Genomic DNA, 57,671 nt, shown 5'->3' with positions numbered 1-57,671 from the left:
ATCCAGTTCCAGCGTGCTCGAGCCCAGATGATCACCCAAGCTGTAACGCACCTGATCGTTCGCAATAGAGCCCGGTTTTCCAGCTTCCCAATGCAACACCCGCACGCTGTTGCGACCCGCCTGAGCGGTAACAACGTGGAGAATTTCGCCATCGGCCGTGGTGCGGATTTCCAGCCCCGGCAGGTAGCGCACTTCGTTGACGAGGGTACGCCCTGAGGCCTGCGAACGCGTGATCTTGCGGCAGCGCTGACCCTGGCCGTCATAGACATAGCGTTCGTCATCGTTCGACCCGTCTTCACGTTGCACAGTGGTGATGTGCTGCAACTGATTACGCGCATCCCAGCCCATAACCTGCCCGCGAACCAGTTGCAGCAGATTGCCATTGGCATCAAAACTCGTAGCGAAATCCACATCCCCGTCATCGTCGGGCAAGCTGCGATTGCTGTCGGGATCAACGTGCATGTTGCGGGTGAAGTTGTGTGCGCCTTCGTGGCGCATTTGCAGCAGGTTACCCGCAGCGTCGTAGCTATAATTCTGTTTGTAGTTGCTGACCTGGCAAGGATCGAGCGTCGGCAGAGATTGCAGCCCGGGCAACGCGGGACCATGGCTGGCCCCATTTCTGACCTCCCGACCCGTGGCTTCGATCAACTGATACAACGTGTCGTAACGGTAACGGCTGATCGGTTCGATAAGCTGGTTGTCGCAATATCGGTCTGGTTGGGACGCGTCATTGACGAGCAGGATATTGCCCACCGGGTCATGGCTGTACTTCAGTTTTTGCAGCACTGAGCCGTCAGCAGATAGCGCACTGAGCTCAATCAGACGACCGTCCTGTTGATCATATAAATAGCGACTGACCACGCCATTTCCTGCCGTCTCCTGCTCGACCTGATTGAACGCGTCGTAGTGAATGGCACTGACCAGCGTTTGCGGCTGTGCCGTATTGGCCAGGGTCAGTTCAACAGCGTGCAGTTGCCCAGCCACACCATGACTGAAACGATGGAAATTGCCGTTGGCGTCGGTTTGCGCCAAGTCCTCGCCCTGCGCGTTGAAAGCCCAGCGCGTCTGCAGGCCGACGGGCTCGAGCAGTGCATCACGATCAGGCTCGGCAAGTGGCCAGTCCGGGCTGTCAGGCGACTGCAGAAAGTACCTTTTTTCGCTCAACGCCCTACCCGACAGTCCATAGTCCAGCAGCAAGCGCGAGCCTGCCGTATCGTCATGGCGAATCAGTTGATTGCACTGGTTATGCTCAGCAGTGGCAGGCCCGCCATAAGTGAAGCGCTCGGTCATTCGGCCTGATTCGTTGATCGCCAAAGGGCGCAACAGCTCGTCGTATTCGATCTGGCGCGGGTTGTCACGTCCGTCACAGCTGTCGACTAACTGCCCCGCTTCGCCGTTCAGGCTCACCCGCCAACCTGAGTCGACACTGTTCGATAGCAGCGAAGCCCCGGACAAGCTGACAATTTGCATCAGGTTCACAGGCGCGCAGACACCATCGTTCGAACGACTGGAAAAACGTGGATCGCGACTGGCGATCAGTCGCCCGGCCTCGTCGAAATAGTGCTGCGTCACCCTGGCTTCGACAGGCTGACCATCAGCGCCACGGTAGAACTGCACACTGCGTACTGGCAGACCCCGTGAATCGCTGATCGCCAATTGCGGCGTGTTGGTGTGCATGATCGAGCTCATCCTTGAAACCTCTACCCGCCGTTAGTGACGCCCTTCAACCATAACAGCAGACAGACGGACGCACGCTGTTTGGTCAAGAACCAATAGGCATAACCTTTGGGTGGTCAATCGCCAATGAATATACCTTCAGCGTCGGGCGCTAATGCTTTGTTTTGCCGCGAAATTCTTGGTGTTGTTGATGGTTGACTGACACTTTTGTCAGCTAGACGCGAGCGCCACGGTAAACAAGGCTGTGTCATGACCACTGGAGCGCCGGACATGACCGAGCAACCCTTCTCCCTTCTACGCAACCTGGCCCGAACCGGGAACGACACGCACGAACATGGCGATGACACGTTACCGTTCATCAACGCGATGGAAAAACTTAACATCCATTCAGTGTTCGATATCGTACGGCGCTCCAAAAGCGCTTTTGTTCACGAACTCTCGCGTATCAGTGATGCTGATGCAGCGCTCGCCTATGAAAACGCTCGCTGTTACGCCACCCAGATCGTGCGCCTGTATCGCAATCAACTGCTGTCCTCAGGCCGAACCCAACAGCTGACGCGGCGCACCGGCGTGCGTTCGCTGGTAGACATCGGGCCTGGCTTCCCTAATCTGTTCAAGGAGAACTGGGACCTGTTTTGCAAGGTGGGTACAATCGAGGCCAAGGATTCGCCAGTGGCGTACCTGACGTCCTTGTACCGCTTTGCGCTGGAACAGCTGGAAGGCAGCGTGGCGGAACCGAGCCGAATCAAACTCGATGAACGACGGCCTGACCTCAAGGATCTGTTGATCGATCAACAAAGCACCTTCACGCCAGTGCCTACGCTGCATATCGTCAATCAGGTGTTAAGTAAAGCCATCAACGCCTACGTGGACACGGTGCCTGAAGACAAGGGCAAGACTATTTACCAATTGGTGGCCGAGAAACAACACCCGTTTCAGTTTCCTTACAACTTTCACTTTCAACAGATCAGCCTTGGGCTTGACGGGAAGAAACCAACGCTAGGCGAGCTGAATTACCGCGTCAGCCTTGAAGTTCCAACCACGTCAGGGTACGGCAGTGACTATGGGAAAGTGCAGCACTCCAGTGCCATTGCACAGGTGCTGATGAGCGGAGCAGGCCCGGAGCAACAGGCAATCGTGCTTGAACCTGCCTTATCCAGTCAGGCAAACGCCGACACGTCGGCAGACCTGACCCGCCAGTTCTTCAAAACGAAATACAACGTTGATTACGTCGACGACGCCAGCAATCCTTTGAATAATCTGAACGTCTTCCTGGAGAAGACGGGTCTGGACAGCGACGGAGTCGAAGCCCTTCTTGCCATCGGCAGCCACACGGCCTATGCCTCTCCCAACATCCTGTCAGCGGGACACACCGCGGATGAAGACTCCCCACGCGAGGCAAGTCTGACAGCAATCAAGGCTCGATTCGGAGCTGGCTACGTCAATGGCCCGACCACTCAGCCGGCAATGGCTCTGAACAAGGATGAATACGGCATTGAGCGGCTGGTCAACACCAGCGTGGACCGCTTCGACCGCCTGCAACGCATGATCCGTTTGCAGCGCTGGACGGGCATTCCTTTTACAGCGCTGGACACGTTGGTCATGGCGGTCATTCGCTCCGGAGGCGCCGTGAACCTTCAGATGGTGCTGACGGAAAATACGCTACGCGCACTGGGAACCTATCGGTATCTGAACAAACGTTACGGCCTCGCGCCGGAAGAGTTTGCAGTCTTTGTTCACCAGATGCCCGGCGAGGCAAACGACGGACGCTTGCCGATGTTCGACCGGGTATTCAATAACCCTGCATTGTTCGATACCCCGCTGGTGTTGGATGGGTCGATTCTCGACCTCGATCAGGACAGTAGCGAGCACGTCAAAGCTCGCGCTCAATTGAGCCGAGCCTTGCATTTATCCAGCACTCATGAGGGCCTGAGGCAGCTGGCCATCGATGTTCGCGAACTGATTGGTAACGCGCCCACTGACTTCAGACTCAACTTGAGCATGATCTCTTCGCTGTACCGCCAAGCCCGCATTGCTTCGATGTTCGGTCTGACCACCGCGCAATGCCGGGCATTGATCGACCTGCTAGGCTCTCTGTCTTTTCGGAAAAAGGTGGTCTCAGGTCAACTCGACGACACCGAACCGGACGTGCTCGATATCCTGATGCACCTGGACTGGGCAGTCACATGGCTCGAAGCGTCTGATCGAGACGTCACCACACTGCGACGTCAGGCAGGCTGGGACATGACCGAAACAACAGTCACGCAGGAGCTGACTGTTCAGCTTGAGCAATTAACCAATGATGCGCGCCTGGCTGTAGTGAACAGCGACCAGCTGGCATCCCTTGACTTGCCAAGCAAGGATGACCAAAACAACACCATCAATTGGTGGTTAATCCTCTCTTACCTGATCGACGAATCAGGGCTGGTCAGGACTCTGCCGCTGCACGAGGAACCCGCGGTCAGCATCCGTCGCACCCTGCATGAACGCTTGTCCTCCATAGACATCGCGGAACCCCTTGCAAGCGAAGTCGAAGCCAGACTTGCAACGTTCGTATTGAACGGCTATCGGAATCAACATCGGCTGGTGGAAGAACTGTTGCTGACCCTCACCGGTTTGCCGCCGGACCGTTGCGAGCCGGTGATACGTTGGGCAGGCAGCGACGTAAGCAAGTTTCTCGCTGCGTTACTTTGGGATAATGGCGTCATTGAGACACTCTCGACGCTGATTCGCTATTCAGAAGTCAGCCAGCAACTGGGGCTGAGCGCCCGGGCACTGCGCACTTTTTTGATCAATCCAAGCTGGCTGTACGCAGGCTCAGAAGGCCAGTTTTATCTCTCACCGAACAGTCTGTATTTGCTCGACCGTTACAGCAACTGGCGCGACCACTGCGGTTACCCGGAGGAAGCGCTGCTCGAGTATTTCAAGCAAGCCAATGACCCGCAGCGAGACGCTACACAATGTGCTGCGCGGCTGGCGTCACTGACAGGCTGGACGTCATCTGAAGTGCTGGCCGCAAACGCATTGCTGACCGGGTCAGATCGTATCGCTTCCAGCATGCACGAGGTGGACTGGTTAAGCCGGATGCACAGCGCCAGTGACGTCACCGGCCTTTCGGCAAGACAATTACTGTCGGCTACTGACCTGACAGCGACCAGCACGGCCTCGCACTGGAAGTCCGTAGGCGAAGCCGTGATAGCCGCCAACCGTTAAGCCGTGAGCATTAACCTGTTCAATGCCATGGAGGCCTGATCATGTCCGATACCCTTGAAAGCCGGCTCAACGAATCCTTCCGCGATGCGCTGGTGGCTTACTATCTGAGTGAGGTCGTACCCAACGACCCTATGCTGAAGCGCCTGGGCCTGGACCAGCGCTTGAAAACCGCCAATGACCTGTATGAGTTTTTTCTGCTCGACAATCAGGTCAGCAATGAAGTCCAGACTAGCTATGTCGCATCGGCAATGAGCAGCCTGCAGCAGCTCATCAATGGCACGTTACTGGGCATGGAGCCGGGCTATGAAACGCTGCTGCCGACCGAAGCGCGCTTTGTCGAGTGGCGTGAACGCAGCAGTCAATACCCGATCTGGGCGGCCAATATGCAATTGGCACTGTATCCGGAAATCTATATTTCTCCGGCATTGCGCTTGAAGAAATCCGGCTACTTCACGCAACTGGAAAACGACATCAATCAGAACAGGATCAATATCGACACGGCGCAAGATGCGGTAAAAGCCTATCTGGCCAGTTTTGAAGAAGTCGCCAACCTGACGATCATCAACGGCTACATCGACAGCGACCGATTCGCAGAAGGCAAGTATTACTTTATCGGCAAGTCGCGCGCCGAGAATATTTATTATTGGCGCACCGTAGACATGAATGAGCGCGCCTACAAAGAAGGGACTGAAGGGCCGAAATACGATAACCCGACACCCGGTGCCTGGTCCGACTGGAAGCGGGCCGAGATCGGCATCAATGCCAATACACTGGAAAGAACCATTCGCCCGGTGTATTTCAACAACCGGTTGTTTGTGACGTGGGTGGACCTGGTTCACGTGACCGAACAGGTAGCGGTTACGCTGCGCGAAGGTACGGTTAAGCCAGGCGCCGATGGCAGTATCCCCATCACCCCACCGGCTGACATCGCGCCATTGACGGTAATCACACCCAATGTGCGTCTGGTGTTGAATATTTCCTATAAAAAATATGACGACTCCTGGAGTGCGCCACAAATCTACATGGACGTGACAACACCCAATGTCTTCACCCGGGCAGGCAAGGCAGTCAACCTTGAGAACGACCTGAACAATATTTCGATCTTCGATGTATCGGCCTCCCCGGAATCACTGTTTATCGCGATGTATGCGGGTGAAACGCTGGCGCCTGGTGACACCGATGGCTCAACGTCGACGTATGCCTTTCTGCACACGGCCTTTATCGACAAGAATTTCAACAAAACACCAGCTTTTCCAGTTGCGAACCACGTAGACGCCGTTTCCGACAAGGCAGATCTGGGTCTGGAGCAACCTCGCGTGCGCAAGACCTGCTGGGCATTTGCTTTAAAGAACAAGGGGAATTTTCAGTTTACGTGGAGCTTGTATATCAGGCTAAAACCACCCCTGACAACGTCTCCAAACAATGGCGACACCTGGTGGGACTACCAAGACCATCAGGAAGCAATAGCCCAGATGACCGGTGTCTATGCACCCCGCCTGGACCTTGAAAACTCCACAATAAAATTAAGCACTGCAATAAACAAGGACATCCTCATTAATGGTACTACTAAAACCACACTCATATTGACTGAGCCAGCCAGCCAGTGGACGTTTGAGTTCATAACGAAACCCGACGATCTCGACATCTACCATGAAAACTTTATATTACAGAACGGCTCAAACTTAAAAATCGAATCAACCGGAGGCTATTGGGGCGACCTGTCGCTGAACCTGTATAGCGCTGTAGCCGCCCCCCCCTCAAGTACCACTTTCCTTCGCAACCAACACAATAGTTATTACCGTATAGAACGATATACCACCGACTGGAACCTTAGAGGCGGCAAACTGAAGGTGGGCGCTGTCGAGCTAATGTCTTTGGCGGCAACCGACCCGGAGGTCATATCCTGGGCACTCATAGCACTTATACAAGGCGAAACTTCATATAATCTGTATCCCTCTGCACACGTAGGGCCTCACTACACTGACACGCTTTCTTTCGCCCAATCGTTCAGTTACCCATTGGATATGAACGTCCCCCACAACAACTCGCAAAAGCAGCTGACCGCACGACCTCCGACCAGCAGCATTACAGCACCGAGCCGTTACGAAACAATCATTACATTCGATAAATCCACGCTTCTGCCAAATCTTCCGCAAACCCAATTCATCAGCGGATCGAAAAAGTTTTACATCACCCACGGCTTTGCCGTAAACACGCTAGTTCCCCCTGCCTGGATCGGTAACGCCCTCAAATCCACCGAAATAGAGCTGGAGTGGACAACCGCTGATGGGGGCGACCCTATCGCGCCCAAAATCAGCAAACGCATCAACGCCATTCTGGGGATCGCCGAATACATCGATTTCTCCACCTCCAGCATTCGGTTCAGCGACAACTCCACAATCGATACCCGCGACCCGATCCGCATGAACACGCTGTTCGCCCGCGAGTTGATCAACAAGGCCAACATTGCGCTCGAAGCCTTGTTGTCCTGGGACACCCAGCAGCTACAGGAACCGCCCATCGATGATGACACCATCGCTGACCTGATGGACTTCAAAGGCGCCAACGGCCTGTACTTCTGGGAGCTGTTTCTGCATCTGCCGTTCATGATTTCCCATCGCCTGAACCTGGAACAACGCTTCACCGATGCCGAACGCTGGCTCGGGTTCATCTTCGACCCGGGCCGTAAAAAAACAGGCGACGCACCGGCTTACTGGAACGTTCGACCTCTGGTGGAGATACCGGACCCGGATTACTTTCTGCGCGCCCCTATCGACCCGGACGGCATCGCGGCAAGCGACCCGGTGCGCTATCAGAAAGCGGTGTATTTCCATTACATCAAAAACCTTATCGACCGCGGCGACATGGCCTATCGGCAATTGACGCCCGACAGTCTGGGCGAAGCCAAGCTGTGGTACGTGCGTATTCTCGATCTGCTCGGGCCGCGCCCGGATGTGAAACTGACCAGCCAATGGACGCCGATGGCACTGGGCGATCTGGCAGCGTCCACCAGTCCGGGACTGCGGGCTTTCGAGCAGCAGCTTGTCGAGCAGGAACAACAGGTACGTACCAGCGCCGCCGCCAACGATGGCAAAGCCACTGTCAGTTTCAGCCAACCGTCCCTGCGCTTGAGCACCTTCGGCAGCGACCCGACATTGAACGAGGAGGACAGCGATCACTTCATCCTCCCGATGAATTCGGAGCTGGTCAAATACTGGGACATGCTTGAAACGCGCCTGTACAACCTGCGCCACAACCTCACCCTGGACGGCAAGCCACTGTCGCTGCCGCTGTTCGCCGCGCCGCTGGACCCACGGGCGCTGCTCGCAGCCTACGCCAATGGCGCAACCGAGGGCGGTGCGGGGAGCTTGCTGGCTCAGGAAACACCGCACTATCGCTACCCGGTCATGTTCGCCAGAGCCAGCGCGGCCGTGGAGACCCTTATCCAGTTCGGCTTCACCTTGCTGTCTATCATCGAGCGCAAGGAGCAAGGGCAGTTGATGGAACTGCAACAGCAGCAGGTCTGGGAGTTCGCCCAGTACGCCATTGACCTGCAGCTTGAGGCGCAAAAAGTCGAAGTTCAGGCACGCAAGGCATTGGAGGCCAGCAAGGCCGTGATTGATGCCCGAGCCAGTTTTTACGGCCAACTGGCGGCTGAAAATGTCAGTGCAGGGGAAGTCGCAGTGGGCCGCGAGCTACTCGCTGCACGGATTGCTGAAGGGAATGCCAACACATCAAACGTTGCGGCTTCAGCCTTGAAAGTGGCCCCTAATCATGCGGGCTTTCATGCCGGTGCGACAGGCGGCATGGCTGTCGGCGCTGCGGCAGGAGGTGCTGTCGGGGGCTTCCGCCTGGAAGGCGTGCTGGAAATGGTCGCCGTCGCATTTCATGCCTCCGCCGCTCAGCATACGTCTATCGGCCAGGCACTGGAACGCGCGGAATCCTTCCGTCGGCGCCTCCAGGAATGGGAACACGCGCGCGATCAGGCCTTGCTCGAGTCCGAACAGATCACCTTGCAACTGACTGTCCACGACGCCCAGACCCGCGTTACCGCCTTGCAACTGCGTCAGGCTCAGGAAGCCAAAAAACAGGCCGAGACTGTCTATGCATTTCTCAACAAGCGCTTCACCAACAGCCAGCTCTATCAATGGCTCAATGGGCAGTTCTCGACCTTCTACTACCAGGCCTATGACGCCACGTTCTCACTGTGCCTGGCGACGCAAGCCTGCTGGCAGTATGAAATTGCCGACTACTCGGCCTCCTTCATCCAGCCCGCGGCCTGGAAGGATGCCTGGCGCGGCCTGACTGCGGGTGAGGCCCTGAAACTGAATCTGCTGCGCATGGACGCGGCTTACCTGGCCCGCAACGAGCGCAAAATGGAGATCGTCAAAACGGTTTCGGTGCGCCAGCTGCCAGAAGCAGAGGGAGATGATACCGGGATCAATCACGGCTGGGATGCAGTGGTCGAGCGCCTGGCGCAAGACGGGATTGCCGAGTTCGAAATCACCCGAGCCATGCTTGACGAGGATTACCCGGACCACTACCTACGGCGCATCAAGCGCATCAGTGTGTCGGTGCCAGCCACGGTCGGGCCTTATCAGGACATCCGCGCCACCCTGACCCAGTCGTACAGCGCGGTGCAGATGGACGCACAGTCCGACGGGCCGCTCAAAGAAAACCTGCGTGCCAGCCAGCAGATCGCCTTGTCTACCGGCGTGGACGATGACGGCTTGTTCGTTTTCAACTTCGACGATGAGCGCTATCTGCCGTTTGAGGGCACCGGTGCGATATCGCGCTGGACACTGAGCTTTTCCAACCCGGCATCGCAGCGCGACATGATCGACTCGATCACCGACATCATCGTGCACATGCGCTACACGGCGAAAAGTCGTTAACCGACAGGGAGCAAGCGTCATGGAAGCTCAATCGCAATCGCAGAATCAATCGCCGCAGTCTCTCCAGCCGGCTGTTGCCACCCCGTCATTACCCAAAGGCGGTGGCGCGATTCAAAGCATCGGCAAGGGCTGGGGATCCGTTGGTACCAGCGGCGCAGCGTCACTGGAAGTCGCTCTGCCGATCAGTCCGGGACGCGGTTACGCACCCGCCCTGTCGCTGAGTTATCAGAGCACTTCCGGCAACGGAGTGTTCGGACTTGGCTGGAACCTGAACACCAGCAAAGTCGCGCGTCGTGCCAGCAAAGGCGTACCGATCTACACCGACGATGACCTCATTTTCGGCCCCGGAGGCGATGTCTGCCTGCCCGAACGTGACGACAGCGGCGCGCTGGTTTCGACTCAGGTCAGCCGCTACAACGGCCATGATTTGAATGCGACTTATCAGGTGGTGCGTTACTTCAGCCGAGTCGAAGGGGCCTTTGCGCGCATCGAGCATTGGCGCGTAGACATTGCAGATCCCGGCTTCTGGCTGATCCACGGCGCCGACGGCAGCCTGAACCTTTATGGCAGGAGGACCTCATCGCGCATTGCCGACCCGGCAGACATGAATCGGGTTGCCGAATGGTTGCTGGATGAAAGCATGAATGCCGTTGGCGAACACATCCTCTATGAATACAAGCCCGAAGACCATCAGGGCCTGGCGGAGGATCACCCGAGAGACTTCCGCGCCCAACGCTACCTGAGCCGGGTTCGCTACGGCAACGCCAAGGCGCACCCCGTACTTTACCTGTGGCAGGAAGATTCGCTGGACGATTTGTTGTGGCATTTCGACCTGATATTCGACTATGACCAGCGCGACACCCGCAGTGACCCGCCCCCCGAATACGACGAGCAATTTACCTGGCCGGTGCGCAGTGATCCGCATTCTAGTTTCGCCTATGGTTTTGAGCTGGGTAATCTGCGCCTGTGCCGGCAGGTCTTGATGTTCCATCACTTCCCGAATGAACTCGGAGAAGCCCCGCTGCTGACCCGGCGACTGCTGCTGGAGCACCTTCAGACAACGCTCGGCTACAACCTGCTGAGCGCGGCGCATTCGCAGGCATGGGATGGCACGGACTGGCGGCGCGTCGATCAGCAACCTCCTGTGCAATTTCAATACACCGATTTCAGTCTCGAGTCGGGCATCTACACGCCGCTGGAGCCCATGGCCGGCCTGAATGACGGCCAGCAATACCAGTTGGTCGATCTGTATGGCGACGGCTTGCCCGGCATTCTGTACCGAGACGACAAGGCCTGGCTTTATCGCGAACCGGTCCGTGATACCGCTGGCGGCGCGGACGCCGTTGCCTACGGAGCCAGTGAATGGTTACCGCGCATCCCGACGGCTGATTCAGCCACACCGGTACGTCAGACCCTCACGGATCTGACCGGCGACGGGCGGCTGGACTGGGTAGTCGCCCAGCCGGGAATGGCCGGATTCTTTACCCTCAACCCTGATCGAAGCTGGTCGAAATACGCCACGTTCTCGGCTTTTCCTGCAGAGTTTTTCCACCCGCAAGACCAAATGGCGGATCTGGTCGGCGACGGGTTGTCGGATCTGGCCTTGATCGGGCCGCGCAGCGTTCGCCTGTACGCCAACCGTCGAGCCGATGGATTCGCCGCAGCAACGGACATTCCTCACGACGAGGATCGCCTGCCATTGCTCAGCGACAGTTCCACTGAACTCGTGGCGTTCAGCGACCTGCTGGGCACAGGGCAACAACACCTGATCCGTATCCGGCACAACGAAATCCGCGTCTGGCCAAACCTGGGCCGAGGCCGGTTCGGCAAGGGCCAGTTGTTTGCCACCCTGCCCTACACCTATGAGGCCTTTGATTCGAGCTTGGTGCGGCTGGCCGACCTGGACGGTTCAGGTGCCAGTGACGTGCTGTACCTGCAAACCGATGGCTTTCAGGTCTTCATGAACCGGGGCGGCAACGGTCTGGCCGCGCCCTTCGATCAGCGCTGGCCGGAGGGCGTGCGTTATGACCGGTTCTGCCAGTTCAGTGCGGTCGATCTGCTGGGCCTCGGTTTCTCCAGTCTGGTACTGACCGTACCGCACATGGCGCCACGGCACTGGAGCCTTTACTACGCGGCGGACCGGGCCGGCTCGGTGCGCAAACCTTATTTGCTGAAGGCCTCGGACAACAATCTCGGCGCTGCCGGCGAAGTCAGCTATCGCAGTTCGGCGCAGGAATGGCTGGACGAAAAAAACGAGCTGCGGGCCGCAGGCAGCGTTGCTGTCTCGGAATTACCGTTCCCGGTTCATGTGGTCGTCAGGCAAACCATGCAGGACAAGGTCACTGGCAATACGCTGACTCAGTTGTTCCGCTATCGGCAGGGTTTCTATGACCCTCGCGAGCGCGAGTTTCGCGGCTTTGGCCTGCTCCTGCAGACCGACACCGAAACGTCGTCGCAGGATCAGGAAGACTTTACCGCTCCGGTATTGAACAAGACCTGGTTCCACACCGGACGCTATCCTGCCAGACCCTGCACCGACCACGACCGCAGCGACCCACTGGCACGCTTGCCCGGCGAGCATGTGTTGTCCCGACTCGACGCCGCAACCCAGACAGAGCTGCCAATAACGGACGCGGATGACGCGACCTTGCAGGAAATGGCGCGAGCGCTGAGCGGCTCGGTACTGCGCAGCGAAGTCTTTGGACTCGACGCCAGTCAACGTCCCACAGTGCTGTATTCGACCCAGTCCTGCCGCTACCTGGTTCGCCAACTGCAGGCATTGAGCGCACATCGACCCTACGCGTCGATGCTGCCACTGAGCCTGGAAGTCATCACCTATCGTTACGAGGCCGAGGAACTGGAGGACCCGATGTGCGAACACAGCCTGAACCTGGCGTGGGACCGCTACGGCTCGACGCTCCACTCAGTCAGCGTCAACTATGCCCGGCGCAAGAAACCGGGTGACGCGCCACCCTTTGCGGACCCTCACCAGCAACAATGGTGGGAGGCGTCACACGACGACGCCCAGCAACAGTCCTGCCTGAATGAAATGCACGCCGAAGCAATCCACCTGGACAGCCCGCAGAGCTGGCGTCTGGGGCTGCCTTACCGCACACGCGGCGACGCCATGCTCATTCCGGCAAGCGCCTTGACGCCTGAGCAGATCAGCTACGAACAGTTCGCCGATCCGTCCGGGCCCTTCGCAACCTTGCCGCGTACGCTCACCAGTCTGTCGGTGCAACGCTACATCGGTTGCGGCGATGGCGAGGCGACCTTTCAGGCGCTGGCTGACGCCGTTGAAACGGCAGAACTGGATGATCATGCACTGAGCGCCTACGAGCGGGTCATGGACAGCGTCACTCTGGCCGAAAAACTCGTCGAGATCGGTTATCAGCAAATGCCAAGCTTTCTGCCAGCAGACAGCCTGAATCTATGGTCGGTAAAACGCGGCTTCGCCACTTACGCCGGTCAGGAGCACTTCTTTCATCCTACTCAGTTCAGGCCCACGCGCAGTCACGGCTGGAGTCTCGTCGAATACGACGCCTACCATCTGTTCGCGACTCGCATCACTGACCCGGCAGGCTGCGTCACTACCGCTGAATACGATTATCGTGTGCTGCAACCAAAACGAATCATCGACCCCAATCAGAACAGTCAGGAAGCTGATTACGACGCCTTCGGCAGAGTATGGGCAACCAGCTTTTACGGCAAGGAACTGGGTGAGGCAGTCGGTTTTCCTCCACTCAATCGCGCCGGGCATTATTGGGCTTCTGCCGGCGAGGTAGCGCTGCAACCCGAATACGCTCTGGGCAGGCAAGCCAGCGCGCTCTATTACGACGGCAACACGGCTCTGGGGCAGGTCCACATCCCGCTGGCCACCGCTGCCCTCGTGGCAGACCGCTACCCGGAAGACCTGGACAGGCAGATCCGCGTCAGCATGGCGTCGATAGACGGCTTCGGTCGCACGCTGCAAACCCGTCAAAAGGTAGAGGACGGCAACGCCTATTCAGTCGATGAATGGGGCAATCTCGAACTGGTCGACGGTAAGCCGAAAATTGTCCACGCATCACCGCGCTGGCGTGTCAGTGAACGTGTGGAATACAACAATAAAGGCCTGGCGGTGCGCGTTTACCGGCCGTATTTCGCCAACAGTCATCTGTATGTGAACGACGCATCGATACGCTCACAAAACATCGTCGACAAACAGTTCTACGACCCGCTGGGGCGTCCGACCATCACAATCACCGCCAAAGGCTGGATGCGCCGACAGACCTATCGGGTCTGGTACACCATCAGTGAGGACGAAAACGATACGGCCGAGGAAGTGCTGACCGCGAGAAAGGCAGCCGAGCGTGGTTAATAGCGCGGTACATTCCCATACGCCGGAACTGCTCGTTTCCGAGGTTCGTGGGCTGGTCGTGCGCCAGGTCCTCTTACATCGAACCGAAGCCGCAGAAGCCGCCGCAATGCGGGTTACCAGGCAGCGTTTCGACCCGGCAGGCAGAATGATCGCCGCCACTGACCCACGTCTGGCCGACGCCAACCGGAGCACTGTCTACAGCCTTGGCGGCAACGCGTTGGCCACCGAGAGTGTCGATGCCGGCTGGCGAGTTGCGCTGTTCGGCGAGGCTGGCCAGGTCTTGCACGGCTGGGATGGTCGCGGCACCGAGAGGCAGCTCGAGTACGACCTGCTGTTACGCCTGAGAAATATCATCGAACAGAATCGCTTCGCGGAGCGGTTCACCTATGGCCAGACAGATGCGGCAGGACACAACCAGTGCAATCAACTGGTCCGCCATGACGATACGGCGGGCTCGCGCTTGCTGCAGGATTACAGCCTGCATGGCTCGGTACTCAGCGAAACACGACATTTCATGCTCGCCGCAGAAGCAGCTGACTGGCCATCAGCCGAGCCTGATCGTAATGAGCTGCTGGAGCCGGCCGGCCTTCAGACCTGTCGCGTTTTCAACGCACAAGGTGAAGTGCTGACGCAGACTGATGCCAGTGGTAATAGCCAGCTTTCAACTTATAGCCTCGCTGGACAGCTGCACAGCACAGACCTGATATTGAACGGCAGCATGCATGTGCTGACGCTGGTCAGCGCGATTCGCTATAACGCCTTCAATCAGGTCGAACAGGAAACAGCGGGCAATGCTGTAGTCAGCCTTTACACCTATGATCAGCAGGACGGCAGGCTGATCGGGCTGAGCGCGATCTCTGCTGACGGCACGCTGCTGCAGCAACTCGATTACAGCTATGACCCGGTGGGCAATATCCTGCTCGTCAACGATGCCTCGCAACCAGACCGGTATTGCAACAATCAGCTTATCGAACCGATCAGCCGTTACCGTTACGACACGTTGTATCAGTTGATCGAAGCCACGGGTCGGGAGGTCAGAAACGGGGCCAGCCATGGTCCGGCGCTACCCGGTCTGCAACCTCTGCCGACGCTCGATCCTTGCCAGGTCAGCAACTACAGACAGAATTACAGCTACGACGCAGCGGGCAATCTGCTGCAAATGCGCCACGAAGGCGCACACAACTTCACCCGCAACATGCACGTTGCCCCGGACAGCAACCGCAGCCTGCCCGACGATGACGGGGATGTGGATTTCGCCACGAGTTTTGATGCCAACGGCAATCTGCTGCAGTTGGTGCGTGGCCAGACCTTGTACTGGGACGTACGTAATCAACTTGCCCTGGTCACCCTGCTGCAGCGTAAAGACGCACCGAATGATGAACAGCGTTACGTCTATGACGGCCAGGGTCAGCGCTGCCGCAAGATCAGTACTGCTCAGGCGTCAGGCCGCTTGCTTATCAACGAAGTGCGCTACCTGCCGGGGTTGGAAATTCGTACTACGGCCGATGGAGAAACTCTCCACGTCGTTACCGCTCAGGCGGGTCGCAACAGCGTACGGGTGTTGCACTGGGAGGCAGGAAAACCGGGCGCTGTTGAGAACGATCAGGTGCGTTACAGCCTGGGCGATCATCTGGGCTCGAGCACGCTGGAGCTTGATCAACAAGGCGGTTTGATCAGCCAGGAAAGTTATTATCCGTTCGGCGGTACGGCCTGGTGGGCGGCGCGCAGTGCAGTGGAAGCCAAGTACAAGACCGTGTGTTATTCAGGCAAGGAGCGTGATGCCAGCGGGCTTTATTACTATGGGTTCAGGTATTACGCGCCATGGCTGCAGCGATGGATCAATCCGGATCCGGCGGGAGATGTGGATGGGTTGAATCTGTTCGGCTTTGTTGGCAACAACCCACTCAACTTATTTGACCCCGACGGTCAGAACAGTCAAAAGGCCAGGGCGCGCTGGTTGACGGCGATGGATAGCCTGCGCGAGCAAAGGGATACGAACGACGTGAGTGTCAGAACGTTTGCGCCAGGCATAATCGGCGTGAGTATCCAGGGCACCAATGAAACCTTCGCGCAAATAGGAATGGGGTTACCCAGAGCGTTTAAAGGCCAGCGAGAACTTACTTACCTGTCCATCGACTCTACCTACCAGAGCAAGGTTTCAGGAGGCAGCTACCCCTTCGCTATAAAGTCCGTGTCCGGCGCTTCTATTTATATAGAGTCAGAAGTACCTGGCAGTAGTCACCTGGCATACATAAATGGCGGCTTCTATAACTTTAAGGGTAAAGTCTCACCATCAGATCCGACACACGCCGCGGTTGGGAAGTTGTTCATGGGTGGCGAGGAGGAAGCATCTGTCAGCATTCCAAGGCATTACGAAAAAGATTACGTTGCGCTGACCATGGGGGATGGCTCCACTCTTCACTCGGCACCACTGCTGTCTACCGGGGGAGAAGTGGCTTTCACCGAAAACGATCTTGAGCAGGAAAGGTTTCAATATGGACCGGCCACATCAGGGCCGGGCCAATTAGGTCATGCCAACACGCCCAATCCACGTTCGGGTATCAGCTTTCCGGTAGTTTTCGACGGATCTTCGAGAACGCGTCTGGCCGTCGGGTCAGGCGGAAGCAGAACCCAGGAGTCCGGAGCTTACACGATGCCGGAATGGGCGAAGATCATGTTAAGGCTGGACAAACTGAACGCCACACCCGGATGGTCTGCCAATCTCGACGGCGGCGATAGGGCGGCGCTGGGGATAGTCTCTCGTTCAGGCGAAATCATCATGGATCAATCGGCCAGAGGCAACCCTCGGCGAGGAATAGGTAACTTCCTGACTTTTTATAAATCCAGTTTTCCAGGGTGATCCTTGTTGCTGACGGTGAAATCAACTCTCCCAGGAGAACATGATGAACAATACCTTGCACCAACACACACCTGATGTAAGAGCCGTTGACCCAAGAGGACTGGCAATCGGCAATATCGCTTATTGGCGAAGCGAGGCGCAGCAAGCGATGGAGCGCCGTATTACCCGGAAGACTTACAACGCTGCGGGCCATGTGAGCACGCAAAGAGATCCACGACTTGATGCGCCAAACCTGACAACAACTTACGGCCTTTCGGGGCAGCCGATACTGACCGACAGTGTGGACGCCCACTGGCGGCTGATGCTATTGGGCGAAGCAGGTCAGACCATCAGCGGCTGGGACAGTAACGCCAATCAGCGTCATTTTGAGTACGATCAGTTGCTGCGCCCTGTTTCGGTTACCGAGCAGCATCAGGTCGTTGAGCGTTTTGCCTATGGCGGACCTGATTCAGCCAGCCATAACTTATGCGGTCGGCTATCGCGCCATGACGACACCGCCGGTACAAGCCTGTACCCGGACCATGGCCTGAGCGGCAAAGTACTTAATCAACATAGATATTTCTTACGAGTATCAGTGACGCCGGACTGGCCGCTGGTCGAAGCCGAGCGCGATGCCTTGCTTGAGCCTGCGGGCCTGCAAACCCGCTGGGGCTTCAATGCGCTGGGCGAAGTGCTCGTGCAGACTGATGCCATGGGCAACACGCAGGCCTTTGGCATGACCTTCGCCGGGCAGTTGAAAGCGGCTGAACTGAAATTGGCCGGTACGTCGTCGCCGCAGACACTGGTCAATGAAATTCATTACAACGCCTTCAATCAGGTCGAGCAGGAGACTGCCGGCAACGGCGTGGTCAGCCGTTATGTCTATGATCAGCAGGACGGCCGACTAGCTGAGCTCAGCACGCTATCTGCGGATGGCACGCGGTTGCAAAAACTCGATTACAGCTATGACCCGGTGGGCAATGTCCTGCTGGTCAACGATGCGTCCCAGCCAGACCGGTATTGCGACAACCAGCTTATCGAACCGATCAGCCGTTACCGTTACGACACGTTGTATCAGTTGATCGAAGCCACGGGGCGGGAGGTCAGAAACGGGGCCAGCCATGGCCCCGCGTTGCCCGGTCTGCAACCTCTGCCAGCGCTTGATCCATGCCAGGTCAGCAACTACACACAGAATTACAGCTACGACGCAGCGGGCAATCTGCTGCAAATGCGTCACGAAGGCGCACACAACTTCACCCGCAACATGCACGTTGATCCCGACAGCAATCGCAGCCTGCCCGACGATGACGGGGATGTGGATTTCGCCACGAGCTTTGATGCCAATGGCAATCTGCTGCAACTGGTTCGCGGGCAGGTTATGGGTTGGAATGCGCGTAATCAACTTGCTCTTGTCACTCTGCTGCAGCGTAAAGACGCAGCGAGCGATGAAGAGCGTTATGTCTATGACGGCCAGGGTCAGCGCTGCCGCAAGATCAGTACTGCTCAGGCGTCAGGCCGCTTGCTTATCAACGAAGTGCGCTACCTGCCGGGGCTGGAAATCCGCACCACAGCCGATGGCGAAACCCTCCACGTCGTTACCGCTCAGGCGGGTCGCAACAGCGTGCGGGTGTTGCACTGGGAAGCTGGAAAACCGGGCTCTATTGCGAACGATCAGGTGCGTTACAGCTTGGGTGATCATCTGGGCTCGAGCACGCTGGAACTGGATCAACAAGGTGGCCTGATCAGCCAGGAAAGTTATTATCCGTTCGGCGGCACGGCCTGGTGGGCGGCGCGTAGTGCAGTGGAGGCCAAGTACAAGACCGTGCGTTATTCAGGCAAGGAGCGCGATGCCAGCGGGCTTTATTACTACGGCTTGAGGTACTACGCGCCGTGGCTGCAGCGGTGGATCAATCCAGATCCGGCGGGGGATGTGGATGGTTTGAATCTGTACGGGTACGTAAAAAACAGTCCAATCACCTATTACGACAGGTTGGGATATATGGGGAAGCACGCGCTTGAGTCTCAGACATCATCCGCTCGTCGAAAACCGATAACCTCAAATACCTATGCGCTTGAAAATCAAGATGCGAGACCTGGTGTTTTGTGGGGCGATCAAGAGCAATTCCTCGGACCTGTGTACACAATACCAGACAGATATCTTGTTTCCGGATTGGAAGAAAGATTGGCCGCAGTTGATAAACGTTCCGGCGAGGCGACCGCTATCGTAGCGACGATGTTTGACCATAACAGCAGCTTCGCATACGACCCCTACACCATAGAATCAAAGCATCTTCAAAAAGAGGACGACTTCCTCAACGACTACGCGCCCAACGAATGGACCTTTCGTTCAAATTACAAAAGAAGCGGAAGCAATGACTATCATGCCAATGACGTAGTCCGATACCAGTATAAAACCATTGCCCAAAAAACAAATACCCATGGTGTTTTACCTTCGGTTATAAAAAATAGCTTCGTCGTGAATAATGAGACGTTGACGAAAACTTCGACAATAGAAAACAAAACTCCGGAAATGCTACAGACTTTTCTTCAGGAAACGCCCAACGGCAAGCGAACTCAACGAGTACTTGACGACTTTGGCATGGAGGCTTTATGGGTTGATCGGCAGGGGGACTCAGAATTCCCCTTCGCTGACTTTATTGTTGCTGTACGCCCTAAACAGCAATCATATAGCCAGACTGGCTTTTACTAGGGAAACGATGGGGAAGACTTCCAAATTTGGTAGAACGTCTGATCTCAATCACCGAGACGCCTGATGAAGCAGATGACCTTCACCGAAGCCGAATACGCTGCCTGGAAAGTTTCTCCAGGTCAGTATCAGGTTGGTAAAAGGACGTTTAAACATGAACGAAGCTACGCATGCCCACACACCAACGCTGGCAGTGACAGACCCACGATCGCTCACCGTGCGTAGCATCGCCTTACTACGTCAGGACTCAAACCAAGCCGCCGATGAGCGCGTGACGCATCAGACATACGATGTGGCGGGACGTATCATCGCTCAGCGAGACACACGCCTGAGCAGCGATGCGTTGCCCACTATCAGCACACTGCATTCGCTTTCCGGCCTTCCTTTGCTGACCAACAGCGTCGATGCTGGCTGGCAGCTCGTCTTGGCGGGCGAAGCAGCTCAAAGATTGGCGAGCTGGGACGGCCGTGGCAGTGAGCGAAATATTGAGTACGACGTTAGGTTGCGTCCCTTGGCCATCATTGAACAAGGTCGGGTCGTTGAGCGCTTTAGTTATGGCGACAGGGACGTAACGATCGGGCATAACCAATGCAATCAACTCGTCCGACATGACGATACGGCGGGCACACGCTTTTTCCCGGACTACGCATTGCAGGGGGCGTTGCTGACCGAGGCGCGGCAATTCCTTTTGTCGCTCGACGTGCCGGACTGGCCGGTCGCCGAAGCCGAGCGCGATGCCTTGCTTGAGCCGGCTCCGTTGCAAAGTCGGTGGAGATTCAATGCACTGGGCGAAGTCCGCGAGCAAGCCGATGCCATGGGTAACCGGCAGGTGTTCAGCCGGACCATTGCCGGGCAATCGAAGACACTGGGCCTTATGCAAGCAGGCATTTCACAGCCGCAGGCATTGCTTGTCGATACCCGTTACAACGCTTTCAATCAAGTCGAACAGGAAACAGCGGGCAATGGCGTAGTCAGCCTTTACACCTATGATCAGCAGGACGGCAGGCTGATCGGGCTGAGCGCGATCTCTGCTGACGGCACGCTGCTGCAGCAACTCAATTACAGCTATGACCCGGTGGGCAATATCCTGCTCGTCAATGACGCGTCCCAACCAGACCGGTATTGCGACAACCAGCTTATCGAACCGATCAGCCGTTACCGTTACGACACGGTGTATCAGTTGATCGAAGCCACTGGCCGGGAGGTCAGAAACGGGGCCAGCCATGGTCCGGCGCTGCCCGGTCTGCAACCTCTGCCGACGCTCGATCCTTGCCAGGTCAGCAACTACAGACAGAATTACAGCTACGACGCAGCGGGCAATCTGCTGCAAATGCGTCACGAAGGCGCACACAACTTCACCCGCAACATGCACGTTGCCCCGGACAGCAATCGCAGCCTGCCCGACGATGACGGGGATGTGGATTTCGCTACGAGTTTTGATGCCAACGGCAATCTGCTGCAACTGGTTCGCGGGCAGGTTATGGGTTGGGATGCGCGTAATCAACTTGCTCTTGTTACTCTGCTGCAGCGTAAAGACGCAGCGAGCGATGAAGAGCGTTATGTCTATGACGGCCAGGGTCAGCGCTGCCGCAAGATAAGTACTGCTCAGGCGTCAGGCCGCTTGCTTATCAACGAAGTGCGCTACCTGCCAGGACTGGAAATCCGGACCACGGCCGATGGAGAAACCCTCCACGTCGTTACCGCTCAGGCGGGTCGCAACAGTGTGCGGGTGTTGCATTGGGGGGCTGGAAAACCGGGCGCTGTTGAGAACGATCAGGTGCGTTACAGCCTGAGTGATCACCTCGGGTCAAGCACGCTGGAACTGGATCAGCAAGGCGGCCTGATCAGTCAGGAAAGTTATTATCCGTTCGGCGGTACGGCCTGGTGGGCGGCGCGCAGTGCAGTGGAAGCCAAGTACAAGACCGTGCGTTATTCAGGCAAGGAGCGCGATGCCAGCGGGCTTTATTATTACGGGTACAGGTATTACGCGCCGTGGTTGCAGCGGTGGATCAATCCGGATCCGGCGGGGGATGTAGATGGACTCAACCCTTTTACGTTCGTGAGAAATAACCCTATGTCAAAAAATGACCATTCAGGGCTCGTGTCTTACAACGTAACCGGACTGGAAGAACGCCTTGAGCAGGCGAGAAAAAAGTCGTCCGACCACTACCGATTTATTGAAAGCAACCTACGTCACAAGATGGGAATACCTGGATTTGGAGACTACTCCATAGGTTCCAGACAAGCGCGACCGGGCTCAAAAGCCAGCGAGTTTGTGAATACCTACACGCCCGACGAATGGACCTTTCACATGAATTACAACCGTTCAGACGGCCAGCGCGTGTACTACGCCAATGAGGTTGCCGTTACGCAGTACACGAAGGTTGCCGAGCAACACGGGTTTTTCGGCCAACTTCCAAGCCGGATAATCAGGGAAAATATTTCGAACGAGGAAACACTCCGGACATTGAGTCGCCATGACAGCGCCGCGCCAGACTTCAAGGAGGTTTTTTTCTCGGAAACGCTTAACGGCAAAACCACTAAACGAATCCTGGAAGATTTTGGATTAGCAGCCATACGAGTGGACAAAGTTTTCAAAGGCAATCAACTGGACATTCATATTCACGTTGAACCCGAAAAGACGTCTGCAATGCAGTCAAACGAGCATGAGCCAGTTGCGAGTCAAGGCGCACCGCCCCCCTTGCCCACCTCAAAGCCACCCGTTTTGAGTCAAGGATTGCAGCACACCTTCGCTGATACCGAAGATACGCCACCGCCTCTGCCATTGACTGCACCTCCACAACGGCTTCGCAAAAGCAGCGCGTCGAGTTTTGCCATGTTCCGTAGCGCTCAGTTACGCTGATCCAGCAAGTTCACCACCAGCCGGTCGATCCAGCCCCACAAGCGCTGCTTGACCCGTCGCCACAGCGGTCTGGCCTTCCAGTCTGCCAGCGTGGTTTCGGCGCTCAGGGCGAAGTCTTTTTCGAAGCTGGCGACCACGTCGCGAGTCAGTCCGGGGTCGAGGGCTTCGAGGTTGGCTTCCAGATTGAAGCGCAGGTTCCAGTGATCGAAGTTGCACGAGCCGAGACTCACCCAGTCGTCGATCAGGACCATTTTCAGGTGCAGAAAGCAGGGCTGGTATTCAAACACCTTGACCCCGGCGCGTAACAGGCGCGGGTAGTAGCGTTGACCGGCATAGCGTACGGACGGGTGATCGGTGCGCGGCCCGGTCAGCAGCAAACGCACATCAACGCCACGCGCCGCAGCCCTGCGCAAAGAGCGGCGAACTTTCCAGGTGGGCAGAAAGTAAGGAGTTGCCAGCCAGATCCGCTTTTGCCCGGTGTTCAGCGCACGCACCAGCGATTGCAGAATGTCGCGGTGCTGGCGGGAATCGGCATACGCCACGCGGCCCAGCCCCTCGCCGGTTGTCGGGGCCTTGGGCAGATGATCAAGGCCGAAGTTTTCTTTCGGACGCCAGGCGAAACGCCGGGCGTTGGCGTGGAACTGCCGGTTGAACAGCGCCTGCCAGTCAATCACCAGCGGCCCGGTGATTTCGACCATCACTTCGTGCCACTGGCTGGCGTCCTTGTCCGGCTCCCAGAACTCGTCGGTCACACCGGTGCCGCCCACCACGGCCAAGGCCTTGTCCACCACCAGCAGTTTGCGATGGTCGCGGTAGAAGTTGCGCACGCCGCGCCGCCAGTGGATCGGATTGTAGAAACGCAGAATCACACCGGCATCGGTCAGTTGCTTGCGCAGGCCGGCGTCGAAGGCTTTTGAACCGAAGTCATCGAACAGGCAGCGCACGATCACGCCACGCCTGCCCGCCTCGACCAGCGCGCGCACGATGGCGTCGGCGCAGGCCCCGGCTTCGACCAGGTACAACTCCAGATCGACCTGCTGCTCGGCGCGATCAATGGCTGCGATCATGCGCGGGAAGAACGCAGGACCGTCGATCAGCAATTGAAAGCGGTTGTTTTCACGCCACGGAAAAATCGCACCGTTCATATCAGCGCGCCGTGAAGATCAGGACAGCCCCGACCGGGACCGAGAGGCTCACTGCCGACAATCCTGCGGCATTGCGCAAGGCCTTGAAGTCCGGGGCCATATCGAAATCCTGGGCATGGATCACCAGCGGCTCGAGCGTCACGACCTGAAAGCGCCGCTCGTCGAGACGCGTCGCCAGCAGCTCGGCGTTATAGCTGTGGGTCTTGCCGCGCAGGCTGACGGTCAGCGGTAGACGCAGTTCCAGTTGCGCGCCGGGCGCGAGGTCGTTGATCGGGCGCATGTCGAGCTGCGCATTGATCTGAGCAGTCGGAAACTTGCGCACCTGAAACACCTGCTCTCGAAGGCGCTCGTCGCGCAGCGGAATGCCGGTGCTGACTGAATCGGTTTCGACTTCCACTTCAGCCAGCCCCTTGGCGTCGACTTTGCCGTGCAGCACGAGAAAGCGATGCACTTCGGCAATATCGGCATTTTTGGTCGAGGTGAACGAGAGTCGCGACGACTCGTTATCCAGATACCAGTTCGCATGGGCAGGTAACGCCACTGCGGCCAGCAGGACCAGCAGCAGGCGATTCATAGTGAGCATGCAGACTCCAGACGTACAATTGAGGGCCACCTTATCCGCCTGTCTGACCGCTGGCAAACGCCTGCGTTCGGCGGCCCCCCATCAAGCCCTCATGGCAGCAGGCGACAGCCCTGTCGCTCACCCTGCCAGGACGCGCTGCTGGTGCGTCCAAGGCCGCTGGCAATGACCCGTTTCTGACTGCTGTCGTCGACCAGGGTGCTGGGCAGATACTGCTTGATGTAGCCCTGGCAATACGCTTCGGAATTGTTCATGACGTACCTGCACGAGCAGTATTCCTTGGCGGTGTAGGCACTGATGATGGTCGGGAATGCCTGCAGGTTCACACGGTACTGCCAGGCGAGTACGGCAAGTGCGGCAACGATCAGCAACAGCAGGCTGCTGAAGGGACGACGCAGGATGAACAGTCGACGCGAGCTCATTGACCGCCCTCCTTGCCAAACGCGGCCTGTACGCGCTTGAGCATCTCATTGTGGTTGTAGGTACTGTCGCGGTCATCGGCATAGCGCACGATCACCAGCTTCTGATCGGGAATCACATACAGCGCCTGCCCCCAATGCCCCAACGCCGCGAAGGTGTCAGGGGCAGCGTCCGGCCATGGTCCTTTGCCGCCCTCGGCAGTACGGTTGAGCCACCATTGGCCTCCGGGCACTTCAACGCTGACATCCACGCCGGCACCGGCAAACGGCGTCAGCGCGAAGTCCATCCACTCCTTGTTGAGCAACTGCCGATCCTGCCATTGCCCGCCGCGCTGCATCAGCAGGCCGATGCGGGCCAGATCGCGGGCGGTCATGTAGGCATAGGAAGAGCCTACAAATGTACCCGCGCCATCGGTTTCCCAGACGGCACTGCGGATGCCGAGCGGGTCGAACAGCGCGGTCCATGGATAACCCGGATAGGCCTCATCGCCGACCATCTTTTTCAAGGCCGCCGCCAGGGCGGTGCTGTCGCCACTGGAATAAAGGTAAGTCTTGCCAGGGGGTTGGGCAGCGCGGTGATCGGCGGTGAAGCGCGCCATGTCGTCACGCCCACGAGTGTAGAGCATGGCGACCACCGAGGAGTTGAGCGGAGCGTATTCGTAGTCTTCCTGCCAATCCAGACCCGACGCCCAGTGCATCAGGTCTTTGATGGCGATCTCTGGGTGGGCCTTGAACGGCGTGTAGAACTTCGCTACCGGATCATTCAGTTGAAAGCGTCCTTCTGCAAACGCCACCCCCAGCACCGTCGCCATGATGCTTTTGCTGATCGACCAGGTCAGGTGCGGCGTTTGCGCGGAGGTCACACCGCCGTAGCGCTCGAAAACAACTTCGCCATCACGAATCACCAGCAGCGCATCGGTGCGTATGCCCTTGCGCGTGGCGTCGTCACGAGGCGGGAAGGCGTAAGCCTCAAGCTCTTCGATGGCCGCCGATCGCGGCACAGACTGAGAAGGCCATTGCTCTGTCGGCCATGTTTGAGCAACGACGCCCTGGGCACTGAAGCCCAGGATCAGAACCAGACACAGACGGACAAATCTACGCGGCATGACAGGGCCTCTACAGAATAGTCCGCATACCGTATCAGCGTTTCATGACAGTCAGCCATTACCTCGGGAGCAGACGCAGAGCGTCACGAACTGCAATTCCCACGCGGAGCATGGGAGCGATAGTGATCCTGCGTACGCCGCTCGTTCCTCACGCTACGTGGACTGCCCTCAAGACCGGACACAGGGGAAATGGCCCCAGCATCCCCCGTCACACAACCATCACCAAAGCTTCACAGGCATGACACGGCATCTCCCTAGCCTGCAAGTACGGCAAAGCGCCTGGACAAATCAGTCAACCAGCCCTTTCTGCATCTGCAAGGCTGGCTCATGGAGATTCGTATGACCCAGATCGCCCGCATTCGTGACAACACTTCTGAACGTCGTCTTCAGGCCGAGCGCCTGATTGGAGCGCGCGCCTTGCAGGAAGCACAGGCGTTGCGTTTCAGTGTGTTCAGCGAAGAGTTCAACGCCCGTCTCAACGGCGCTGAACAAGGCCTGGACATCGACGATTACGATGTTCACTGCTCGCACATCGGGGTACGCGACCTGAACACCGGGCGTCTGGTTGCCACGACCCGGCTGCTCGACCATCAGGCCGCCAACACGCTGGGGCGCTTCTACAGCGAAGAAGAGTTCAGCCTGCACGGGCTGGTCAATCTGCAAGGGCCGATCCTCGAACTGGGTCGCACCTGCGTCGACCCGGCCTATCGCAACGGCGGCACCATCGCGGTGTTGTGGAGCGAACTGGCCGAGGTGCTCAACGAAGGCGGCTACAGCTACCTGATGGGCTGCGCAAGCATCCCGATGCAGGACGGCGGTATTCAGGCCCATGCGATCATGCAACGCCTGCGCGAACGCTACCTGTGCAACGAGCACCTGCGCGCCGAGCCGAAGAATCCGCTGCCGACCCTCGACATCCCGAGCAATGTGATCTGCGAGATGCCACCGCTGCTCAAGGCCTACATGCGTCTGGGGGCCAAGATCTGCGGCGAGCCGTGCTGGGACGAAGACTTCCAGGTGGCCGACGTGTTCATCCTGCTCAAGCGCGACGACCTGTGCCCGCGCTACGCCCGCCACTTCAAGGCGGCCGTGTGATGAGCCGGTTGCGCGGCTATGCCCGCGTAGTCCGGGTGCTACTGGTCGTAGCGCTCGGATTGACGATTGCCAGCGCGTTCGCGGTCCTGGAACGCACCAGAATCGGAGGTTCGATGGAGCGCAGGCAGCGCTGGAGCCGCTGGTTCATGGCACGCCTGACCAACGCCCTGCCGTTTCGCGTCACCGTGACAGGTCAACTGCCAACCCAGCCCATGCTGTGGGTCAGCAACCATGTGTCATGGACCGACATCGCCCTGCTCGGCATGCTCGCGCCGCTGTCGTTTCTGTCGAAAGCCGAAGTGCGGACCTGGCCGGTAGCGGGCTGGCTGGCGCTGAAGGCCGGTACGCTGTTCATTCGTCGCGGATCGGGCGACAGCCGTCTGATCCAGAAGCAGATGTGCAACCACCTGCAACAAGGCAACGCACTACTGATCTTCCCCGAAGGCACCACCACGGACGGCAAAAGCCTGCGCACCTTTCACGGTCGCCTGCTGTCCAGCGCCATCGACGCTGGCGTGCCGATTCAGCCGGTGGCCATTGGTTACTCGCGTGACGGCAAACCGGACCCGATAGCCCCGTTCATTGGCGACGATGACTTGCTGTCGCATTTGCGCCGACTGTTCGCCAACGAGCAGAGCGACGTGCATATTCACCTGCTGACACCGATCCCGACCGCTGACCAGGAACGTGCCGCACTGGCCTTCAAGGCCCAGCAGGCCGTTCAGGTGGCGTTGTTTGGCGAGCCGCCGGCTCAGCCGAGCGACGTGGTTTCGCGTCCGGCCCGAGCGGCCTGAACGAAATCTTCGAGCAGCGGATAGAACTCGGCGAAATCCGCACTCAAGGGCTGGTACAGCGCCTGCAACTCCTGCATGCCGCCGGCCAGCCCTTCGGGTCGTGACAAGCGTCGGGATATCCCGCTCAACACCTGCTCCAGCACCCCGAAATCCCGATACGACCCCAGCCAGTCCTGCGCCGCCATGCGCGGTGCGATCAGCGCCAGCCGCTCGGGCAATTGCGGCTCGGCAGCCAGCGTGCCATAGACTTTGCGGGTGAATGCGTCCAACGGCAGGTCGGCATAACGATGCCAGTCGCGCGCCAGGCAATGATCGAAAAAGACATCGAGCATGATGCCCGCATAGCGCCGTCGCTGGAGCGGAAAGCGGGCAATGGAGGCCTTGATCAGCGGATGACTGTCAGTGAAGGCGTCGATGCTGCGGTGCAGACGAATCGCCGCCTCCAGTTCCGCAGGAAAACGTCCCGGCAGCGGACCTTTGACGAAATCGCCATACAGGCTGCCAAGCAATTGGGCGGGCCGGTGCCCACCAAGATGAAGATGTGCCAAGTAGTTCATGGCTGCAAGCCTAGGCCGCTTTCGGGCCCGCTGTCCATATATCGTTATAACCCGATATAGCGATTTGGCTGATCCTAAGCACATAATCATATTTGTATATCGCGAAATACAGATATAAGATTCGCTCTATCGCGATATAACGCTACACCGCCTGTGAGAACGACATGCCTATCGACCTCGACGACATAATAAAAGCCCTGGCCCACCCGGTCCGCCGAGAAATCCTGACCTGGCTGAAGAACCCCCGCGCAAGCTTTCCCGCCCAGGAATACTCGATCGAACACGGCGTGTGCGCCGGACAGATCGATCAGCGTGCGGGATTGTCACAATCCACTGTCTCGGCCCATCTGGCGACCTTGCAACGCGCTGGTCTGATCAGCAGCAAGAAGGTCGGCCAATGGCATTTCTTCAGACGCAACGAAGAAGTCATACAGGCATTCGTTCAGGCGCTGGTTGAAGAACTGAACAACCCGACCTGATTTTCCAACGTTTACCAGGAGCTGCCCCGTGCCTCTTTCGCTACTCATTCTGGCCCTGAGCGCCTTCGCCATCGGCACCACCGAATTCGTCATCATGGGCCTGCTGCCCGATGTGGCGGCCGACCTCGGCGTATCGATCCCCGGCGCAGGCTGGCTGGTGACCGGCTATGCGCTGGGTGTCGCCGTCGGTGCGCCGTTCATGGCCATGGCCACGGCAAAACTGCCGCGCAAGGCGGCGCTGGTCACGCTGATGGGGATTTTCATCATCGGCAACCTGCTCTGTGCGCTGGCCAGTGACTACAACGTCCTGATGGTCGCCCGCGTGGTGACTGCACTGTGTCACGGTGCGTTCTTCGGCATCGGTTCGGTGGTTGCCGCAGGTCTGGTGCCCGCCAACCGGCGTGCCTCAGCGGTGGCCTTGATGTTCACCGGCCTGACCCTGGCCAACGTACTGGGCGTGCCGCTGGGTACTGCGCTGGGTCAATACGCCGGCTGGCGCTCGACGTTCTGGGCCGTCACGGTCATCGGCGTGATTGCGCTGATCGGCCTGATCCGCTTCCTGCCGACCAACCGCAATGAAGAAAAGCTCGACATGCGCGCTGAACTGGGCGCCCTGCGAGGGGCCGGCATCTGGCTGTCGCTGACCATGACTGCGCTGTTCTCGGCGTCCATGTTCACCCTGTTCACTTACATTGCTCCGCTGCTCGGCGAAGTCACCGGTGTATCGCCCAACGGCGTGACCTGGACGCTGCTGCTGATCGGCCTGGGCCTGACCGCCGGCAACGTGATCGGCGGCAAGATGGCCGACCGCCGCCTGTCGTCCACGCTGATTGGCGTATTCGTCTCGATGGCGGTGATCTCCACCGTGCTCAGCTGGACCAGCACCGCGTTGATCCCGGCTGAAATCACCCTGTTCCTCTGGGCAGTCGCGGCCTTCGCTGCCGTCCCGGCCCTGCAGATCAACGTGGTGACGTTCGGCAAAGCCGCACCGAACCTGGTTTCAACCCTGAACATCGGCGCCTTCAACGTCGGCAACGCGCTGGGCGCCTGGGTCGGTGGCAGCGTCATCGCCCACGGTCTGGGGCTGACCAGCGTACCGCTGGCCGCCGCCATCCTGGCCGTGCTGGCGCTGCTGATTACCCTGATTACCTTTCGTCAGACCGGCAACCCCGATCTGGCCCCTGCTACGCATTGATCAATTACGAGGATTAGACACATGACGACTATCTTTGACCCGATCACCCTGGGCGATCTGCAACTGCCCAACCGCATCATCATGGCTCCACTGACGCGCTGCCGTGCCGACGAAGGCCGTGTACCAAACGCGATGATGGCCGAGTATTACGTGCAGCGCGCCTCGGCCGGCCTGATCCTGACCGAAGCCACCTCTGTCTCGCCTATGGGCGTGGGCTACCCCGACACCCCGGGCATCTGGTCCAACGACCAGGTACGTGGCTGGAGCAACATCACCAAGGCCGTGCACAACGCCGGTGGTCGTATCGCCCTGCAGTTGTGGCACGTGGGCCGTATTTCCCACCCGTCCTACCTGAACGGCGAAACCCCGGTCGCGCCGAGTGCCATCGCGGCCGAAGGCCATGTCAGCCTGATGCGCCCGATCACCCCATTGCCAACCCCGCGCGCGCTGGAACTGGCGGAAATCGGTGACATCGTCGAGGCCTATCGCGTCGGTGCGGAAAACGCCAAGGCTGCGGGCTTCGACGGCGTGGAAGTGCATGGCGCCAACGGTTATCTGCTTGAACAGTTCCTGCTGACCGGTAGCAACCAGCGCACTGACGAGTACGGCGGTTCGGTGGAAAATCGTGCGCGTCTGCTGCTGGAAGTGACCGACGCAGTCATCGATGTCTGGGGCGCTGGCCGAGTAGGTGTTCACCTCTCGCCTCGTTTCGACATGCACGACATGAGCGATGCAAACCGTGCTGAAACCTTCAGCTACGTGGCCAAAGAGCTCGGCAAGCGCGGTATCGCCTTCATCTGTGCCCGTGAGCATGATGCTGAAGACAGCCTCGGCCCACAGTTGAAGAAGGATTTCGGCGGCGTCTATATCGCCAATGAAAAATTCACCAAGGACACGGCCAACGCCTGGCTGGCAGAAGGCAAGGCAGACGCCATTGCCTTTGGCGTGCCGTACATCGCCAACCCGGACCTGCCTGAGCGTCTGGCCAGCGATGCGCCCCTGAATGAAGCCCATCCGGAGACGTTCTACGCCAAAGGACCAGTCGGCTATATCGACTACCCACGGATGTAACCAGACGCTGCAACAGCAAAAACCCTGACGCGCGAGCATCAGGGTTTTTTATTGACTGCAGCCATCAGCACTCCAGCATTGGCACTACGGCTTGGCGTCAGCCGCGGCCGTCCCCAGCAAGTTGCCTTGGGCGTCGGTGATACTGCCATCCGGATGCTTCCAGCGTCCGTCCGGGTAGTTGATCGAGCCATCCGCCAAAACCCAGGTTCCGTCCTTGTGCTGCACATCGCCATTTGCGTTCTCTAGCGAACCATCGGCATGCACCGTCGTGCCGTCGGCATGCTGCACGGCCCCGCTTGGATGGGTAAGGGTCTGACCATCCGCAGACTGAACTTTGCCGTCCGGATAGGTGATCGTGCCGTTGGGATTTACCATGTGGTGGAACGCCGGGATCAGTTGCAGCACGCCCGTTACGGTATTGACGGTCGTCAGCACCTTTTCCAGACGCGAAGGTGGCGCAGGGGTCGCGGGAACCGTTTGCGGAGCCAGCGGAACGCTGGCAGGCCGGACGATCGGTTTGTCAGGCGGCGATACCTTTGCAACAGGCGGCCTGACAGGCGCTCCCCCTCCTGTCACTTTCCCGCCAGCCTGCCCAACCTTGACCGGTGGCCTGATAGGCGCGCCACTATTTGCCCCGGACCCGCCGGTTTGCCCAACCTTGACCGGTGGCCTGGTAGGCGCGCCACTATTTGCCCCGGCCCCGCCAGCCTGCCCGACCTTGGCCGGTGGCCCACCGGCCTGCCCAACCTTCACAGGTGGCGCCTTCCTTACCGGTGGACCGTCCGGGCTCGCTGCCCTCTTCGGACGCGCGGACCCATAGTCTCCAGCGGGCGCTTGCGTTTCAGAGAGTTCTTCCACATCCGGTTCTGCTCGTTCGGCAGAGGCATCCATTGGCTGGCGATCTTCACCAGCGACGCGGGCTTGTTCTTCAGGCGTATCAGCGTTCATACCATTGATTCCATTCATTATTGAAGCTCCATTTATTTAACAGCAACGCAACTTTAAGCCGCCCCTCACCTGGCAAGCACATATTTATTTGTGGGGTGCAAAAAAGACCGGAGCATCTGCCTGCCGCCATGGATAGCGGCAGGCAGACTCGGGGGTCAACGACGAGCGTTGAGCTGTTGCGACAGGTTCTGGATCTGGCTGGTCAGGGTATTGATGTTACGAGTCACCTGAGCACGAAAGGCATCGAACTCGGCCGTATTGGCTTGCGCTGCAGGAGCCGGGCGGTTTTCCTGTTCGCTTTTCAGCACCATCAGGTCCTGTTCCAGGCGTTCGACAGCGGCAGACGGGTTGCCCTGCTTTTTCAACGTGGCGACATCGGCTGCCACGCTTTTGATCTGCGCATCCAGCTTGCCCTGATCCGCCTGAGCGGTCTTCAGGTCAGGCAACGCCGCCTTCAGGGTGGTCAGTTCAGCGACGACGCTTTTGAGCTGCTCCTGCAACTGCGCGTTTTCACTCTGCTGCTGGGCGGTTTGCGCGGCCATCTGCTCCAGACGCTTGTCGAGACTGCCCTGCTGGCCTTCGACCCCTTCGCGCTGTTTGTCCTGATCTTCCAGTTGCGCTTCGAGCAACTTGATACGCTGCTTGAGCGCCTCGCCATCACTGGAAAGCGCTTCGGTCGCGACCACCTTGCCGGAAATATCCTGCAAGCGCCCCGCTGCTTCTTCGCTGATGCGCGCGAAGCTTTCCTGAGTCGCCACCAACTGCTGTTCCATCAGGGAAACCTGCTGAAAGCTCCACCAGCCCAGACCGCAGAAGGCGATGAACAGCGCACCGACCAACGCCCACAAAGGCCCGGTGCTCGGCGCCTTGACCTTGACTACAGGCGTGGTGCGCGAATAGACGGTGGTGCGCTCGCGTGCGCCATTGCTCGGCGCGAAGTCGTCGTCATCGTCCTTGGCGCTCAGGCTGGGAACGTCATCGACGTCGTCGTAGGGATCGTTGCGCATGAATAACCCTTCAGGAAGCTGTTAAATCAAAGTTGAGCAGTATAACAACAGCGCCTGATCAATCTCACTGTGCTACTGCCGCATTCAGATCGCGTGCTGTGCCTGCCACCAGCCACAGAATTCATCCAGCGCCGCCCACAGGCTGACCTGGGGCTGATAATCCAGATAATGCCTGGCGCGGCTGATATCAAGCGTAAAATCCGTGTTCATGACCTGCATGCCCACTCTCGACAGGGTAGGTTCAGGTCTGCCCGGCCACAGCATACAGGCAGCCTCATTGATCGCTGCGGCGCTGTAGGCGAGCCCGTACGAACGATAACGGGTGGCCTGCGGCAAGTGCATCTGGCGCATCACGTAATTGATCGCGTCCCACAGCGGGACCGGCGTGCCATTGCTGATGTTGTAGGCCTTGCCCAGTGCCGAACCCGTTGCCAGCAAACTGCTCAGCAAGGCTTCGTTGAGGTTTTGCATGCTGGTGAAATCCACCACATTCAAGCCATTGCCGACGATCGACAGGCGCCTCTTGCGCTGCATGTGCAGCAAACGCGGGAAAATGCTGTTATCGCCCGCACCGGTGACAAAGCGTGGCCGCAGGGCGATGACTTCCAGCCCGAACTCTTCGGCACCGAAGACCTTTTGCTCGGCCAGGTATTTGGTGGCCGCGTAGTGATTGTGAAAGCGCTTGGGCACCTGCTCTTCCTTGATGCCACGGTGCGAGTGGCCATCAAAGTAGATCGACGGCGAGGAAAGGTGAACCAGCCTTCGCACCCTTTGTTTCAGGCAGCCCTCGACGATGTTTTCCGTAAGCTGCACGTTGCCCTGCATGAAATCCTGGCGACGTCCCCACGTACCGACCGAGCCCGCGCAATGCACGACCGCTTCCACGTCATCGCACAGTGCGCGCACCAGATAAGGATCGGCGAGGTCGCCCTGGATAAACTCGGCACCGCGCCTGACCAGGTGCTCGACACCTTCGGCACGACGGCCATTGATCCGCACGCTCATGCCCTGCTCAAGGGCAAAACGCGCAAAGCGTCCGCCGATGAAGCCGCTCGCGCCGGTGACCAGAATCTTCATTTACCGCTCCATTAACGCGTCTGCAGGAAAGGAAAACCCTGCCTGCATGGATTACACATGATCCTGTTGACGATCAGTCTTCGCTCAGCGGCACCAGCCAGTGAGCCGAATGTTGCGCAAGATGTTCGGTGAGGCGCGTCAGAAGCTGCCCACCATTGCGCCAATGATGCCAGTAGAGCGGCACATCGATGCAACGGTCCGGCAGCAATTCGAGCAGCGTGCCGTTGCGCAACTGGTCGCGCACCTGCAACTCGGGCGCCAGCCCCCAGCCCATCCCCGCCTCGATCATACGGATGAAACCTTCGGAAGAAGGACACAAATGATGCTCGAAGCCGTCCTGAACACCCAACAGAGCCAGATAACGATGCTGCAGAAGATCGTCCGGCCCGTATACCAGTGCCGCTGCTCTGGCGAGCGTTTCCGGGCTGACACCGTACGGAAAATGGCGGGCGATGAACGCCGGACTGGCCAGCGCCCGGTAGCGCATCGCCCCCAGCAACTGGCTGCGGGCCCCGGCCACCGGACGCTCGCTGCCACACAGGCAGGCCGCCACCTCACCGGCGCGCATGCGCTTGAGGCCTACGTCCTGATCTTCGACAACCAGATCCAGCAGCAAGCGGTGTTGCGTACAAAACGCGCCAATGGCCGGCGCCCACCAGGTTGCCAGACTGTCGGCATTCAGGGCGATGCGCAAACGCTCGGGCATGCCCTCCTCGTCCAGTGCAGGCACCTGGCTTTGCAGGTCGCGCTCCAGCAAACGAACCTGCTGCACGTGATTGAGCAGGCGCCGGCCGATGTCGGTCGGGCTCGGCGGCGTGGCGCGCACCAGCACCGGCAGGCCAATGCGTGCCTCCAGCAATTTGATGCGTTGCGAGACCGCTGACTGAGAAAGCCCCAGCACCTGAGCAGCGCGCTCGAACCCGGCTTGCTCGATCACCGCCGCCAGCGCTGACAGCAGTTTATAGTCGAACATCAGTTTTCCTAATGGGCGATGAAGATTATTGGTTTTCCTTATAACCCCCGAGCCCTAAGAATGGCTACCTGAATCTGCTCAATGGAACATCCTTATGTGGCAAAGCTACCTCAACGGGCTGCTGATCGCGGCAGGCCTGATCATGGCTATCGGAACTCAAAATGCTTTTGTGCTGGCTCAGGGCCTGCGTCGTGAACATCACGTGGCCGTGGCGATGCTGTGCATTGTCTGCGACGCCCTGCTGGTAGCGGCAGGTGTGTTCGGTCTGGCCAATGTGCTGGCGCAGAATCCGACCCTGCTGGCGGTGGCGCGCTGGGGCGGCGTGATATTCCTCAGCTGGTACGGCCTGCAGGCATTACGCCGCGCCTGCTCGCGGCAAAGCCTGGAGCACAGCGCAGCGGTTGGCAGAAAATCACTGCGCACCGTGTTGCTCAGCGCATTGGCCGTCACCTTGCTGAACCCGCACGTCTATCTGGACACCGTGTTGCTGATTGGCTCGCTGGGCGCACAACAAGGCGTACCTGGCGCGTATGTCGCCGGCGCAGCCAGCGCTTCGCTGCTGTGGTTCTCGAGCCTGGCCCTGGGCGCGGCATGGCTGGCTCCCTGGCTGGCGCGCCCTGCCACCTGGCGCATGCTGGACCTGATGATCGCGGTGATGATGTTCAGCGTGGCCTTCCAGTTGATCCGCTCAGCCTGACGGATTTCATGACCGCAGAGTCAAACCCGTGGGAACCTCTATCCCACACAGTTGTTGCGTGGTTAAGGCGCAGACCCGGTGCTATGATCCGGGGTCTGCACCGCAAAAGAGTAAAACTCCCGGTGCATGCTGTATCTGGCCGCCCGTGATCGGCCGTGCGACTACCGCAATTGACCTGAAAGGAGATAAACCATGGCTTTTGAATTGCCGCCACTGCCCTACGCCAAAGACGCTCTGGTGCCGCACATTTCTGCGGAGACTCTGGAATATCACCACGACAAGCACCACAACACCTACGTCGTGAACCTGAACAACCTGGTGCCTGGCACCGAGTTCGAAGGCAAGACCCTGGAAGAGATCATCAAGACCTCCTCGGGCGGTATCTTCAACAACGCCGCTCAGGTCTGGAACCACACGTTCTACTGGAACTGCCTGGCCCCTAACGCTGGCGGCGAGCCTACCGGCGCTCTGGCCGATGCGATCACCGCTGCTTTCGGTTCCTTCGACAAGTTCAAGGAAGAGTTCAGCAAGACTTCCATCGGCACTTTCGGCTCCGGCTGGGGCTGGCTGGTGAAGAAGGCTGACGGCTCCCTGGCACTGGCCAGCACCATCGGTGCCGGCAACCCGCTGACCAGCGGCGACACCCCGCTGCTGACCTGCGATGTGTGGGAACACGCCTACTACATCGACTACCGCAATCTGCGTCCGAAGTACGTAGAAGCGTTCTGGAACCTGGTGAACTGGGACTTCGTGGCCAAGCAATTCGCAGCCTGAGTCCAGCGTCATCGAAAAAACCCGGCCTCGCGTCGGGTTTTTTATGTTCTCCGGCCTGTAAAGGTTGCTCACCAGACGCTTGTTTCACAGACGGCGTAGAACACCAGCCTGCCCGTCAGGCGAATCGCAAATCTTTTTTCGCCTGCCGCTCGTACTTTGTGTATTGTCAGAAAACGCTAGCTGACTCGTAATACAACTTAATTCTCTATGACGTAATTCTTTACAGTGTTCTGCTCTAGGCTCTGTACGAAAAGTCGGCGAGCGAAGGTCAGGCGAGGCAAAAACAGGCGAGGAAGCGGAGTCTACGTGTTGTAAATGAGCATTCCGAGCCTGTTTTTAACGAAGCATCACCGAGCGCAGCCACTTTTCGTACAGAGCCTAATTACCTACCTGGCCACCCGACACATGAGGTGGCTTTGGCCAGCAGGTGCAAGGAACGCGAAGATCAGCCAGGCGCACCGGTTGTGACAAGGTCATGGCGTGCGGGTCTGGTTTTTCGAGGGTCATGAGGCGATATGCCCTCCGACACGAACTAAGGAACGGCCATTGAAGCTGGAACTCAAGAACAGCCTGTCGGTAAAGTTGCTGCGCGTTGTGCTGCTTTCGGCGCTTCTGGTAGGCGTCCTGCTCAGCTGTGCGCAAATCGTCTTCGACGCCTACAAGACACGTCAGACCGTGGCGAACGATGCCGAGCGAATTCTCGGCATGTTTCGCGATCCTTCGACGCAGGCCGTCTACAGCCTGGACCGCGAGATGGGCATGCAGGTCATCGAAGGCCTGTTCCAGGATGACTCGGTACGCATGGCGTCCATAGGGCACCCCAACGAAAGCCTGCTCGCCGAGAAAAACCGGCCGCTGAAAACCTCCTCTACCCGGTGGCTGACAGACCTCATCCTCGGTCAGGAGCGCAGCTTCACCACTCAACTGGTAGGCCGCAGCCCTTACAGCGAGTATTACGGCGACCTGCGCATCACGCTGGACACCGCCAATTACGGCGAAAGCTTTCTGGTCAATGCCGGAATCATCTTCATCGCGGGCGTGCTGCGTGCGCTGGCAATGGGGCTGGTGCTGTATCTGGTCTATCACTGGCTGCTGACCAAGCCGCTGTCGAAGATCATCGAGCACCTGATCGCGATCAACCCCGACCGCCCCAGCGAACACCAACTGCCGCTGCTCAAAGGCCACGAGAAAAACGAACTGGGGATCTGGGTCAACACCGCCAACCAGTTGCTCGCATCCATCGAGCGCCACACTTACCTGCGCCATGAGGCCGAGAACAATCTGCAGCGCATGGCGCAGTACGATTTCCTCACCGGCCTGCCCAATCGACTGCAGTTGCAGACACGGCTGGACAGGATTCTGGAAGACGCGGGACGCCAGCAACACAGAGTGGCGGTTCTTTGCGTGGGACTGGATGACTTCAAGGGCATCAACGAACAGTTCAGCTACCAGTCCGGCGACCAATTGCTGCTCGCACTCGCGGATCGCCTGCGCGCGCACAGCGTAAGGCTCGGCGCACTGGCACGCCTGGGTGGCGACCAGTTCGCGCTGGTCCAGTCCAACATCGAACAGCCCTACGAGGCGGCTGAACTGGCGCAAAATATTCTGGATGAGCTGGAAGCGCCGTTCATCGTCGGCGATCAGCAGATTCGACTGCGGGCAACCATCGGCATCACGCTGTTTCCCGAAGACGGCGACAGCACCGAGAAACTGCTGCAAAAAGCCGAACAGACCATGACACTGGCCAAAGCCCGCTCGCGTAACCGGTATCAGTTCTACATCGCCAGCGTGGACAGCGAAATGCGCCGCCGCCGCGAACTCGAAAAAGACCTGCGCGAAGCCCTGCCACGCAATCAGTTGTACCTGGTCTATCAACCGCAGATCAGCTATCGCGATCACCGTATCGTCGGTGTGGAAGCGCTGATCCGCTGGCAGCATCCGGAGCATGGCCTGGTGCCGCCGGACGTATTCATACCGTTGGCCGAGCAGAACGGTAGCATCATCGCCATCGGGGAATGGGTGCTGGATCAGGCCTGCCGCCAACTGCGCGAATGGCTCGATCAGGGCTTCACGGATTTGCGCATGGCAGTCAACCTGTCGACCGTGCAGCTGCATCACGCCGAACTGCCGCGCGTGGTCAACAACCTGCTGCAGATCTATCGCTTGCCACCGCGCAGCCTGGAACTGGAAGTGACCGAAACCGGGCTGATGGAAGATATCAACACTGCCGCCCAGCACTTGCTGAGCTTGCGACGTTCCGGCGCCTTGATTGCCATCGATGACTTCGGCACCGGCTATTCATCGCTGAGCTACCTGAAAAGCCTGCCGCTGGACAAGATCAAGATTGACCGCAGCTTCGTGCAGGACCTGATCGATGACGACGATGACGCCACCATCGTGCGAGCCATTATTCAGTTGGGCAAAAGCCTGGGCATGCAAGTCATTGCCGAAGGCGTGGAGACCGTCGAGCAGGAGGCCTATGTAGTGACCGAGGGCTGCCACGAAGGCCAGGGCTATCTGTACAGCAAGCCGCTGCCGGGTCGGGAGTTGCTGGCTTACCTCAAGCAGTCGCGTCAGGACCACACCGCCAGCCTGTGAACCGGTTTGCACGCGCCCGGCCATTCAAGCCATCTTGAAACCGACTGTTACAACCTGCCGAATGCCTGAACACGCCCACACAGGCGTTTTGCCTTTACATCGAATGCAAATCTTTCGCATTATGTCGCAGATTTTATGGGCGCCCGCCCGCCATCACCTTTATCGACGCAGGATTCAGTCATGATTCGTATGCCTCTGGCAACCGCTAGTCTGTTGGCCATCGCTATCTCTCTCGCCGGTTGTGGCGAAGGCAAGGACAAGGCTGCCGCCCCGGCACCCGCGCCAGCCGCTGCTCCGGCGACGCCGGCTGTGACGCCTGCAGCTCCTGCTCCGGCAGCCGCTGCCCAGACTGACGACGCGGCGGCCAAGGCTGTGGTCGCGAACTACGCCAACATGGTGTCCGCCGTATTCGACGATGCCGAGGCCGGCGCGAAAAAACTCAGCACTGCCGTCGACGCATTTCTGGCCAAGCCCAATGATGAAACCCTGAAAGCCGCCCGTGAGGCGTGGATTGCTGCGCGTGTGCCTTACATGCAGAGCGAAGTCTTCCGCTTCGGCAACACCATCATCGACGACTGGGAAGGACAGGTTAACGCCTGGCCCCTGGACGAAGGCCTGATCGACTATGTGGCCAAGGATTACCAGCACGCGCTGGGCAACCCGGGCGCCACTGCCAACATCATCGCCAACACCGAAATTCAGGTCGGCGAAGACAAGGTCGACGTGAAGGAAATCACCTCCGAAAAACTCGCCAGCCTGAACGAGCTGGGCGGTTCCGAGGCTAACGTCGCCACCGGCTACCACGCCATCGAATTCCTGCTCTGGGGCCAGGACCTGAACGGTACCGGCCCTGGCGCCGGCGCACGTCCGGCCAGCGATTACCTGCAAGGGGCTGGCGCAACCGGCGGCCACAACGACCGTCGCCGCGCCTACCTCAAGGCCGTCACCGACCTGCTGGTCAGCGACCTTGAAGAAATGTCCGGTAACTGGAAGGCCGGCGTGCCCGACAACTACCGCGCCACGCTGGAAGCCGAATCCGGCGAAAGCGGTCTGCGCAAAATGCTTTTCGGCATGGGCAGCCTGTCGCTGGGTGAACTGGCGGGCGAGCGTATGAAAGTCGCACTGGAAGCCAACTCCAGCGAAGACGAACACGACTGCTTCAGCGACAACACGCACAACTCGCACTTCTACAACGGCAAGGGCATTCGCAATGTCTACCTGGGCGAGTACACCCGCACTGACGGCAGCAAAGTCAGCGGGCCGAGCCTATCGTCTCTGGTCGCCAAGGCAGACCCGGCCACCGACGCCACCTTGCGCGCCGACCTGGACGACACTCAGGCCAAGTTGCAGGTCATCGTCGATCACGCGAACAAGGGCGAGCATTTCGACCAGTTGATCGCTGCCGGCAACACGGCTGGCAATCAGGTGGTGCGTGACGCCATCGCCGCGCTGGTCAAACAGACAGGCGCTATCGAGCAGGCGGCTGGCAAGCTGGGCATCACCGATCTGAACCCGGACAACGCCGATCACGAGTTCTGATCAACCGCGTTTGTAGCGGTAATAATCAATGCCGGTCAGTTCGCTGACCGGCATTTTTTGTGTCTGATTGACAGGCATCGTTTGCAACTGCCGTGCGCGTTGACCTACGACATGGGGGGGACTCCCAGGCATCAGTACAACGTATCGGCAATACGCCCCGGCAACGCCTTGTCATAGGCTTCACCGTCGATCTGCTCAGCCGAAACCGCTTTGAGGATCTGCCCGGCAGTGGGTAGCGCACTGCGTTCGATGTGCTTCGCCGGGTCCCACAAACCGGACCGGATGGTCGCCCTGCTGCACTGGAAATACACGCTGGTCACTGAAATACGCAGGACAGACCTGGGCAACTGGCCCTTTACTGCGAAACGCGACAGCAACTCGGGCTCAACCGATATCTGTGCGGTTCCGTTGACGCGCAGGGTTTCACCCACGCCGGGTATGAGGAACAGCAGCGCGACGCGCGGATCGTTGACGATGTTGCGCAGCGTATCAATGCGGTTGTTGCCGCGTCGGTCCGGCAGGTAAAGCGTCTTGCTGTCCTCGATATGCACCAGGCCCGCCTGATCTCCACGTGGAGAAGCATCGAGCCCGTCAGGGCCGGCAGAGGCAAGCACGGCGAACGGTGCCTGCTCGATGAAAGGCCGGTAGACCTCGTGAATGTGGTCAACTTCCTTGATGAGCGAAGGAGGTGCAATCGGACCATAGATCGCTTCCAGTGCCTGGATGGTGGTCACGAACGCGCTGTTGTCCGGGTTATTCATTGGATAATCTCTGCTGGCCGTTGGTGTATGAATGCTGCCAGCATCATGTGACTGATCGTGTGAAGCAGCCTGCGCAGCATAGGCAAAAACATCAGGACCCGACCAGCCTCAAAGATTCGTAACATCACATTGCATGAGACGTCGCAAACGATAATCCCTCTTATTCAAACCGCACGAGGCTGATAAGCTTGCACGCCCCGATTTTTCGCCCCGTTGCAGGATGTCTATGAGTACGCGGCTCCGTCTATCACTTGCCTTGCTCACGACCCTGGTCCTGAGCGCATGCGATGACGCCCCGCGTTTCACGCATGCCGAGCCGGGAGAAGCCTTGTCCGGTGGCAGTGCCACCGTCAGGAAGAGCGACCAGAACGCTTTCTCCATGCCCTCGGCCAATCTGGCCCCCGTGCGGCGGCTGGATTTCAGCGTCGGCAACAGCTTCTTCCGCAGCCCGTGGGTGATTGCGCCGTCGACTACCACGGCTCGCGATGGGCTGGGGCCGTTGTTCAACACCAATGCCTGCCAGAACTGCCACATCAAGGACGGTCGCGGTCACCCGCCAGAAGCTGGCGACAGCAATGCCGTGTCCATGCTGGTCAGGCTGTCGATTCCCGATGACCCGGCCTATGCCGATCTCATAAAGCGCAACGGCGTGCTGCCCGAGCCGGTTTACGGCGGGCAATTGCAGGACATGTCGAACCCCGGCGTAGCGCCCGAGGGCAAGGTGCGGGTCGAGTACGATGCGCTGACGGTCGAGTTTCGCGATGGCACGTCAGTCGAGCTACGCCAGCCGACCCTCAGGATTACCCAGTTGGGTTACGGCCCCATGCACCCCGACACTCACATCTCGGCACGCGTAGCCCCGCCAATGATCGGCCTGGGCTTGCTCGAGGCCATTGCCGATGATGCCATCCTTGCCAATGCCGACCCCGACGACAAGAACGCCGATGGCATCTCGGGACGCCCCAACTGGGTGTGGGACGATGCTCAGCAAAAAGTGGTGATGGGCAGGTTTGGCTGGAAAGCCGGCCAGCCGAACCTCAACCAGCAGAACGTGCACGCCTTTTCCGGCGACATGGGGCTGACCACCAGCCTGCGCCCTTTCGATGACTGCACGCCGGCCCAGACCGACTGCCTGGCTGCGCCCAATGGCAATGGCCCGGAGGGCGAACCGGAAGTCAGCGACAACATCCTGCGCCTGGTGGAGTTCTACACCCGCAACCTGGGTGTTCCGGCGCGCCGTAAGGTGGACGACCCGCAGGTGCTGGCAGGCAAGAACCTGTTTTTCCAGGCGGGCTGCCAGCAATGCCACACCCCCTCTTTCAAAACCCGTAGCGACGCCGCCGAACCCGAGCTGGCCAATCAGGAGATTCGCCCGTACAGCGACTTGCTGCTGCACGACATGGGCGAAGGGCTGGCCGATAACCGCACCGAGTTCCAGGCCACCGGTAGTGAGTGGCGCACCCCGCCCTTGTGGGGGCTGGGCCTGACCGGCACGGTAAGCGGACACACCCAACTGTTGCACGACGGTCGCGCGCGTAATGTGCTTGAGGCGATACTGTGGCACGGCGGCGAAGCCCAGGCGGCGCAGCGTCAGGTTCTGGCTTTTGACGCACAGCAACGTGAAGCGCTGCTGGCCTTCCTGAATTCGTTATGATTGCGCCCTTTGCAGAATCTTCCTGTTCAAACATCTTCCTTTCAGAAATAAGGAGCCGGACATGTTCCGACCCAAGTTGTTGCTGACCAGCCTTGCGGCACTTGCCTTGGGTGCCTGCTCGCCATCCGACCCTCAGGCGGTAACGTCCGCAGCGATTGCCAAACAGGTCATCCTGCCGACCTACAGCCGTTGGGTGGAGGCTGATCGTCAGTTGGCAGCCAGCGCATTGGCGTTCTGCCAGGGCAAGACTGATCTGGCCACAGCCCGCGCCGACTTTTTGAAAGCACAGAAGACCTGGGCCGAGTTGCAACCGCTGTTGATCGGCCCTCTGGCCGAAGGCAATCGCGCCTGGCAAATACAGTTCTGGCCAGACAAGAAGAATCTGGTGGGCCGTCAGGTCGAGCAACTGGTGACTGCACAGCCACAGATCACCGCTCAGGAACTGTCCAAGGCCAGTGTCGTGGTGCAGGGTTTGTCCGCCTACGAATACATCCTTTTCGACGCTGACATCGACATGGCCAATGCCGAGCAGAAAGCGCGCTACTGCCCGCTGCTGATGGCCATCGGTGAACGCCAGAAGCTGCTTGCCGAAGAAATCCTCAACAGCTGGAACAGCACCGACGGCATGCTCGCGCAACTGAGCAAGTTCCCCAATCAGCGCTACGCCGACTCCCACGAAGCGATTGCCGAATTGCTGCGGGTTCAGGTCACCGCCCTCGACAGCCTGAAGAAGAAGCTCGGCACGCCACTGGGTCGTCAGAGCAAAGGGCAGCCGCAGCCCTTCCAGGCAGATGCCTGGCGCAGCAAGTCGTCGCTCAGCAGCCTGGAAGCCAGCCTGATCAGCGCCGAGACGGTGTGGACCGGTGTCGACAACAAGGGCTTGCGCAGCCTGCTGCCCGCCGAGCAGAAACCGCTGGCCGACAAAATCGATGCCGCCTACGCTAACAGCCGCAAATTGCTGTCGGAACTCAAACCGCCACTGGCCGACCTGCTGGCCACGGATGCAGGACGCCAGCAACTCAATGCGTTTTACGACAGCCTGAATGCCGTGCACCGCCTGCACGAAGGCGAGCTGGCCAAGGCCCTCGGCATTCAATTGGGTTTCAACGCCAACGACGGCGATTGATCAAGAGGTACATGTGATGTTGCGACGTCAGGCCATGGCGCTCGGCAGTCTTCTGCGCAGCGCCTGCACGCTGGGTGGCTGGACGCTGTTCAAGCAAAAGAACACACGCCCCTTGTTGCTTTCCGCTCGCGACGATGGCGACGGCAAACACTATGCGGTGGGTTTCAAGCTCGACGGAACGCAGGTATTCGCGACTCAGGTGGGCCAGCGCTGCCACGACATCATCAATCATCCCGACCTGCCACTCGCGGTGTTCATCGCTCGTCGTCCTGGCACTGAAAGCTACCTGATCGACCTGCGCGATGGCCGCTTGCTGCAAACCATCGTGTCGCAGCCTGACCGCCACTTCTACGGCCATGCTGTGATTCATCGCGACGGCGAATGGCTGTATGCGACGGAAAACGACACCCGCGATCCAGGCCGCGGTTTATTGGGCGTCTACCGCTTCGTCGGCGAGCGACTGGTGCACTCGGACGAGATCCCCACGCATGGCATCGGCCCGCATCAGGTCTCCTGGATGCCGGACGGTGAAACGCTGGTGGTCGCCAATGGTGGCATTCGCACCGAAGCGGAAAGCCGGGTAGAGATGAACCTCGATGCCATGCAACCCAGCCTGGTCATCATGCAGCGTGACGGTACCTTGCTCAGCAAGGAAGCGCTTTCCCAGCAGATGAACAGCGTGCGCCACATGGGCATTGCCAGCGATGGCACTATCGTCGCGGGTCAACAGTTCATGGGCGACAGCCACGAGTTGGCCGAACTGCTGGCCATCAAGCGTCCAGGCCAGCCATTCCAGGCGTTTCCGGTGGCAGAAGAGCAATTGCGCGCGATGGCCCACTACACCGCCAGCGTCGCGGTACACAGTGACCTGCGACTGGTGGCCCTGACGGCACCCCGCGGCAACCGCTTCTTTATCTGGGATCTGGACAGTGGCGCATTGAAACTGGATGCGCCGTTGCCGGACTGTGCGGGTGTGGGGGCTGTCGCCGACGGCTTTGTCGTGACCTCAGGCCAGGGACGCTGCCGCTTCTATGACTGTCGCAAGGCGCAACTGCTGGCCCAGCCGTTGGACCTGCCAGCCGGGTTGTGGGACAACCATCTTCATCTGGCTCAGGTGGGTTAGGTAAGGGAGCCCAGAGCTTCAGTTTTTGATCCCGGTACCCTGCGCCAGGCTGTACATGAACAGCAACAGGTCGTGGTCCGGCTGTACGTTCACCAGACTCTTCGCCACGCGTGGCAGTGGGCAGTAGCCCTCGCCGTGCTGCGTGGTGAGGATACGGGTGGACGGTTGTTCAAGCGCCGCCACGGCGACGGTGGCAACTGCCAGTGCACCGAAGATAAACAAACCTCTTGCCATTTCTAGCTTCATGACTCTAAACCTTTGATAGAGCTGCCAAACGCTGCATGATAAAAGTAGATCAACTTCTGCCAGTCTGCAGCGCTGAATGACGAATGGCGTCGTAGCTGTTTCATATCGTGCTGGGCTGCGCCTTGAGCGGTAAGGCGACGACGGCCCTTCTCGAGATCGAGCAAGGCGACCTCGACGTTGGCGTCCGCCCCTTCCCCCGTCACTCGCACGAAAATGTGCTTGATGTACAGACAGCTGTGCTGCCAGCGGCCCAGGTGCATGCGGGCCAGAGTGGCTGCCACTTCCTTGAGCACACGCTCATAGAACAGCTCGCCATGGCGCTCGCGCCCTCCGGCAGCCTGCCACTTTTCAATTTCCTCGAAGCCTTCCAGCGCTACGGTGACCAGCAATGCCCGCCAGGCGTTGTCCTCGCCCCGCTCGGCACCGCAAAACACCACTTCGGGGACGACGACGCCAAGTTTGCGAAGACCTTCAAGCGCCTCGCGCTCGCGCAGTACGGTGGGCCGGCCCAGCGGGTGCAGCAGGCTGCGGTAGATGTGACCTGTCTGACGTTTGGCATAGAGGGTCTGCCCGTTGTCCATGATCAACCGCTGCACACCACTTTCTCCACCGCGACGCACATTGGGTTCTTCAACCCATTCGCCACGCTGGCTCCAGAACTGATCGAACTCGTTCTGGATCGGGTTCACAACTGGTTCTTTCACGGACTGCAAACCCATCTTTTTACCTTTTACGTAGGACATAGACTCGCCACATGGCGTACATGGGCAGGAAATCCATTCGGTTCTGAATGCGAAATCCTGCCTGCTCAAATTCGGTTTCTGCGGTAACAACAGGTAACACAAAACGATTCTGGTAACTTTCCCGCCCGGTTTTTTGCTGGCGTTTGTTCTCGAGGCGCGCACGCTTCCATGCCTTGAAATTGCCATCCACCCAGAGGGAGACGATCACGCTGTCACGGGTTACGCGTTGAAACTCGCGCAATAGAGCCATCCGGTCGCTGGACTGACCGACGTGGTGCAACAAGCGCATGCAGAAGATGCTGTCTACTGCGTTATCAGGCAGGTCGATGGCAAAGGCAGATGTCTGCAAAGGTTGTACCCTTTTTACAACGTCTGCCGGCTGCGAGGCACAGGCGGTACTGAGCATGTCCGCGGAGTTATCGGCACCGATGATCGAGCGGTTCGGCTTCTCGGCCAATAACGGCCAGAAGCGCCCAGCACCACAAGGCAGGTCCAGCACCAGGCCCGGGTCCCCGGCCATGTGCAGCGCCTTTCTCGCCAGCTGTTCATCGCGATGATGCGACAGCTTGCGCCAGATACCGTCCTGATGCTTTTCGAGGTACTGGCGGGCGTGTGTCTTGTCGTACTTTCGGGAAAACTCGAGTTCGATGCGATCGCTCATGAGAGCAGCTCCTGATGTTGATGGGGGCCAAACTAAAGGCACCGCCGTCACCGTCAGGTCATCTGAATGTGAAAAAAATGTTACCTTTTAACGTCAGGTGTTTCGAGATTTTACAGAGAGTTAGAGGCCGTGTGTGGCCAATCGACGAAGTGCAGTCAATTGGCCGCTACCCAATAAGGCCGGTCTACTCGAGAGAAAGGTCAGGGTTTGATCACGTTGAGCGTCACCTTGAACCGGCAACCATGGGGCTCCATAGGGGTGAGATCGACGCTCCATCCCTGGTTGGTACAAATGCGCTGCACCAGTGACAGGCCAAGGCCCAGCCCCTCTCCGCGCTGCTCATTGCCACGTACGAAAGGCTCGAACATCGCCTCGCGTTTTTCCTCGGGAATGCCAACGCCGCTGTCCTCCACGGTGAAGCTTTCGGCGTGCAGGGTCAGCGCAATGAATCCGTGATCGGTGTAATGCAGCGCGTTGCGTAGCAAGTTGCCCATCACGGCATGCAGGAAGGTCGCGTTGTAACGAATATCGGACAGCTGGTCATCGGCAGGGGGCGTGTAGGTCAACTGCAGCCCCTTGCTCTCTATCGGGTCACGCCACTGGGAGATCAATTGCTCGGCCACCCCGACCAGCGTGGCCTTGGGCGTCATGGCCGGGTCTTCGCGCTGGGTGCGAGCGAGCATCAGGAAGGTTTGCACCAGATCGCGCATTTCTTCGCAGGCACGGCCGATACGCTCGACCTGACGGCGGCCGCGCAAATCGAGCGCAGGGTTTTCCAGCAGTAGCTCACAAGAGCTGGCCAGCACCATCAATGGCGTACGCAGTTCATGGCTCACGTCGCTGGTGAACATGCGCTCACGAATCAGCGCCTGCCGCAAGCGACCCAATGTTGCATCGAAGGCCACCGCCAACTCGCCGACTTCGTCAGCGGCATAGTCGGGCGCCAATGGCGGTGCCAGTCCAAGCAACTGGTCACGGTGACGAACCTGCCGGGCCAGACGTACTACAGGCGCCATGACCCGGCGCGCCAGCACCCAACCGAGAAACACCGCCAGCGCCAAGGCCAGAACGAAACCGACCAGCACGACGGCGAACAGCACCCGCTCACGCTCTTCAAAATCGCTCTGATCCTGCAACAGGGCGTAATGCCGGCCATCCACCACCTCGATCATGGCGTGGTAGGACAACGGCCCACGGAACACCTCATGGAAACCTGGCTCAAGGTGACGAATATCCTTGGGCAGGTCGAAGTCGCCCGGACCGTTGGTGAAATAGAACAACTGGTCGGGCTTGGGCCGGTGGCTCCAGTCGCTGACACTGTCCATCAGCATCAGACGGTTGAGGTCACCACCGAGGCCGGCGGAAATCAGCTTTTCTTCGACCAGGTGGACGGTGGAGATGATTCCGATGGCGAACGACCCGGCGACCAGTGCACTCATCAATGCGAAGGCAATGATGATCCGTTGCGCAAGACTCTGTTTAAACTCCATCCCGGCCCTCGGCCAAACGATAGCCCACGCCATGCACGGTCTGCAACAGCGGTTTGCCAAACGGTTTGTCGATCACCTGACGCAACTGGTGCACATGGCTGCGCAGACTGTCGCTGTCCGGGCAGTCATCGCCCCACAGCGCTTCTTCGAGAATCTCGCGACGCAGCACGTGCGGGCTTTTCTGCATCAGCACGGCGAGCAGCTTGAGGCCGACCGGGTTGAGTTTGAGCATGCGCCCCTCACGCGTGACCTCGAGGGTGTCGAGGTCATAGACCAGATCGGCCACCTGCAAGGTTCGCCGCCCGCCGCCTTGGGCACGACGCAATACCGCTTCGATCCGCGCGGCCAGTTCAGACAGGGCAAACGGCTTGAGCAGGTAGTCGTCAGCACCAGAGCGGAAGCCCTGCAGACGGTCGTCCAGTTGATCGCGGGCGGTGAGCATGATGACCGGCGTGTCGCGCCGGGCATCTTCGCGCAGGCGCTTGCATAAGGTGTAGCCGTCAATGCCGGGCAGCATGATGTCGAGAACGATCAGGTCGTAGTGCTCGGTGGCTGCCAGATGCAGTCCTGAGAGGCCATCCTGGGCGCAATCGACGGTATAGCCTTTCATGCCCAGGTAATCGGCCATGTTCGCCAGGATGTCGCGGTTGTCTTCAACCAGAAGAATTCGCATAAAACACTCTCATATGCAGTTTGGGCTGGCGCAGCTTAAGACGAAGTGGGCGTGAGGGCCAGCGCCGAAATGGCATGACGTTTTTTTCACCTATGATTCATAAGGCTCATGACACACTTTGAGACGAACCGTCGCACACAATAATCGCGGCATGCCCTTCAAAGATCTGGATTCGATATGTCGAAAACCGTCGCCCCACCCTACTCCCGTTCGATCAACCCGTGGATTTACCTGGGTATCCCTGTCGCCGTGGCGCTGATCCTCATGCTGCTTGAACTGACGTCACTGGACATGGACATCGCCAAGCTGGCCTTCGATCCGGTCAGCGGACAGTTCATCGGCAGGCACAGTTATTTTCTCGAAGACGTTCTCCACGACCGCGCCAAACAGCTGGTCATGGTGTTCGGCGCGGTGGCCATGATCGGCTTTGCGGCGTCCTTCAAAGTACAGCGCCTGATCCCGTGGCGCAGGGAGTTGGGTTGCCTGGTGCTGTCCATGGCGCTTTCAACCGCCTTCGTTACCCCGGTGAAAGTGGTGACGTCAGTGCAATGCCCCTGGAGCCTGAAAGAATTCGGTGGGCAGGAAACCTACAGCGAACTGTTGAGCCCACGCCCTGCGACCGATAAACCGGGACGCTGCTGGCCGGGCGGTCATGCGGCGACCGGCTTTACCCTGTTCGCGCTGTTCTTCGCTTTTCGCGACCGTCGTCCACGGATGGCGAAAATGGGCCTGGCTCTGGCGTTCGGTCTTGGAACGGTGTTCTCTGTCGGGCGGATGCTGCAAGGTGCGCACTTCTTTTCCCATAACATCTGGACCGCAGTGTTCTGCTGGCTGATCTGTCTGGGGGTTTATTACTTCGTGCTTTACCGCCCCGAACCCAAGGGGCTCGATAACAGCAAGGTACAGCCGGCGCATTGATTGATCCGGCACACACAGACCATAAAAAACCCCGCACAAGGCGGGGTTCTTTATGGGTGTAACGCTGGGGGTAAAGCTGGCTTACATCATGCCGCCCATACCACCCATGCCGCCCATGTCCGGCATGCCGCCGCCTGCTGGCTTGTCGTCAGGCACGTCAGCGATCATCGCTTCGGTGGTGATCATCAAGCTGGCGATGGAGGACGCCGCCTGCAGAGCAGAGCGAGTCACTTTGGCCGGGTCAAGGATACCCATTTCGATCATGTCGCCGTATTCGCCGGAAGCAGCGTTGTAACCGTAGTTACCCGAACCCTGCTTGACCTTGTCGACAACAACGCTTGGCTCGTCACCGGAGTTGGCAACGATCTGGCGCAGAGGCGCTTCGACTGCACGACGCAGCAGAGCGATACCGACGTCCTGATCAGCGTTGTCGCCTTTCAGACCTTCGATAGCCTGCAGGGAGCGAACCAGTGCCACGCCACCGCCAGGTACCACGCCTTCTTCAACGGCTGCGCGGGTTGCGTGCAGGGCGTCTTCAACGCGGGCTTTCTTCTCTTTCATCTCGACTTCGGAACCGGCACCGACCTTGATCACTGCAACGCCGCCAGACAGCTTGGCCAGACGCTCTTGCAGTTTTTCCTTGTCGTAGTCCGAGCTGGTGTCGCCGATTTGCTGGCGGATCTGGGAGATACGCGAGTCGATATCGGTTTTCACGCCAGCACCATCGATGATGGTGGTGTTTTCTTTGTTCAGGATGACGCGCTTGGCATTACCCAGGTGTTCCAGGGTAGTGGTTTCCAGGCTCAGGCCGATCTCTTCGGAGATAACGGTACCGCCAGTCAGAACAGCGATGTCCTGCAGCATGGCCTTGCGACGATCGCCGAAACCTGGAGCCTTGACGGCTGCAACTTTCACGATACCGCGCATGTTGTTGACCACCAGAGTCGCCAGCGCTTCGCCTTCAACGTCTTCGGCAACGATCAGCAGAGGACGGCCAGCCTTGGCGACTGCTTCCAGAACCGGCAGCATTTCACGAATGTTGGAGATCTTCTTGTCGACCAGCAACAGCAGCGGGCTGTCCAGCTCGGCAACCATGGTGTCCGGCTTGTTGATGAAGTACGGGGACAGGTAACCGCGGTCAAACTGCATGCCTTCTACAACAGACAGCTCGTTTTCCAGGCCCGAACCTTCTTCAACGGTGATAACGCCGTCTTTGGTCACTTTTTCCATGGCTTCGGCAATGATGTCGCCGATGGAGTGATCAGAGTTGGCCGAGATGGTGCCGACCTGGGCGATTGCCTTGGTGTCGGTGCATGGCTTGGACAGCTTCTTCAGCTCGGCAACAATGGCGATGGTCGCCTTGTCGATGCCGCGCTTGAGGTCCATCGGGTTCATGCCGGCAGCGACAGCCTTCAGGCCTTCGTTGACGATGGCCTGAGCCAGAACGGTAGCGGTAGTGGTACCGTCGCCTGCATCATCGTTAGCACGGGAAGCAACGTCTTTGACCAGCTGCGCGCCCATGTTTTCGAAACGGTCTTTAAGCTCGATTTCCTTGGCAACCGAAACACCGTCTTTGGTGATCAGCGGAGCGCCAAAGCTTTTCTCGATGATAACGTTACGGCCTTTAGGGCCCAGGGTCGCTTTAACTGCGTCAGCCAGGACGTTTACACCGGCGAGCATTTTTTTGCGGCCAGAATCGCCGAATTTAACTTCTTTAGCAGCCATGATCATTATTCCTTGAATACTTAGTAGTAACGGAAGTCAGCGGGAGCACTCAGCCTTCGACGACAGCAAGAATCTCGTTCTCGCTCATCACCAGCAGGTCTTCGCCGTCTACTTTCACTGTGTTGCTGCCGGAATAAGGGCCGAACACAACCTTGTCACCCACTTTCACAGCCAGCGCACGTACTTCGCCGTTGTCCAGCACGCGGCCGGTACCCACAGCAACGATCTCGCCGCGGTTAGGCTTTTCAGCAGCCGAACCTGGCAGAACGATACCGCCGGCAGTTTTCGTTTCTTCTTCACTGCGACGGATGACGACGCGGTCATGCAGAGGACGAAGCTTCATTGTCGATCTCCTGATTATGTTTGTTTGATCGTCCGGTGAGTGCACCGGCCGGTTTAAATCCGGACTTGCCGGTTACGGTTCGACGCGCGAACCGCAGAATACGGTCTGGCCTTCAGGCCAGAAACCTTGCGGTGACCCATACATAAGGGCGAGCAAAGTGATTACAAGTCTTGGGTAAAAATTTTTTACACCCGAACCGGCTGGTCAAAACGAACGCGGCACCCTGAGGTGCCGCGCTGCCGGGGGGTGTGGAAGATTACTTGTCGCGATGCTCGAACTCGCCTTCGATGACGTCGGGCTCGCGGGTAGGCTGGTGAATCGCCGTCGGGCGATGACTCGACGCACCGTGATTGGCAGGTGTCTGCAAATCATCGGCGAAGGCCCGCTGACGCATGGCCTGATCCTGGGCGCGCTGGCGGACCTTGTTGATCAGCAGACGACGGGTGATCGGCAGCAGGCAGATCACACCCAGAATGTCGCTGATGAAACCGGGCAACAGCAGCAGACCGCCGCCCACGGCAACCATCAGGCCTTCGAGCATTTCCTGCGCAGGCAACTCGCCACGCGCCAGGCTTTCGCGGGCACGCAGCGCCGTCGCGAAACCGGCCACGCGCATCACGAACAAGCCGAGCATCGACGTCGCGACGACCAGCAGAAAGGTCCAGAGAAAGCCGATGGACATCCCGACACGAACCAGCAGAAACAGCTCAAGTACCGGGAATAATAGAAACAGCAGCAAAAAAACACGCATCAAATGAGTTCCTCAAGGGAAGAATGCCTTCCGAGTAGACCGTATGTGATGTCAGAAGGTCGTTAATTCAAGCTCCCTGCATCTGGCTTACCGCTAAATTATGCGCACAAGTGAGCTGAACCAGGCCTTCACAAACGTGTATCGGTGTATTTCAGGGCCAGGCGGCCCGCCCGAGACGAACGCGTAAAAACAGCCTATAACGTGCTCTGGCTATGGCATAAGCACTCGCAACCCGCCAGTGATGCCATGGAAACGATCAACTGTGATTGGGCACGCATATGGAATTGAAAGAAAAGCTGATAATCATCACCGGCGGCTGCCAGGGGCTGGGCAGAGCCATGGCCGAATACCTGGCCGGCAAAGGCGCCAACCTGGCGCTGCTTGACCTCAATCAGGAGAAACTCGATCAGGCTGTCGCGGCCTGTGAGGCACTCGGGGTCAAGGCTCGCGCTTATCTGTGCAATGTCGCCAATGAAGAACAGGTCGTCGACACGATCAGCAAGGTCGCCGAGGATTTCGGCGCCATTCATGGCCTGGTCAACAACGCTGGCATTCTGCGTGACGGCCTGCTGGTGAAGATCAAGGATGGCGAGATGACCAAACTGAGCCTTGCGCAATGGCAGGCGGTGATTGACGTCAACCTGACCGGCGTATTCCTCTGCACACGTGAAGTGGCGGCGAAAATGATCGAGCAGAAGAGTCAGGGCGCGATCATCAATATCTCGTCGATTTCACGTGCGGGCAATATCGGACAGACCAACTACTCGGCAGCCAAGGCCGGTGTGGCGGCTGCGACGGTTACCTGGGCGAGGGAACTGGCCCGCTATGGCATTCGTGTGGCAGGTGTGGCGCCAGGGTTCATTGAAACCGAAATGACCGGCAGCATGCGCCCCGAAGCCCTCGAGAAGATGACCTCGGCGATCCCACTCAAGCGCATGGGCAGGCCGGACGAGATTGCGCACTCGGTGGCCTATATTCTGGAGAATGATTATTTCAGCGGACGCATCCTTGAGCTGGATGGCGCGATGCGAATCTAGTCAGCCCGTAAAAGCAGCAGGCGACGCACAGGGTGTGCGTCGCCTGCCCTTCGCTTACCAGCTTACGCCGAAGCCAGCGGTGTAGCGTGTCTTGTCGACATCGCCATTGCTCGAACCACTGATGACATTCTTCTCGGCTTTCAGGTTAAGCGACGCCCAGTCGGTCACCTTGTAGCGCAGCCCCGCTTCGACATCCAGCGAGTAGTCGGCGACGGCGCTCAGCGGCTTGCCCAGCTCGCCGTTGGTGAAGAATTCGACCTTCTTGCCAATCAGGTAGCGGTTGTAATCCCAGGTGCCGGCAACGGAATAGAAGTTTTCCTTCTCGTCGTTGGAGAACTCGAAATCGGTACGGTTAAGCAGCGCACCAACCTTGAATGCACCCAGTTCGTCATCCCACAGCTGGTAACCCGGACCGGTACCGACTACGCGCTGACGAGACAGATCCTCGACCTTGTCGCGTTTGTAGCTGACGCGACCGTCCCAGAAGAATTTCTCGGTCAGGAAGCGGTCCAGCGAGTACTCGGCGCTCCAGTTGTCGGTGCCGACCACGTCGTCGGTGGTCTCGCGGTTGTAATCGCCCTTGGCGTTGTGACGCCAGTCGCCATGGCGAGCCGAGGTCTTGAAGGCGACGTTGTAATCATTGGTATCGTTTTCGGCCTGCTGGAAATCCAGCGCCGCATCGATGTTGCCTTTCCAGACAAGATCAGTGATAACCGGCTTGGGCTTGATGATCTGATGGATACTTGCCAGATCGACGGTCTTGGGTGCATCGCCATTGGCCAGCACGACCTTGCCGTCATCCGCAGCCTGCAGCGAATTGGAGACTTCGCCGCCATGCTCATCCTGCTTGACCAGCAATGGCTGATCGCTTTTCAGGGTCTTGACCTGCTTCCAGTCCAGCGCGATAGCGCCCCCGTATTCGGTCTGCAGCAGCAACTTGCCGCCGTCGAACACTTTGATTGTGCCGGTCAGGCGGTCGCCATTCTTCAACCAGACGGTATCGGCAAGCAATGGAGTGGAAACAGCGGTGATTGCAAGGCACAACAGGGTTCTGGACAACATAAGCGATAACTAGACTCTGTAAGGCGGGAATCGGGCATTTTCCTGCGGGGGAAGGTGTGGGGCGATCCATGTACCACCAAGCACGGTGGTAACAGACAGCCCGTTTCACCGAAAGTTCAGCGAACGACAATCAATAGCGTTTTATACAGGATTATCGCGTGACGGATCCGGACTTAACATTACTTTACCCGGCAGGGCAATCGCCGAACGAGGCGCGACGCACCGCCCTCTACCTGACGATGGCGCAAATACCGGAAGGCAAAGTGGTCGCCTACGGGCAGCTCGCCGAACTGGCCGGCCTGGGCCGAGCAGCACGCTGGGTGGGCCGTACGTTGAGCCAGTTGCCGGAAGGCTCTTCCCTGCCCTGGCACCGGGTTCTGGGCGCTGGCGGTCGGCTCAGTCTGCCGCCTGGCAGCGTTTCCGGTGACGAACAACGGGCACGTTTACGCGCCGAGGGCGTCACCATTGTGAATAATCGGGTTGATATGCAGCGCCATGGCTGGCGTCCCCTATAGCACAGCGGTTAGAGTGCGCCCTTTGTTTTCGTAACCTGAGGCAGATTCCAGCCCATGCCCCGTAAAACCTGGCGCGCCGCGCTCGCCGCATATGCCAGCCCGTCGACATTAGTGTTACTGCTGCTCGGATTCGCTGCGGGCATGCCTTATATGCTGGTCTTTTCGACATTGTCCGTGTGGTTGCGCGAAGCCGGTGTCGCGCGCGAGACCATCGGCTATGCGAGCCTGATCGGCCTTGCCTACGCCTTTAAATGGGTCTGGTCGCCATTGCTCGACCAATGGCGCCTGCCTCTGCTCGGCAAGCTGGGGCGCCGTCGCTCCTGGCTGGTGCTGTCCCAGAGCCTGGTGATTCTGGGCCTGATCGGCATGGGCTTCTGCGACCCGCAAAAGCATCTCTCGTGGCTGATCGCGATTGCCGTGGTGGTCGCCTTCTCGTCCGCCACGCAAGACATCGCCATTGATGCCTATCGTCTGGAAATTGCCCAGGACACCCAACAGGCTGCCCTGGCCGCCAGCTATATGTCCGGCTACCGGGTCGCTGCACTGCTGGCGACTGCGGGTGCACTGTATTTCGCCGAGGGCTTCGGTTCTACAGGCTTTGCCTACAAGCATTCAGCGTGGACCGGCACTTATGTGCTGTTCGGGCTGCTGATGCTGCCCGCCCTGGTCACCACACTGATCATGCGCGAGCCGCCGGTGCCGCTGCGCACCCAGCTGTCGGCAGCGCGCTATGGCTTTACGCACCAGCTGGCCTCGGTGTTCGTGCTGATTGTGCTGCTGGTCTCCGTACCGGCGATGTTTACCCAGCTTTACAATACCGACTTCGCCAGTGTGCTGTTCAACGGCACCAGCTGGATGGACCTGTTGCTGGAAGACCGGGCGTTTTTACGCGCGATTCTCTACACGCTCCTGACCATCGCCTGCCTGTCCTCGATGGGTCGCCGCGGACTGGCACCGGTGCTCACCCCGATCAACGATTTCATCATGCGCTACCGCTGGCAGGCGCTGCTGTTGCTGGGCCTGATCGCGACCTACCGGATGTCCGACACGGTGATGGGGGTCATGGCCAACGTGTTCTACATCGACCAGGGCTTTACCAAGGACCAGATCGCCAGCGTCAGCAAAATCTTCGGCCTGATCATGACCCTGCTGGGGGCCGGTATCGGCGGGCTGCTGATTGTGCGCTTCGGCATCATGCCGATCCTGTTCATCGGCGGACTGGCCTCGGCTTCGACCAATATCCTGTTCCTGTTGCTGGCCGATATGGGCCCGAACGTGAAGATGCTGATCCTCACCATCTCGCTGGACAACCTCAGCTCAGGGCTTGCGACATCGGCGTTCGTCGCCTACCTGTCGAGCCTCACCAACCTGAAATTCTCTGCCACGCAATACGCCTTGCTCAGTTCCATCATGCTGCTGCTACCGCGCCTGCTGGGCGGCTATTCCGGTGTGGTGGTGGAAAAGTACGGCTACCACAACTTCTTCCTGATCACCGCGCTGTTGGGCATTCCGACGCTGGTGATGATCATCCTGCAATGGAACCGAGAGATACGCACGGCGAAGACCGAGCCGCCTCAAGAGGCTTCCGTTATCGACAAGCCCTGAGCCCTGGCTACCTCATCAAGGAACAACATTGGACACCGAAAACAAAGCACGCGCTTTCAACCCCGTTCCCCTGATCCTTATCAGCCTGGGGATCTGGCTGCCGATCATCGGCACCCTGCTGAGCTCCTACCTGTCACAGGATCCCGCGACCCCTTCCGGGCCAATGGCCTTCGGTGGCGCGGTGGTTCTGCTCGCGCAGGTGGAGATCTTCGCCATCATCTTTCTGCTGGTTTATGCCTTCGCCGTAAAACCGTGGAGACTCTCCACAACCCTACGCACCGTGTTCTTGATCAACGCAATCGCCGCCGTCGTCGCGGCAATCGGCATTATCGTTACGCTGGCCAATATAAGCCTGCAGTAATCGCCGAATAAAAAAGCCCTGGAAAGGTGCTGCTCGAATGAAAATCGCTGAGTTAACAGCGAGAAGAGTGGCCAAAGCTTCTTTGATCGGTGCCCTCTGGGTGAGACGCTTCGACAGTACAAATATCCAACGGCAAGACGCTGTAGGAAAACTCTGGATTTTTGCTGCGGTAGCGCCCTGCTCAATTTCTGCATTGAGATAAAGGAAGTATTCAAGCACCATCCAGGTTATAGATTGTTTCAAAGGATGGAACTCAAGACATGCTGGAC

General features: G+C 58.7%; 43 protein-coding genes (1 of these 43 running past the window's edge). 23 read left to right on the top strand and 20 right to left on the bottom strand.

The features are described from left to right. Positions 1-1,689 carry the 5' portion of an RHS repeat domain-containing protein gene (locus tag P406_RS18670; protein WP_046236981.1) on the bottom strand. 1,128 nt of this gene lie to the left of the window's left edge, so only the first 1,689 of its 2,817 coding nucleotides appear in the window; the start codon lies at positions 1,687-1,689; its stop codon lies beyond the left edge, outside the window. Between the two features lie 237 nt (positions 1,690-1,926). Between P406_RS18670 and P406_RS18665 the strand changes: the two genes are divergently transcribed. The 6 genes from P406_RS18665 to P406_RS18640 all read left to right on the top strand — a co-directional run bounded on the left by P406_RS18665 (position 1,927) and on the right by P406_RS18640 (position 22,554). Next, a complete protein-coding gene (locus P406_RS18665; protein ID WP_235810412.1) occupies positions 1,927-4,890 on the top strand; it encodes a Tc toxin subunit A in 2,964 nt (987 codons plus the stop codon). A 41-nt stretch (positions 4,891-4,931) separates the two neighbouring features. After that, positions 4,932-9,785 carry a Tc toxin subunit A-related protein gene (locus P406_RS18660; protein ID WP_046236979.1) on the top strand — a complete coding sequence of 1,618 codons (4,854 nt, stop codon included), beginning with the start codon at positions 4,932-4,934 and terminating at the stop codon, positions 9,783-9,785. A gap of 19 nt (positions 9,786-9,804) precedes the next feature. Then, positions 9,805-14,145 (top strand): SpvB/TcaC N-terminal domain-containing protein, encoded by a 4,341-nt coding sequence (locus tag P406_RS18655; protein WP_046236978.1) that lies wholly within the window; start codon positions 9,805-9,807, stop codon positions 14,143-14,145. Next, complete coding sequence (locus tag P406_RS18650; RefSeq protein WP_082100857.1) at positions 14,138-17,005, top strand: RHS repeat domain-containing protein; 2,868 nt, start codon at positions 14,138-14,140, stop codon at positions 17,003-17,005. Before P406_RS18655 ends, P406_RS18650 begins: the two co-directional genes overlap by 8 nt. Before the next feature lie 43 nt (positions 17,006-17,048). Continuing rightward, positions 17,049-19,694, top strand: a complete 2,646-nt coding sequence (locus tag P406_RS18645; RefSeq protein WP_046236977.1) for an RHS repeat domain-containing protein — start codon at positions 17,049-17,051, stop codon at positions 19,692-19,694. A gap of 151 nt (positions 19,695-19,845) precedes the next feature. Continuing rightward, positions 19,846-22,554 carry an RHS repeat domain-containing protein gene (locus P406_RS18640; RefSeq protein WP_082100856.1) on the top strand — a complete coding sequence of 903 codons (2,709 nt, stop codon included), beginning with the start codon at positions 19,846-19,848 and terminating at the stop codon, positions 22,552-22,554. On the opposite strand, the gene P406_RS18635 is transcribed toward P406_RS18640, so the two are convergent. The 4 genes from P406_RS18635 to P406_RS18620 all read right to left on the bottom strand — a co-directional run bounded on the left by P406_RS18635 (position 22,542) and on the right by P406_RS18620 (position 25,804). Then, positions 22,542-23,699 (bottom strand): phospholipase D-like domain-containing protein, encoded by a 1,158-nt coding sequence (locus tag P406_RS18635; RefSeq protein WP_024638319.1) that lies wholly within the window; start codon positions 23,697-23,699, stop codon positions 22,542-22,544. The genes P406_RS18640 and P406_RS18635 overlap by 13 nt on opposite strands. Before the next feature lies 1 nt (position 23,700). Next, positions 23,701-24,282: a YceI family protein gene (locus P406_RS18630; RefSeq protein ID WP_004416281.1), complete on the bottom strand. Its 582-nt coding sequence runs from the start codon at positions 24,280-24,282 to the stop codon at positions 23,701-23,703. 89 nt (positions 24,283-24,371) lie between these two features. After that, positions 24,372-24,701, bottom strand: coding sequence for a hypothetical protein (locus tag P406_RS18625; RefSeq protein WP_046236976.1), 330 nt, complete (start codon positions 24,699-24,701; stop codon positions 24,372-24,374). After that, positions 24,698-25,804 carry a serine hydrolase domain-containing protein gene (locus P406_RS18620; protein ID WP_046236975.1) on the bottom strand — a complete coding sequence of 369 codons (1,107 nt, stop codon included), beginning with the start codon at positions 25,802-25,804 and terminating at the stop codon, positions 24,698-24,700. The genes P406_RS18625 and P406_RS18620 overlap by 4 nt, the downstream gene beginning before the upstream one ends. A gap of 339 nt (positions 25,805-26,143) precedes the next feature. Here P406_RS18620 and olsB point away from each other — a divergent pair, with 339 nt between their 5' ends. Beyond that, on the top strand, positions 26,144-26,899 hold the full coding sequence (olsB, locus tag P406_RS18615; RefSeq protein ID WP_003405915.1) for an L-ornithine N(alpha)-acyltransferase: 756 nt from the start codon (positions 26,144-26,146) through the stop codon (positions 26,897-26,899). Next, a complete protein-coding gene (locus tag P406_RS18610) occupies positions 26,899-27,693 on the top strand; it encodes a lysophospholipid acyltransferase family protein (RefSeq protein WP_046236974.1) in 795 nt (264 codons plus the stop codon). The genes olsB and P406_RS18610 overlap by 1 nt, the downstream gene beginning before the upstream one ends. On the opposite strand, the gene P406_RS18605 is transcribed toward P406_RS18610, so the two are convergent. Next, positions 27,651-28,250, bottom strand: a complete 600-nt coding sequence (locus P406_RS18605) for an acyl carrier protein phosphodiesterase (RefSeq protein ID WP_032703173.1) — start codon at positions 28,248-28,250, stop codon at positions 27,651-27,653. The two genes, P406_RS18610 and P406_RS18605, sit on opposite strands and share 43 nt — an antisense overlap. A 164-nt stretch (positions 28,251-28,414) precedes the next feature. Between P406_RS18605 and P406_RS18600 the strand changes: the two genes are divergently transcribed. Genes P406_RS18600 through P406_RS18590 form a run of 3 tightly spaced genes read left to right on the top strand, consistent with a single transcriptional unit; the run spans position 28,415 to position 30,995 of the window. Beyond that, the gene (locus P406_RS18600) at positions 28,415-28,729 is read left to right on the top strand and encodes an ArsR/SmtB family transcription factor (protein WP_003313487.1); all 315 of its coding nucleotides are present in this window, start codon (positions 28,415-28,417) and stop codon (positions 28,727-28,729) included. A 28-nt stretch (positions 28,730-28,757) separates the two neighbouring features. Next, positions 28,758-29,924 carry an MFS transporter gene (locus P406_RS18595; RefSeq protein ID WP_046236973.1) on the top strand — a complete coding sequence of 389 codons (1,167 nt, stop codon included), beginning with the start codon at positions 28,758-28,760 and terminating at the stop codon, positions 29,922-29,924. A 21-nt stretch (positions 29,925-29,945) separates the two neighbouring features. After that, positions 29,946-30,995, top strand: coding sequence for an alkene reductase (locus tag P406_RS18590; RefSeq protein ID WP_046236972.1), 1,050 nt, complete (start codon positions 29,946-29,948; stop codon positions 30,993-30,995). An 84-nt stretch (positions 30,996-31,079) separates the two neighbouring features. Here P406_RS18590 and P406_RS28080 read toward each other — a convergent pair whose 3' ends face one another. The 4 genes from P406_RS28080 to P406_RS18570 all read right to left on the bottom strand — a co-directional run bounded on the left by P406_RS28080 (position 31,080) and on the right by P406_RS18570 (position 35,000). Then, entirely contained in the window at positions 31,080-31,961 is an 882-nt protein-coding gene (locus tag P406_RS28080; RefSeq protein WP_244467800.1) for a hypothetical protein, read from the bottom strand. Positions 31,962-32,098: 137 nt separating this feature from the next. Beyond that, a complete protein-coding gene (locus tag P406_RS18580; RefSeq protein ID WP_003413292.1) occupies positions 32,099-32,950 on the bottom strand; it encodes a hypothetical protein in 852 nt (283 codons plus the stop codon). A gap of 84 nt (positions 32,951-33,034) precedes the next feature. Further along, the gene (locus P406_RS18575) at positions 33,035-34,027 is read right to left on the bottom strand and encodes an NAD-dependent epimerase/dehydratase family protein (RefSeq protein ID WP_003313494.1); all 993 of its coding nucleotides are present in this window, start codon (positions 34,025-34,027) and stop codon (positions 33,035-33,037) included. A gap of 73 nt (positions 34,028-34,100) precedes the next feature. After that, the gene (locus tag P406_RS18570; protein WP_046236971.1) at positions 34,101-35,000 is read right to left on the bottom strand and encodes a LysR family transcriptional regulator ArgP; all 900 of its coding nucleotides are present in this window, start codon (positions 34,998-35,000) and stop codon (positions 34,101-34,103) included. Between the two features lie 94 nt (positions 35,001-35,094). Between P406_RS18570 and P406_RS18565 the strand changes: the two genes are divergently transcribed. The 4 genes from P406_RS18565 to P406_RS18550 all read left to right on the top strand — a co-directional run bounded on the left by P406_RS18565 (position 35,095) and on the right by P406_RS18550 (position 40,608). Then, a complete protein-coding gene (locus P406_RS18565) occupies positions 35,095-35,697 on the top strand; it encodes a LysE/ArgO family amino acid transporter (RefSeq protein ID WP_003413296.1) in 603 nt (200 codons plus the stop codon). Positions 35,698-35,889: 192 nt separating this feature from the next. Continuing rightward, entirely contained in the window at positions 35,890-36,471 is a 582-nt protein-coding gene (sodB, locus tag P406_RS18560) for a superoxide dismutase [Fe] (RefSeq protein WP_003413298.1), read from the top strand. Between the two features lie 546 nt (positions 36,472-37,017). Next, positions 37,018-39,069 carry a putative bifunctional diguanylate cyclase/phosphodiesterase gene (locus tag P406_RS18555; protein ID WP_003413299.1) on the top strand — a complete coding sequence of 684 codons (2,052 nt, stop codon included), beginning with the start codon at positions 37,018-37,020 and terminating at the stop codon, positions 39,067-39,069. Between the two features lie 180 nt (positions 39,070-39,249). After that, positions 39,250-40,608, top strand: coding sequence for an imelysin family protein (locus P406_RS18550; protein WP_003348183.1), 1,359 nt, complete (start codon positions 39,250-39,252; stop codon positions 40,606-40,608). Positions 40,609-40,739: 131 nt separating this feature from the next. Here P406_RS18550 and P406_RS18545 read toward each other — a convergent pair whose 3' ends face one another. After that, positions 40,740-41,369: a pyridoxamine 5'-phosphate oxidase family protein gene (locus P406_RS18545; protein ID WP_046236970.1), complete on the bottom strand. Its 630-nt coding sequence runs from the start codon at positions 41,367-41,369 to the stop codon at positions 40,740-40,742. 226 nt (positions 41,370-41,595) lie between these two features. Here P406_RS18545 and P406_RS18540 point away from each other — a divergent pair, with 226 nt between their 5' ends. From P406_RS18540 to P406_RS18530, 3 genes are all read left to right on the top strand, one after another. Continuing rightward, on the top strand, positions 41,596-43,023 hold the full coding sequence (locus P406_RS18540) for a di-heme oxidoreductase family protein (protein ID WP_046236969.1): 1,428 nt from the start codon (positions 41,596-41,598) through the stop codon (positions 43,021-43,023). Positions 43,024-43,084: 61 nt separating this feature from the next. Then, the gene (locus tag P406_RS18535) at positions 43,085-44,149 is read left to right on the top strand and encodes an imelysin family protein (protein WP_003413318.1); all 1,065 of its coding nucleotides are present in this window, start codon (positions 43,085-43,087) and stop codon (positions 44,147-44,149) included. Between the two features lie 16 nt (positions 44,150-44,165). After that, positions 44,166-45,272, top strand: a complete 1,107-nt coding sequence (locus tag P406_RS18530; protein WP_046236968.1) for a DUF1513 domain-containing protein — start codon at positions 44,166-44,168, stop codon at positions 45,270-45,272. 18 nt (positions 45,273-45,290) lie between these two features. On the opposite strand, the gene P406_RS18525 is transcribed toward P406_RS18530, so the two are convergent. From P406_RS18525 to colR, 5 genes are all read right to left on the bottom strand, one after another. After that, positions 45,291-45,518, bottom strand: a complete 228-nt coding sequence (locus P406_RS18525) for a hypothetical protein (RefSeq protein WP_046236967.1) — start codon at positions 45,516-45,518, stop codon at positions 45,291-45,293. Then, positions 45,515-46,237, bottom strand: coding sequence for a lipopolysaccharide kinase InaA family protein (locus P406_RS18520; RefSeq protein WP_032699611.1), 723 nt, complete (start codon positions 46,235-46,237; stop codon positions 45,515-45,517). Before P406_RS18520 ends, P406_RS18525 begins: the two co-directional genes overlap by 4 nt. Before the next feature lie 4 nt (positions 46,238-46,241). Then, entirely contained in the window at positions 46,242-46,922 is a 681-nt protein-coding gene (locus tag P406_RS18515) for a class I SAM-dependent methyltransferase (protein ID WP_003405955.1), read from the bottom strand. A gap of 200 nt (positions 46,923-47,122) precedes the next feature. Next, complete coding sequence (locus P406_RS18510; protein WP_003413322.1) at positions 47,123-48,412, bottom strand: sensor histidine kinase; 1,290 nt, start codon at positions 48,410-48,412, stop codon at positions 47,123-47,125. Beyond that, a complete protein-coding gene (gene colR, locus P406_RS18505) occupies positions 48,402-49,085 on the bottom strand; it encodes a two-component system response regulator ColR (protein WP_002555020.1) in 684 nt (227 codons plus the stop codon). Before colR ends, P406_RS18510 begins: the two co-directional genes overlap by 11 nt. 177 nt (positions 49,086-49,262) lie before the next feature. Here colR and P406_RS18500 point away from each other — a divergent pair, with 177 nt between their 5' ends. Further along, a complete protein-coding gene (locus P406_RS18500) occupies positions 49,263-50,003 on the top strand; it encodes a phosphatase PAP2 family protein (RefSeq protein WP_046236966.1) in 741 nt (246 codons plus the stop codon). 81 nt (positions 50,004-50,084) lie between these two features. Here P406_RS18500 and groL read toward each other — a convergent pair whose 3' ends face one another. The 3 genes from groL to P406_RS18485 form a co-directional block, all read right to left on the bottom strand. Then, on the bottom strand, positions 50,085-51,728 hold the full coding sequence (groL, locus tag P406_RS18495; protein ID WP_003413326.1) for a chaperonin GroEL: 1,644 nt from the start codon (positions 51,726-51,728) through the stop codon (positions 50,085-50,087). 49 nt (positions 51,729-51,777) lie between these two features. Continuing rightward, a complete protein-coding gene (locus P406_RS18490) occupies positions 51,778-52,071 on the bottom strand; it encodes a co-chaperone GroES (RefSeq protein WP_003304675.1) in 294 nt (97 codons plus the stop codon). Between the two features lie 256 nt (positions 52,072-52,327). Beyond that, positions 52,328-52,822, bottom strand: coding sequence for an FxsA family protein (locus tag P406_RS18485; protein ID WP_003348157.1), 495 nt, complete (start codon positions 52,820-52,822; stop codon positions 52,328-52,330). 278 nt (positions 52,823-53,100) lie between these two features. On the opposite strand from P406_RS18485, the gene P406_RS18480 reads away from it, so the two are divergent. After that, entirely contained in the window at positions 53,101-53,859 is a 759-nt protein-coding gene (locus tag P406_RS18480) for an SDR family oxidoreductase (RefSeq protein WP_046236965.1), read from the top strand. Positions 53,860-53,913: 54 nt separating this feature from the next. Here the strand turns inward: P406_RS18480 and P406_RS18475 are convergent, their stop codons facing one another. After that, complete coding sequence (locus P406_RS18475; RefSeq protein WP_003424454.1) at positions 53,914-54,921, bottom strand: DUF481 domain-containing protein; 1,008 nt, start codon at positions 54,919-54,921, stop codon at positions 53,914-53,916. Between the two features lie 158 nt (positions 54,922-55,079). Between P406_RS18475 and P406_RS18470 the strand changes: the two genes are divergently transcribed. The 3 genes from P406_RS18470 to P406_RS18460 are packed head-to-tail and all read left to right on the top strand — an operon-like array spanning position 55,080 to position 57,402. After that, positions 55,080-55,436 (top strand): MGMT family protein, encoded by a 357-nt coding sequence (locus P406_RS18470; RefSeq protein WP_024661598.1) that lies wholly within the window; start codon positions 55,080-55,082, stop codon positions 55,434-55,436. A gap of 54 nt (positions 55,437-55,490) precedes the next feature. Continuing rightward, complete coding sequence (locus P406_RS18465) at positions 55,491-57,041, top strand: AmpG family muropeptide MFS transporter (RefSeq protein WP_003413328.1); 1,551 nt, start codon at positions 55,491-55,493, stop codon at positions 57,039-57,041. Positions 57,042-57,069: 28 nt separating this feature from the next. Next, positions 57,070-57,402, top strand: coding sequence for a hypothetical protein (locus tag P406_RS18460; RefSeq protein ID WP_003395313.1), 333 nt, complete (start codon positions 57,070-57,072; stop codon positions 57,400-57,402). Positions 57,403-57,671 lie beyond the last annotated feature (269 nt).

The sequence above is a fragment of the Pseudomonas syringae pv. coryli str. NCPPB 4273 genome (assembly GCF_000972175.1).
GTDB lineage: Bacteria > Pseudomonadota > Gammaproteobacteria > Pseudomonadales > Pseudomonadaceae > Aquipseudomonas > Aquipseudomonas syringae.
Note: the sequence above shows the minus strand (reverse complement) of the source record. Positions and strands in the feature narration are given on the sequence as shown.

Coding starts and splice junctions, on each gene's coding strand:
- P406_RS18540 (WP_046236969.1), top strand. CDS start 41,596: ATGAGTACGCGGCTCCGTCTATCACTTGCCTTGCTCACGACCCTGGTC.
- P406_RS18475 (WP_003424454.1), bottom strand. CDS start 54,921: ATGTTGTCCAGAACCCTGTTGTGCCTTGCAATCACCGCTGTTTCCACT.
- P406_RS18600 (WP_003313487.1), top strand. CDS start 28,415: ATGCCTATCGACCTCGACGACATAATAAAAGCCCTGGCCCACCCGGTC.
- P406_RS18550 (WP_003348183.1), top strand. CDS start 39,250: ATGATTCGTATGCCTCTGGCAACCGCTAGTCTGTTGGCCATCGCTATC.
- P406_RS18565 (WP_003413296.1), top strand. CDS start 35,095: ATGTGGCAAAGCTACCTCAACGGGCTGCTGATCGCGGCAGGCCTGATC.
- P406_RS18490 (WP_003304675.1), bottom strand. CDS start 52,071: ATGAAGCTTCGTCCTCTGCATGACCGCGTCGTCATCCGTCGCAGTGAA.
- P406_RS18535 (WP_003413318.1), top strand. CDS start 43,085: ATGTTCCGACCCAAGTTGTTGCTGACCAGCCTTGCGGCACTTGCCTTG.
- P406_RS18570 (WP_046236971.1), bottom strand. CDS start 35,000: ATGTTCGACTATAAACTGCTGTCAGCGCTGGCGGCGGTGATCGAGCAA.
- P406_RS18635 (WP_024638319.1), bottom strand. CDS start 23,699: ATGAACGGTGCGATTTTTCCGTGGCGTGAAAACAACCGCTTTCAATTG.
- P406_RS18665 (WP_235810412.1), top strand. CDS start 1,927: ATGACCACTGGAGCGCCGGACATGACCGAGCAACCCTTCTCCCTTCTA.
- P406_RS18485 (WP_003348157.1), bottom strand. CDS start 52,822: ATGCGTGTTTTTTTGCTGCTGTTTCTATTATTCCCGGTACTTGAGCTG.
- P406_RS18640 (WP_082100856.1), top strand. CDS start 19,846: ATGAACGAAGCTACGCATGCCCACACACCAACGCTGGCAGTGACAGAC.
- P406_RS18480 (WP_046236965.1), top strand. CDS start 53,101: ATGGAATTGAAAGAAAAGCTGATAATCATCACCGGCGGCTGCCAGGGG.
- P406_RS18590 (WP_046236972.1), top strand. CDS start 29,946: ATGACGACTATCTTTGACCCGATCACCCTGGGCGATCTGCAACTGCCC.
- P406_RS18525 (WP_046236967.1), bottom strand. CDS start 45,518: ATGAAGCTAGAAATGGCAAGAGGTTTGTTTATCTTCGGTGCACTGGCA.
- P406_RS18625 (WP_046236976.1), bottom strand. CDS start 24,701: ATGAGCTCGCGTCGACTGTTCATCCTGCGTCGTCCCTTCAGCAGCCTG.
- P406_RS18660 (WP_046236979.1), top strand. CDS start 4,932: ATGTCCGATACCCTTGAAAGCCGGCTCAACGAATCCTTCCGCGATGCG.
- P406_RS18580 (WP_003413292.1), bottom strand. CDS start 32,950: ATGCGCAACGATCCCTACGACGACGTCGATGACGTTCCCAGCCTGAGC.
- P406_RS18645 (WP_046236977.1), top strand. CDS start 17,049: ATGAACAATACCTTGCACCAACACACACCTGATGTAAGAGCCGTTGAC.
- P406_RS18515 (WP_003405955.1), bottom strand. CDS start 46,922: ATGAGCGATCGCATCGAACTCGAGTTTTCCCGAAAGTACGACAAGACA.
- P406_RS18510 (WP_003413322.1), bottom strand. CDS start 48,412: ATGGAGTTTAAACAGAGTCTTGCGCAACGGATCATCATTGCCTTCGCA.
- P406_RS18530 (WP_046236968.1), top strand. CDS start 44,166: ATGTTGCGACGTCAGGCCATGGCGCTCGGCAGTCTTCTGCGCAGCGCC.
- P406_RS18655 (WP_046236978.1), top strand. CDS start 9,805: ATGGAAGCTCAATCGCAATCGCAGAATCAATCGCCGCAGTCTCTCCAG.
- groL (WP_003413326.1), bottom strand. CDS start 51,728: ATGGCTGCTAAAGAAGTTAAATTCGGCGATTCTGGCCGCAAAAAAATG.
- P406_RS18465 (WP_003413328.1), top strand. CDS start 55,491: ATGCCCCGTAAAACCTGGCGCGCCGCGCTCGCCGCATATGCCAGCCCG.
- P406_RS18610 (WP_046236974.1), top strand. CDS start 26,899: ATGAGCCGGTTGCGCGGCTATGCCCGCGTAGTCCGGGTGCTACTGGTC.
- P406_RS18545 (WP_046236970.1), bottom strand. CDS start 41,369: ATGAATAACCCGGACAACAGCGCGTTCGTGACCACCATCCAGGCACTG.
- P406_RS18605 (WP_032703173.1), bottom strand. CDS start 28,250: ATGAACTACTTGGCACATCTTCATCTTGGTGGGCACCGGCCCGCCCAA.
- olsB (WP_003405915.1), top strand. CDS start 26,144: ATGACCCAGATCGCCCGCATTCGTGACAACACTTCTGAACGTCGTCTT.
- P406_RS18620 (WP_046236975.1), bottom strand. CDS start 25,804: ATGCCGCGTAGATTTGTCCGTCTGTGTCTGGTTCTGATCCTGGGCTTC.
- P406_RS18575 (WP_003313494.1), bottom strand. CDS start 34,027: ATGAAGATTCTGGTCACCGGCGCGAGCGGCTTCATCGGCGGACGCTTT.
- P406_RS18500 (WP_046236966.1), top strand. CDS start 49,263: ATGTCGAAAACCGTCGCCCCACCCTACTCCCGTTCGATCAACCCGTGG.
- colR (WP_002555020.1), bottom strand. CDS start 49,085: ATGCGAATTCTTCTGGTTGAAGACAACCGCGACATCCTGGCGAACATG.
- P406_RS18520 (WP_032699611.1), bottom strand. CDS start 46,237: ATGGGTTTGCAGTCCGTGAAAGAACCAGTTGTGAACCCGATCCAGAAC.
- P406_RS28080 (WP_244467800.1), bottom strand. CDS start 31,961: ATGAATGGAATCAATGGTATGAACGCTGATACGCCTGAAGAACAAGCC.
- sodB (WP_003413298.1), top strand. CDS start 35,890: ATGGCTTTTGAATTGCCGCCACTGCCCTACGCCAAAGACGCTCTGGTG.
- P406_RS18630 (WP_004416281.1), bottom strand. CDS start 24,282: ATGCTCACTATGAATCGCCTGCTGCTGGTCCTGCTGGCCGCAGTGGCG.